The 57,671-nt window shown below is 65.3% G+C and carries 40 protein-coding genes and 1 tRNA gene (2 of these 41 running past the window's edge); 30 read left to right on the forward strand and 11 right to left on the reverse strand.

Annotation, left to right across the window (positions count from 1 at the left end; translation table 11 throughout):
• The 3 genes from KF688_11685 to KF688_11695 all read right to left on the reverse strand — a co-directional run.
• Nucleotides 1-1,892: the 5' portion of a cation-translocating P-type ATPase gene (locus tag KF688_11685; protein ID MBX3426332.1), read on the reverse strand. Its footprint begins 805 nt before the window's first position; only the first 1,892 of its 2,697 coding nucleotides appear in the window; it begins with the start codon at nt 1,890-1,892; its stop codon lies beyond the left edge, outside the window.
• Nucleotides 1,893-2,363: 471 nt separating this feature from the next.
• The gene (locus KF688_11690; GenBank protein MBX3426333.1) at nt 2,364-5,531 is read right to left on the reverse strand and encodes an autotransporter-associated beta strand repeat-containing protein; all 3,168 of its coding nucleotides are present in this window, start codon (nt 5,529-5,531) and stop codon (nt 2,364-2,366) included.
• A 491-nt stretch (nt 5,532-6,022) separates the two neighbouring features.
• Nucleotides 6,023-7,498, reverse strand: coding sequence for a porin (locus KF688_11695; protein MBX3426334.1), 1,476 nt, complete (start codon nt 7,496-7,498; stop codon nt 6,023-6,025).
• Nucleotides 7,499-8,260: 762 nt separating this feature from the next.
• Here KF688_11695 and KF688_11700 point away from each other — a divergent pair.
• From KF688_11700 to KF688_11715, 4 genes are all read left to right on the forward strand, one after another.
• Complete coding sequence (locus tag KF688_11700) at nt 8,261-8,686, forward strand: hypothetical protein (GenBank protein MBX3426335.1); 426 nt, start codon at nt 8,261-8,263, stop codon at nt 8,684-8,686.
• Between the two features lie 171 nt (nt 8,687-8,857).
• Complete coding sequence (locus KF688_11705) at nt 8,858-10,309, forward strand: efflux RND transporter periplasmic adaptor subunit (GenBank protein ID MBX3426336.1); 1,452 nt, start codon at nt 8,858-8,860, stop codon at nt 10,307-10,309.
• 58 nt (nt 10,310-10,367) lie between these two features.
• Nucleotides 10,368-13,451: an efflux RND transporter permease subunit gene (locus KF688_11710; protein MBX3426337.1), complete on the forward strand. Its 3,084-nt coding sequence runs from the start codon at nt 10,368-10,370 to the stop codon at nt 13,449-13,451.
• Between the two features lie 149 nt (nt 13,452-13,600).
• Nucleotides 13,601-15,406, forward strand: coding sequence for a TolC family protein (locus KF688_11715; GenBank protein ID MBX3426338.1), 1,806 nt, complete (start codon nt 13,601-13,603; stop codon nt 15,404-15,406).
• Nucleotides 15,407-15,660: 254 nt separating this feature from the next.
• Here KF688_11715 and KF688_11720 read toward each other — a convergent pair whose 3' ends face one another.
• Both KF688_11720 and KF688_11725 read right to left on the reverse strand, forming a co-directional pair.
• The gene (locus tag KF688_11720) at nt 15,661-18,372 is read right to left on the reverse strand and encodes a protein kinase (GenBank protein ID MBX3426339.1); all 2,712 of its coding nucleotides are present in this window, start codon (nt 18,370-18,372) and stop codon (nt 15,661-15,663) included.
• On the reverse strand, nt 18,362-18,928 hold the full coding sequence (locus tag KF688_11725; protein MBX3426340.1) for a sigma-70 family RNA polymerase sigma factor: 567 nt from the start codon (nt 18,926-18,928) through the stop codon (nt 18,362-18,364). The genes KF688_11720 and KF688_11725 overlap by 11 nt, the downstream gene beginning before the upstream one ends.
• A gap of 299 nt (nt 18,929-19,227) precedes the next feature.
• On the opposite strand from KF688_11725, the gene KF688_11730 reads away from it, so the two are divergent.
• The 3 genes from KF688_11730 to KF688_11740 all read left to right on the forward strand — a co-directional run bounded on the left by KF688_11730 (nt 19,228) and on the right by KF688_11740 (nt 22,190).
• Complete coding sequence (locus KF688_11730; GenBank protein ID MBX3426341.1) at nt 19,228-20,835, forward strand: hypothetical protein; 1,608 nt, start codon at nt 19,228-19,230, stop codon at nt 20,833-20,835.
• Nucleotides 20,836-20,956: 121 nt separating this feature from the next.
• On the forward strand, nt 20,957-21,856 hold the full coding sequence (locus KF688_11735; GenBank protein ID MBX3426342.1) for a hypothetical protein: 900 nt from the start codon (nt 20,957-20,959) through the stop codon (nt 21,854-21,856).
• A 97-nt stretch (nt 21,857-21,953) separates the two neighbouring features.
• Nucleotides 21,954-22,190 carry a hypothetical protein gene (locus KF688_11740; protein ID MBX3426343.1) on the forward strand — a complete coding sequence of 79 codons (237 nt, stop codon included), beginning with the start codon at nt 21,954-21,956 and terminating at the stop codon, nt 22,188-22,190.
• 173 nt (nt 22,191-22,363) lie between these two features.
• Here KF688_11740 and KF688_11745 read toward each other — a convergent pair whose 3' ends face one another.
• From KF688_11745 to KF688_11755, 3 genes are all read right to left on the reverse strand, one after another.
• Nucleotides 22,364-22,900, reverse strand: a complete 537-nt coding sequence (locus KF688_11745) for an SMI1/KNR4 family protein (protein ID MBX3426344.1) — start codon at nt 22,898-22,900, stop codon at nt 22,364-22,366.
• A 633-nt stretch (nt 22,901-23,533) separates the two neighbouring features.
• Nucleotides 23,534-24,019: a hypothetical protein gene (locus KF688_11750; protein MBX3426345.1), complete on the reverse strand. Its 486-nt coding sequence runs from the start codon at nt 24,017-24,019 to the stop codon at nt 23,534-23,536.
• Nucleotides 24,020-24,849: 830 nt separating this feature from the next.
• Nucleotides 24,850-27,537: an autotransporter-associated beta strand repeat-containing protein gene (locus KF688_11755; GenBank protein MBX3426346.1), complete on the reverse strand. Its 2,688-nt coding sequence runs from the start codon at nt 27,535-27,537 to the stop codon at nt 24,850-24,852.
• 629 nt (nt 27,538-28,166) lie between these two features.
• Here KF688_11755 and KF688_11760 point away from each other — a divergent pair.
• The 11 genes from KF688_11760 to KF688_11810 all read left to right on the forward strand — a co-directional run bounded on the left by KF688_11760 (nt 28,167) and on the right by KF688_11810 (nt 37,982).
• On the forward strand, nt 28,167-29,849 hold the full coding sequence (locus tag KF688_11760) for a hypothetical protein (protein MBX3426347.1): 1,683 nt from the start codon (nt 28,167-28,169) through the stop codon (nt 29,847-29,849).
• Between the two features lie 354 nt (nt 29,850-30,203).
• Nucleotides 30,204-30,575: a winged helix-turn-helix transcriptional regulator gene (locus KF688_11765; protein MBX3426348.1), complete on the forward strand. Its 372-nt coding sequence runs from the start codon at nt 30,204-30,206 to the stop codon at nt 30,573-30,575.
• Entirely contained in the window at nt 30,569-31,009 is a 441-nt protein-coding gene (locus KF688_11770; protein MBX3426349.1) for an arsenate reductase ArsC, read from the forward strand. The genes KF688_11765 and KF688_11770 overlap by 7 nt, the downstream gene beginning before the upstream one ends.
• Nucleotides 30,999-32,132 carry an ACR3 family arsenite efflux transporter gene (gene arsB / locus KF688_11775; GenBank protein ID MBX3426350.1) on the forward strand — a complete coding sequence of 378 codons (1,134 nt, stop codon included), beginning with the start codon at nt 30,999-31,001 and terminating at the stop codon, nt 32,130-32,132. Before KF688_11770 ends, arsB begins: the two co-directional genes overlap by 11 nt.
• Nucleotides 32,129-33,028, forward strand: coding sequence for an arsenite methyltransferase (gene arsM, locus KF688_11780; protein ID MBX3426351.1), 900 nt, complete (start codon nt 32,129-32,131; stop codon nt 33,026-33,028). The genes arsB and arsM overlap by 4 nt, the downstream gene beginning before the upstream one ends.
• 448 nt (nt 33,029-33,476) lie before the next feature.
• The gene (locus KF688_11785; GenBank protein MBX3426352.1) at nt 33,477-34,304 is read left to right on the forward strand and encodes a hypothetical protein; all 828 of its coding nucleotides are present in this window, start codon (nt 33,477-33,479) and stop codon (nt 34,302-34,304) included.
• 12 nt (nt 34,305-34,316) lie between these two features.
• The gene (locus KF688_11790) at nt 34,317-35,534 is read left to right on the forward strand and encodes an ABC transporter permease (GenBank protein MBX3426353.1); all 1,218 of its coding nucleotides are present in this window, start codon (nt 34,317-34,319) and stop codon (nt 35,532-35,534) included.
• 12 nt (nt 35,535-35,546) lie between these two features.
• Nucleotides 35,547-36,233 (forward strand): ABC transporter ATP-binding protein, encoded by a 687-nt coding sequence (locus tag KF688_11795; GenBank protein MBX3426354.1) that lies wholly within the window; start codon nt 35,547-35,549, stop codon nt 36,231-36,233.
• A gap of 65 nt (nt 36,234-36,298) precedes the next feature.
• Complete coding sequence (locus tag KF688_11800) at nt 36,299-36,721, forward strand: helix-turn-helix transcriptional regulator (GenBank protein MBX3426355.1); 423 nt, start codon at nt 36,299-36,301, stop codon at nt 36,719-36,721.
• 125 nt (nt 36,722-36,846) lie between these two features.
• Nucleotides 36,847-37,647, forward strand: a complete 801-nt coding sequence (locus KF688_11805) for a C_GCAxxG_C_C family protein (GenBank protein ID MBX3426356.1) — start codon at nt 36,847-36,849, stop codon at nt 37,645-37,647.
• Nucleotides 37,648-37,712: 65 nt separating this feature from the next.
• Nucleotides 37,713-37,982, forward strand: coding sequence for a hypothetical protein (locus KF688_11810; protein MBX3426357.1), 270 nt, complete (start codon nt 37,713-37,715; stop codon nt 37,980-37,982).
• A 3-nt stretch (nt 37,983-37,985) separates the two neighbouring features.
• Here the strand turns inward: KF688_11810 and KF688_11815 are convergent.
• A tRNA-Lys gene (locus KF688_11815) sits at nt 37,986-38,058 on the reverse strand.
• 516 nt (nt 38,059-38,574) lie between these two features.
• Here KF688_11815 and KF688_11820 point away from each other — a divergent pair.
• Both KF688_11820 and KF688_11825 read left to right on the forward strand, forming a co-directional pair.
• The gene (locus tag KF688_11820; protein MBX3426358.1) at nt 38,575-40,344 is read left to right on the forward strand and encodes a divalent metal cation transporter; all 1,770 of its coding nucleotides are present in this window, start codon (nt 38,575-38,577) and stop codon (nt 40,342-40,344) included.
• A 12-nt stretch (nt 40,345-40,356) separates the two neighbouring features.
• On the forward strand, nt 40,357-41,295 hold the full coding sequence (locus KF688_11825; GenBank protein ID MBX3426359.1) for a sugar phosphate isomerase/epimerase: 939 nt from the start codon (nt 40,357-40,359) through the stop codon (nt 41,293-41,295).
• Nucleotides 41,296-41,309: 14 nt separating this feature from the next.
• On the opposite strand, the gene KF688_11830 is transcribed toward KF688_11825, so the two are convergent.
• Nucleotides 41,310-42,062 carry an SDR family oxidoreductase gene (locus tag KF688_11830; protein ID MBX3426360.1) on the reverse strand — a complete coding sequence of 251 codons (753 nt, stop codon included), beginning with the start codon at nt 42,060-42,062 and terminating at the stop codon, nt 41,310-41,312.
• A 21-nt stretch (nt 42,063-42,083) separates the two neighbouring features.
• A complete protein-coding gene (locus KF688_11835; protein MBX3426361.1) occupies nt 42,084-44,894 on the reverse strand; it encodes a hypothetical protein in 2,811 nt (936 codons plus the stop codon).
• Between the two features lie 451 nt (nt 44,895-45,345).
• Between KF688_11835 and KF688_11840 the strand changes: the two genes are divergently transcribed.
• The 10 genes from KF688_11840 to KF688_11885 all read left to right on the forward strand — a co-directional run.
• Entirely contained in the window at nt 45,346-46,515 is a 1,170-nt protein-coding gene (locus KF688_11840; GenBank protein MBX3426362.1) for a XylR family transcriptional regulator, read from the forward strand.
• 357 nt (nt 46,516-46,872) lie between these two features.
• Nucleotides 46,873-48,456, forward strand: a complete 1,584-nt coding sequence (locus KF688_11845) for a hypothetical protein (GenBank protein ID MBX3426363.1) — start codon at nt 46,873-46,875, stop codon at nt 48,454-48,456.
• A 75-nt stretch (nt 48,457-48,531) separates the two neighbouring features.
• A complete protein-coding gene (locus tag KF688_11850; GenBank protein ID MBX3426364.1) occupies nt 48,532-49,437 on the forward strand; it encodes a hypothetical protein in 906 nt (301 codons plus the stop codon).
• A gap of 99 nt (nt 49,438-49,536) precedes the next feature.
• Nucleotides 49,537-50,550: a DUF1559 domain-containing protein gene (locus tag KF688_11855; GenBank protein ID MBX3426365.1), complete on the forward strand. Its 1,014-nt coding sequence runs from the start codon at nt 49,537-49,539 to the stop codon at nt 50,548-50,550.
• Between the two features lie 172 nt (nt 50,551-50,722).
• On the forward strand, nt 50,723-51,250 hold the full coding sequence (locus KF688_11860; protein ID MBX3426366.1) for a hypothetical protein: 528 nt from the start codon (nt 50,723-50,725) through the stop codon (nt 51,248-51,250).
• A gap of 55 nt (nt 51,251-51,305) precedes the next feature.
• Nucleotides 51,306-51,704 carry a hypothetical protein gene (locus tag KF688_11865; protein MBX3426367.1) on the forward strand — a complete coding sequence of 133 codons (399 nt, stop codon included), beginning with the start codon at nt 51,306-51,308 and terminating at the stop codon, nt 51,702-51,704.
• Between the two features lie 2 nt (nt 51,705-51,706).
• Nucleotides 51,707-54,052: a polysaccharide lyase 6 family protein gene (locus KF688_11870; protein ID MBX3426368.1), complete on the forward strand. Its 2,346-nt coding sequence runs from the start codon at nt 51,707-51,709 to the stop codon at nt 54,050-54,052.
• Between the two features lie 16 nt (nt 54,053-54,068).
• On the forward strand, nt 54,069-55,451 hold the full coding sequence (locus tag KF688_11875; protein MBX3426369.1) for a Gfo/Idh/MocA family oxidoreductase: 1,383 nt from the start codon (nt 54,069-54,071) through the stop codon (nt 55,449-55,451).
• Nucleotides 55,452-55,550: 99 nt separating this feature from the next.
• A complete protein-coding gene (locus tag KF688_11880; GenBank protein ID MBX3426370.1) occupies nt 55,551-57,053 on the forward strand; it encodes a mandelate racemase/muconate lactonizing enzyme family protein in 1,503 nt (500 codons plus the stop codon).
• Nucleotides 57,054-57,104: 51 nt separating this feature from the next.
• Nucleotides 57,105-57,671, forward strand: partial view of an alginate lyase family protein gene (locus KF688_11885; GenBank protein MBX3426371.1) — the 5' end (the start) only. 726 nt of this gene lie beyond the right edge of the window; the window shows 567 of its 1,293 coding nt (coding positions 1-567); its start codon is at nt 57,105-57,107; its stop codon lies beyond the right edge, outside the window.

A 57,671-nucleotide genomic window follows, 5' to 3' on the forward strand; every position in this document is an offset into this window, starting at 1 on the left:
GCGACGATCTGCCCGATGCGCTGGTAAGCCGTCACTACCCGCAGCTTGTCGGCCGGCGAGACGCGGGCGTAGACCTCGATCGACGGAGCTTGGCGCTCGAGTTCGCCATCGTCGAGTCGCTCAAGCTCGGCGCCGGTGACGACATGGCCCGTCCGGAGCAGCCCCAGTTCGCGGGCGACCGCCTGAGCCGTCAGGGGATGGTCGCCCGTGATCATCGCCACCTTGATCCCCGCGGCGTTGCAGGTGGCGATCGCGGCACGCGCCTCGGGGCGCGGGGGGTCGATCATCCCGACGAGCCCGAGGAAGGTCATGTCCCGTTCCATCGTGGCGATCTCGGCGCCCGGTTTGTCGGCGACGGCCAGCATCCGCAGAGCCTCGCCGGCCTGTTGCTCGGCGAGGTCGAGGATCGACCGCCGAGCGATTTCGTCGAGTTCGACATCCCCGGCAGCGGTCGCCCGCCGCGTGCAGGCCTGCAAGACGATCTCGGGGGCCCCCTTCATGCAGGCCAGCGATCCTGCGGGCCCGTCGTGCAGCGTGCTCATCCGCTTGGTCTCGGACGAGAAAGGGATTTCGTGCGTGCGCGGGTGCTCGGCGTCGAGCGCGGCCTTCTGCAGCCCGGCTTTCGCGGCGGCGACGACGATCGCCCCCTCGGTCGGATCTCCTTTGATGCTCCAGGCGCCCTCCTGCTCGTCGCGCACGATCGCGGCGTCCGAGACCAGCACGCCGGCCTGGAGCAGACGGAGGAGCTCCCCGGGCGGGACGATCTCCTGACCGTCGAACGAGAATCGTCCCGGCGGTTCGTAGCCGATCCCCGCCGCCTCGAACACCCGGTCGCCGGCCGCGAGTTTGAGGACGGTCATCTCGTCCTTGGTCAGCGTGCCGGTCTTGTCCGAGCAGATGATCGACGTGCTGCCGAGCGTTTCCACGGCCGGCAGGCGCCGCATCAGCGCGTTGCGTTTGACCATCCGCTGTACGCCGATCGCCAGCGAAATCGTCACCACCGCGGGGAGCGCCTCGGGGACGACCGCCACGGCCAGCGCGATGCCGAAAATCAGCATCTCGATGAACGGCTGTCCGCGCCACAGGCCGATCGCCACGATGAACAGGATGACGACTCCCCCGGCGATGGCGAGCGATCGGCCGACGCGGTCCAGATTCTGCTGCAGAGGCGTTTGGCCCGTCTCGACCTCCTGGAGCATCGAGGCGATCTTGCCGAACTCGGTCTGCATGCCCGTGGCCGTCACGATTCCTCGACCGCGCCCATAGGTGGCTGCGGTGCCGGCGAAGACGAGGTTCGTCCGATCGCCGAGCGCCGAGTCGTGCGACGGCAGGGGGGCGGTTTGCTTCTCGACCGGCGCCGACTCGCCGGTCAGCGCGGCCTCCTCGACCTGCAGATTGACGGCTTCAAGCAACCGGCCGTCGGCAGGGATCTTGTTGCCGGCCGTCAGCAGAACGACGTCGCCGGGGACCAATTCACGGGCCGGGATTGCGATTTCGCGCCCGTCGCGCAGCACGGTCGCCAGTGGCGCCGCCATGCGGTGAAGCGCCTGGATTGCTCGCTCGGCGCGGAACTCTTGGACGAAACCCAGCAGCACGGCGAACAGCACGATGACGCTGATCGCGATCGCTTCGATCGCATGCCCCAGAAACGCCGACAACCCGATCGCGACGAGCAGGACCAGGATCAGAACGTTCTTGAACTGATCCAGCAGCAGCGACTGCCACGTCGCCCCGCCGGCGACCTGCAGCTCGTTGGGGCCGTGCTCCGCGAGCCGCCGGGCCGCCTCGGCGCCGGTCAGTCCGTCCGCTGTCGCGTCGAGCCGCTGGCACGTCTCGCCGATCGTCAGTTGGTGCCACGCGGTTGCGGGAGAAGGTTCTGCGAGAATTCCCATCCTGTCGTTCCGTCAGAGATGCCGGCGAGCGCCGCGACGATGCGTCCGAGAAGCTCGCTGCCGTAGCTGCCATCCTGCCCGGCAGACCCGCGCCGACGCAAGTAGCGACCGCGTGAAATCCGATCGACATGCCAAGCTGTCTTGCTGAGAATTCACCTGGTCAGAGCAGTCAGGGAATCCACTTCGAGCAACGCAACGGGACGCGGATGAGGCCGGATTCTCGTGGCGAGAAAGGGAAGCTCGTCGTTTGAGCGGGCCGATCGCACTCCGTCGCCCGTCGGACTCTGCATCGTTTGGAAGCGATCGGTGTTGTCCTGTGCCCGGCCCGAACAGGACAGACAAGAGTGCAAGATTGCGCAGTTTCGCAACGTCCGTAAACAGTCGCGGCCGGCTCCCCGCAAAGAGAGTCGGCCGCGACCGAGTCGTGTGAGTTCAGCAGCGCCGTGCTCGCGATATGAACGCGTCGCTGCGTCAGTTCCGACGCTTCAGCAATCCCAACGCGGCGAGTCCGCAGCCCAGCGTCAGCAGGACTGCCGACGGTTCGGGAACGGCCCCGACGGTCGGGGTCGCCGCCCCGGCGCCGTAGTTCGTCCGCCAAGCGGTGAGATCGGTCGCGCTCGGCGAGGCGCCTCGCTGCCACTGCAGGAAGTCGCTGCCGTCGACGCGGCCGTCGCCGTTGAAATCGCCCGGCGTGACGATCGGGGCGCCGAGCGTGCTCACCGACAAGTGGCCCGTGCCAGTGAAGAAGGCGCTCTCGAAAGTCGCGCCCGAGCCGAACGCGCCGTAGGTGCCAGGCGTCTGGGGAATGTTGCCCAGATAGAGCGAATCGATCACGTCGGCGCCCATAAAATCGAGGTCGAAGATCGCCCCCGTGTGGACAAAGACGTCGGCCCCGTCGGCCAGATAGGGATTATTGATGCTGAGCGTCCCCGCTTCGATTCGGGTGTCGCCCGTGTAGGTGTTCTCGCCCGTGAGTTCCAACGTGCCTGTGCCGATCTTGACCAGCGTGACCGGCGCCGTCGTGCTGCTGCTGCCGGTGCTGTTCTGAATGACGCCGGCGAAGGTGGTGTTGGTGTTGAGGGCTCCGATCCGCCACGTACGGGCCGTGGCTCCCGAACCGCCCTGGTAACCGTATAAGGTCGACGTGGCGTCTCCTTCCAGGGCCCCGAGCGTCAGCGTCTGCACCGAGGTGGCGCGATCTCGCAGCGAGGCGCCGTTGGTCAACGACACCTTCGAGTTCGGCAAGCTCGAGTTGGCGCCGTTGAGACGGACGATCGTCGTGTTGACGGTCACCAACGGTTCGACTTCGTCCGTGTCGGTGGCGCCGATTACCGTTATGTCGCCGGTGTAGCCGGTCAGAGTGCTAAGGTCGATGATCTTGCCGACGGTGACCGTCGTCAGCGTCAAATCGCCGTCACCAGACATCGCGGGGATGCTGAACGGATTCGTATTCCCGCCCGCTGAAATCGTGCTCGCCGTGCCGCCGGGGAGAGCGAGCGAACTGTTCGTCAGTCCCGTGGTTGCGGAAGCGTTTGTTGTGGCCATGATGGCGGCATTGGACAAGGTCAGCGCCCCCGTTCCCAACGCTCCGACCGCGGCGCCAATGTCGACCGTTCCTCCGGAGATCGAGGCCGCCCCCGAAAACGTGTTGGCCGTGGTCATCGTCAGCATGCCCGAGCCGGTCTTCGTGAACGTCGCGCTGCCGCTGATGCCGCCGGTTCCGGAGATCACGTAGTCGTTGGCGCTGTTGTTCACGACGACCGCCGTGGGCTGGACGTTAGCAGCCACGTTCACGTTGAACGTCGTCGCCGAGTCGTTGAAGGCGACGCTGTCCGACTGGAAGAACGTATTGGGACTCGCTCCGGTCCAGTTGGGGGTGGTTTCAACGTCCCAGTTCGAGCCGCTGTTGCCCACCCACGTGAGGCTTGCGCTGCTGACTCCCGGGGCGTTGAATTTCAGGCTGTTGCCGTCGATGAAGGGAACCGGATCGGCGCTGCGACCGGGCCAATTGATCGTGATGCCGGCCGGGGACCCCGAAAATGCTCCCGCGGTCATGAGCGTGTAGGTCCCCGTCGTCGGGATGCCCCCCAGGAAGTTGGGGGTTACCGTGCCGTTGGTCAGCGTGGCGGTGCCGGAGACGTTGATCAAGTCGTTGCCGGCGGCGGGATTCAGCGTCAAATCATACGCGTAATCGCCGCCGTTCCAGGTGAAGTTGTTGGCGAAGTTGATCGTCCCCCCGACGGCCGTCGACGGGTTGATGCCCGAGGCGGTCGTGCCGCTGATCGTGTTGGCCGGGCGGATGACCCCTTCGTCATGGGCGTAATGACCGACGATTGTTCCGGCGCCGACGACTTGCTGCATCGCCGCGGTCGAGTAGGTTCCCGAGTAGCCGGCGACGTCCAGCGTGGCGCCGGACTGAATGTTGATCGTGCTCAGCACTTCGCCGACCGTGCCGTGCAGAATCCCGCCCGGGATTGCCGTGCTGCCGGTCAACGCCAGCGTGCCGGCGGAGACGGTCGTGATCCCGCCGCGGCGATTCACGGTGCTGTTGCCGGTGGGTTGATAGCTCAACGTCCCCGAGAGCGTCAGCTTGCCCGTGCCGACCTTGGTCAGGTTGAGACCGCCGAGGTCGGTCGACGAGTTGGGCGTTGGGGCGCTGGTCGTGTCGATGGTTCCCGCGAAGACCGTGTCGGTGTTGAGAGCGCCGATCGAGTAGGTGACGAACGAGCCGCCCCCCTCGCCGCCGCCGGAGAGGATCGCCGCCGAGGTTCCCGACAACGACCCCAAACTGACGGTGTTGCCGCCGGAGTTGGTGCGGGTCCAGACGGTGATATCGTCCAAATTCACCGCTGAGTTCTGCAAGCTCCCCCCGGCGTACGATCCGCCGTTGATGCGAAAAGCCCATCGCCCGCCGCCGCTGGCATTCACCACGGCCGGAGCACCGTTGAGGGCCCAGTTGTCGTTGGCGCGAAGTGTCCGGCCGGCGATCGCGACCAGATTGAGCGTGGCCCCCGAAGCGTTCAGATTGCCGATGTCGGTCGTGCCGGCGCCGGCGACGAGGGTCGCCGTGTTGCCCGCGGCGACGTTGATCCCTTGGGCGAAGCGAATTGCCGGGCTGGTGTCGAGAGTCGCTCCATTGGCGATCGTAATTGCTTGGGCATTGAGCGCACCCCGAACCCGGAGCGTCCCTTCGTCGATGTTGATGCCGCCGGTGATCGTGTTGCTCGTTCCCGTTCCCAGGGTGGCGATCCCCGCGCCGACTTTCGAGAACCCGTTGCTGCCCGCCAAGCTGTGGGCGATGAAGGCGTCGTCGAACGTGGTGGGAGTCAGCGTATTGACCCGAATGATCGGCTTGCTGGCCCCGTTGTCGAGCGTGATGACGGGCAAGGTTAACTCGTCGGTCCGCAGTTCCCACGATCCGGCGGTTCCCAATCCCGTGTCGCCGAACAGCAACTGCCCGAGCGTAACGTCGGCGTTCAGAGTCACGCTCGCGTCGCCGTTGAGATCGACTTGGCTGAAATCGGCGATCGCGGCCGAGCCGTTCGGAACCCCCCCCGACCAGTTGCCGGAATCGCCGTAGTTGCCGCCGCCGGCGACGGTCCAGACGCTGCCTTCGGCGACGGGGACGCTCGCAGTCATAGCGAAGACAAACGCACTGACGACGGTCCATCCGGCTACGACTCGCCGGAAGCACGAATTAAGTTGCAGACGCATGGGTGCCGAGTCCTCTCTCTCAAGAACAAGTAGGGTCAGTTGTCCGCGCACGGTCACAGCGAACGATGCAGTGAAGCGACGTACGCCCGGTCCCCTCATTGCTGAGAGGAGCCTAATGGGCGTGCGCTAGCGCGGATCAACTGGTTCGCAATAGCGAATAAGCGAAGGCTTCGATCAGAATGCTGACGGGATGAGAATCGCCTGGGTTTGGTTGTAACCGGCGGTTTCCCGTACCGCTGCCGCTTGCGATTTTTTGCGCATATTTTGCACTAATTGTGCCGTTCGGGCGGTGCGAGATGCGGCTCTCGCTGAGGCAGCCATCGCCTCGTCCAATGACTTCGGCGCCAGCGTCGGCCCTGAATCGAGGGAGCGAGCCAAAGACGGCGCCCCGGGGGGGCGACGCTCTCGGGCCGAACTCAATAGTTCCACTGCAATTGCAGTCGCAGCAGCGAACCCTCTTCCTGCTGGTAGGGCGCCTGCGGAAACGTTCGTTCGGCGAACGTGTATTGGGCCGTCAGCTCGAGCGCCTTGCTGAACTGATACTCGAACCCGACCTCCGCTTCGCGGATGCGCTGGGTCGGGCTGTTCGCCTCGTGCTTGCGGCCGCCGTCGTAGCGCTGCAGCCGAACGAACGGGAACAACGTGCCGGGCCGGCCGAAGACGCAGAACTCGTCCCACTTGTAAAACAGTTGGAAGTAACCGCCGTACAGAGAGCTGCGCTCGACGTCGGTCTGGGCGGCGTTGAGTTGCGGCCCCTGCCCGTTGGTCCATTCCCCCTGGACGCCCCATGGTTGCGGGTAGAGGACAAAGCTCACCGCCCCCCGGCGATCCAGAAAGTCGGGCCCTCCGCCGATTCCCGCCGACCGCTCGATTGTGTAGGTCCCGGTGTAGCCCGAGAGCCCCGGCTCGAAGATCTGACCGTTGGCGAACATGAACGGGTAGGAGATGCGCGCGACCACGTGCTGGTTGGAGTTCAGCTCGGGTCGATTCGCGGTTTGTCCGTTGTAAATCCCCAGCCCGACGACGCCGTAATCGCCGGAGCCTTTAAGTCCGCTCTCGACAAGATGCTTGAACCGCTCGCGAATGAACGTCGGCGCCCAGTAGTAGAACACTCCCAAATCGCGCTCGTTGACGACCGCACTGTTCAGCGGATCGTTTCGATCAAGCGCCAGGCGGTTCTGACTCGACTGGAGATTCTCGAAACCGTACGGGACCTTCGACTGGCCGATCCGAAGCCGATGTTCCTTGCACGGGTCGAGATGGACGTCGGCGTAGAAATCGCGAATCTGCAGGAAGTGTAGCGGGTTGGGCCCCGTGGCGCCGCTGGCGAAGTCGGGCTGAATGTAGTACGAGACGTACTCGCCCGCATCGCCGCTGAAGACCATGCGGGCCCGCCGCAACAAGAACGACTGATCGTCGCCGATCGAGCGGTCGCCTTGCGGGCTGCGCAAGTTCGGGTTTGTCTCCCCGATGCGGTTATAGCGGAACTGGGCATAGCCCCGAATCTTCATCTTCTCGTACCAAGCTTTCTCCTTCTTCTCTTCCTGAGACGCAGCTTGCGTCTCGAGTTCAGGGAGCTTGAATTGCGGCTCGTCCGGGGCGTCGGGCGCGGGCAAGTCGGCCGGATCGAACTCGGCCTCCGGCTTCGCCGCCGGCGCTGGGGGGTGATCGTAGTCCTCTCCCGAGACGACGTAGGAGGCGGGCGCCACCCCGGTCCAGATCGGCGTCGGCGCCGGCGTCGCTGGCATGAGTTCGAACGGTTGCCAAAGGTCTCCCTCCAAAGCCGCGGTAAGGGGCATCTCCTCCACGTCCGCCAGCCCGCGGACGCCTGCCTGGGCAACGCTGCATGCGATTGCCAGCCATGCCGTGCACAACTTCAGCGCGCATGCCATGGGGCAGAACTCGGCAAACAGAGCAGACGCGGGAGATAAGATGGGGAGACGAGTCGCCGCACTTTGCGCCGCGAGACGCGTGAAATGCGCATGCTCCTTATCGACAATTCGCACTCGCCCCATCATTCCAGCCGGGGATTTTGCGGGAAGCAGGATGCTAGCAAAACGAGATCCGTGCCAAGGGGGTCCCGTGGCGCCGTCGCTCAGTGCGTCGCCGAGCGATTGAATATCGCCGCACCCTGCCAAGGCCTTTCTGCAGGGCCAGGGAGAACGAATCCGCAACGGTTCGAGCAACTCGAATAATAGTGGTTCCCCCGCAGAATCTGCGGGCAATTGAGCGTCTGTTCGCGGGGTCCTGGTGGCGGGACCAGCGTCCTCAGTTCCCGCCCCCTTGTATGTTCTCAGAGACCCATAGTCAGAGTTCAATGTGCGAACCGTCGAGTTGCGCTGCGCAGCATGACTCGGCGCGGCCGGCGGCGACGCGGCCCCTCGACTTTCGCGACTCGCCTCTGGCCCTCCTTCCCTGACGCGATCTCAACCGGAAGCGAAGTTGTCTGCTGAGAACCGGCGGCCAATCGCAACCCGCTCTCCGGTGAAGTCGGCGAACGGAACGCGCCTCGTGCCCCGTCGCGATTGCACCGCGAAACGTCCGCGAAGTCGGTCCTTTGCGCCGCATTTCACTCGCAATCCTCGCAAACTCGCAATCCGCGGCCGATTGAATTCGTCGTGACGGGCGGAAACGGGACGGTTATCATGGTGGGCATGTCGTCGCTTGGCCGTCACCGTTGCGTTCGCTGGCGTCGGTCGTTGCCGGCCGTGTTGGCCGCCGCGCTGGTGCACCAGTTGGGGGCGTGCCCCTGCGGCTGTCTCGACGGCAATCTGTGGGTGCAGCAGGCTCGGCAAGTCGCCGGACGGACGGCCGACCCGACCCCGCGACCTGCGTCGGAGCAGACTCCCCCGTGCGCCGATCACGCGTGCGACGAGACGGCGAACGTCCTGATTGCCGACGGAGAGCGGGGACCGCTTGAGGACACAACGGCCAATCCGTTGATCGCCTGGATCGGCAAGTCGACGTCCCTAGCCAATCGGTCGTTTGGCATGCGGGCCGGAGCGCCGCAGGCGCCTTCTCCCGACGGTCGGCCCCCCGCGCCGACGCTGCGAATTCAATCGCAACTTCTCTTGATCTGAGCGCCCGCCCTTGCTGGGCCTGCCCGCAGCCCCTCGGACGCCGCACGAGCCGAGTCGCTGCACAGCCCTGGGCGCCGTCTCTTGACGCAGCCGACGCGCTCGCGCGCTGCCGTCGATCCTTCGGCTGTCACGCTCGTTCGCTTTTCCCCGCCCCTCGGGAACACCGTCGCCATGAAGTCTCATTCCATGCCGTGTGCCGACTCCGGATGCCAAGGCGAAACAACTTGGTTCAGCATGCCGTCTCCCGCCTCAGTCGTCAGCGCGTCGGTCGTCTGGGCGTTGATCGCCGCGCAGGCGTCTCTTGCGGGCGACGCATCGAAGCTCGCGCTCAGCCCGGCCGGCGTCGCCGCCGCGGGGATCGTCGTCGCTCCAGTCGAGATTCATTCGCTACGGGCGACGGTCGCCGCGCCGGCCCGCATCCGCTACGACGACCGGCGATATGTCGAAGTCACTGTCGCCGCCTCGGGCATCATCTCCGCCATCGGCGCCAAGCCGGGCGACGCGGTCCAGGCGGGTGCGATGCTCGCTCTCGTCATCAGTCCCGAGGTCGCCCAAGCGCGGGCCGAGGTGCTGCGCAGGTCGGCGAACCGCGACCTCGCCCAACTCAAAGACCGCCGCGCTTCGGCCGTCGAACGGGGCGTGTCGACCTTGCTCGCCGCCGTTCACGCTCGGACCTCGCCCGAGGAGATCGCCCGGCAAGTCGAGGCCGTCGAACTGGGCGCGTATCGGCAAAGCATTCTGGCTCGGTACGCCTCGGCGCGGCAGGCGGCGCTGCTGCGAACCGAGGCGAGCGACCCGGAGTTGGCCTCGGCGCTGCCGGGGCGAGAGGTCCAGCAACGCCGCATTTCCGCGACGACCGCCCAAGCCGACCTCGAATCGGTTCTCGATTCGGCAGCCTACGAGGCGCAACTTGACGCGCTCACCGCCGCCAACGAACTTGCCGACGCCGAGCGACAAGTCGCGATCAGCCGGCAATACCTCGCGGCCCTCCTCGGCAACGGCGGCGACGAAGGGCGCGCGATCGGCGAATCGCAGTTGGCGGAACTCGAGGTGCGGGCTCCGATCGCGGGGACGGTCCAGTCGCGGGCCTTCTCGGCGAGCGAACGGGTCGCCCCCGGCGACGCGTTGTTCGTCGTCGCCGACACCTCGACGGTATGGGTCGAGGCGGACATCCGCGACCGGCAGGCCGGCGCCCTGGCCCTGAAACCCGGGGACGAGGTCGAAGTTCTTGTCGGTGGCGCCGGCGGCAAGGCGTTGCCGGCCCAGGTTCACTACGCCGGCGGCGAGGTCGGCGTCGAATCGCACGCCGTGTCGCTCGTGGCCGTTCTCGACAACCCGCGGGGCGATCTGCGGCCGGGGCAGTTCGTCGAAGTGGCGGCGCCTGTCGGCGCCGAGCGGCGCTGCCTTGCCGTTCCCGAAGCGGCGATCATCGAACATGAGGGGCGGGTCTTCGTCTTTGTCGAGACCGCGCCCGGCGAGTTCTCCGCGGTCGACGTCGTCGTCGGGCTGCACTCGCAAGAGTGGGTCGAAGTCACCGCGGGACTGAAGACCGGCGAACGGGTCGTCGTCGCGGGGGCGTTCGCGCTGAAGTCCATGCAATTGCTCGATCAATTGCAGGATTGAGTCGCAGTCGGTCTGTCCTGTCGCTCCTGATTGGTTCCTGTCGCCCAGGCGTCGCCCCATGCTTGCCAAACTTATCGAATTCGCGCTCGACAACCGGTTCCTGGTGCTCGTGGGGACGTTGCTGACGGCGATCGCCGGCGCCGTGGCGGCGATCCATCTGCCGATCGACGCCGTGCCCGACATGACGAACGTGCAGGTGACGATCATCACCAGCGCCGGGTCGCTCTCGCCGATCGAAGTCGAGCGATACGTCACTTACCCGGTCGAGTCGACCATGGGAGGACTGCCCAAGGTCGAGCAACTGCGGAGCGTCTCGAGGTTCGGCATCTCGGTCGTCACGGTCGTGTTCCGCGAGGGGACGAACATCTACTGGGCTCGGCAACAGGTCTCCGAACGGCTCCCCGCTGCGGCGGCGCTCATTCCGGCCGGCTACGGGTCGCCCGAGTTGGGACCGCTGACGACGGCGCTTGGAGAAATTCTCCAATTCGAGGTCCGCGGCGAGGGCTACGACGCGATGCAGCTTCGTTCGATTCTGGAGTGGGAGATTGCCCCGCGGCTCCGCCAGGTCGCGGGGGTGACGGAGATCAACTCTCACGGCGGCTTTCTCAAGTCGTTCGAGGTGCAGCCCGATCCCAAGTTGCTGGCGAGTTTCGGACTGTCGCTGGCCGACGTCGTCGCAGCGATTGAGGCGAACAACGTCGCCGCCGGCGGGGGCTATGCGGTGCACCACCAGGAGCAGCGGTTCATCCGCGGCCAGGCCTTGCTCGCCGGCCCCGCAGACATCGGCGCCGTCGTCGTTCGCCGACCGGCCGCGGGGACGCCGATCTTGATCCGCGACGTGGCGACGGTCGTCACGGCCCCGGTAACGCGCCAGGGGGCGGTTACCCGCGACGGTCGCGGCGAGGCGGTCGTCGGGCTCGTGATGATGCTCGTCGGCGAGAACTCCCGCGACGTCGTCGCACGGGTCAAAGAGCGACTCGCCGAGATCGGCCCGACGTTGCCCCAGGGGATCGAGGCGGAAATCATCTACGACCGGGCTTCGCTCATCGGCCGGACGCTCCAGACGGTCGTCAAGAACCTCGTCGAGGGGGGAGCGCTGGTGATCCTCGTGCTCCTGGTCATGCTCGGCAGCCTCAAGGCGGGGCTCATCACGGCGCTGGCCATTCCGCTGTCGATGCTCTTCGCCACGAACTTGATGCAGGCGTTCGGCGTCACGGCGAGTCTGATGAGCCTGGGGGCGATCGACTTCGGACTGATCGTCGACTCGTCGGTGATCATGGTCGAGAACTGCATGCACCGCCTCGCGCACAACCACGCGGGTCGATCGCGGCTCGCGGTGATTCGCGACGCCGCGATCGAGGTCCGCAAGCCGACGATGTTCGGCGAACTGATCATCGCGGTCGTTTACCTGCCGATCCTGCTCTTGGAGGGGACCGAGGGGAAGCTGTTCCGCCCGATGGCGCTGACGGTGCTGTTCGCCCTGCTGGGATCGCTCGTGCTGTCGATGACCTTCATGCCGGCGATGGCGTCCCTGGCGCTCCCGCGGACCATGTCGGACGTCGAGCCGCGACTGGTCCGGTGGATCAAGCGGTTTTATCGCCCCGCGGCGAACTGGGCGATTCTGCATCCTCGGGGGACCGCAGCGGCCGCGTGCCTCGTGCTGCTGGCGAGCGTCCCCGTCGGGTGGCGACTCGGCGCCGAGTTCATGCCGCGGCTTGAAGAGGGGGATCTGCTCGTCGAAGCCGTCCGGCTGCCCAGCGCCTCGCTCGAAGGGGCGATCGCCATGTCGACGCAGATCGAGCGGACGCTGCTCGAATTCCCCGAGGTGAAGACCGTGTTCTCGAAGACCGGCCGCCCCGAGATCGCCAACGACGTCATGGGGGTCCACCAGACCGACGTGTGGATCCTTCTCCATGATCGCCGCGACTGGCCCGCCGGCCAGTCGCGCGAAGCGCTGATCGATCGGATGTCGGCTCGGCTCGCCGACGAGGTCCCGGGAGTCGCGTTCGGCTTCACCCAGCCGATCGAGATGCGGGTCGACGAGCTCGTCGCGGGGGTCAAGGCCGACGTTGCCGCGCTCCTCTACGGCGACGACTTGTCGATCCTCGCCGAAAAGTCGAAGGAGATCGAGCGGATCCTCCGCGGGCTCGCCGGAGCTGCCGACGTACGGGCCGACTTTCAGGCCAACCTGACGACGATCACCGTGCAGCCCGACCGCGCAAAACTCGCTCAGTACGGACTGACCGCCGAGCAAGTCATGGCGGTCGTCGAGTCGCTCGGCGGGGTGACGACCGGAACGGTCTTCGAAGGGCGGACGCGGGCGCCGATCGTCGTCCGGTTGCCGGCCGAGTGGCGCAGCGATGTCGACCGCATCGGCCGGCTGACTGTCGCGCACGCGGGAGGCAAACCGACGCCGCTCAGCGAAGTCGCCGACGTGCGGGTCGAGGAAACGCCCCCGTCGGTCGAGCACGACGCCAACCGACGACGGACGTTCGTTTCGGCGAACTGCCGAGGACGCGACGTGGCCAGCTTCGTCGCCGACGCGCAGCGGGCGGTCGCCGCCGAGGTGGACCTCCCCCCCGGGTACGAGCTGCGGTGGGGAGGCGACTTCGAGAACCTGCAATCGGCCAGTCGCCGGCTCGCGATCATCACCCCGATCGTGCTGTTGTTGATTTTTCTGCTGCTGCACACGACGTTCAAGTCGACGTCGCTGGCGCTGTTGATTTTTCTGGCGGTCCCGATCGCCGCGTCGGGAGGCGTGTTCGCTCTGGCCGCGCGGGGATTGCCCTTCAGCATCTCGGCGGGGGTCGGATTCGTCGCCCTGTTCGGCGTCGCGGTCCTCAACGGGTTGGTCTGGGTCAGCGCCGCCGAGACGACCCGCCGCACGGGCGCCCCCGTCGCGCAGGCCGCGCACGAAACGGCGCTGTCGCGGTTGCGACCGGTGCTGATGACGGCGCTGGTCGCCAGCCTCGGCTTCTTGCCGATGGCCCTGTCCCGCGGCGATGGGGCCGAAATGCAGCGCCCGCTGGCGACCGTCGTCATCGGAGGGCTGATCACCTCGACGCTGCTGACGGCGCTGGTGGTTCCGGCGATCTACCCTTGGTTCGCCCCGCGCGCCGCCGCCGACCGCGGCGAGCAGTAATTCTGCGAAGGATCGGCTCCCTGGCATGATTCCAGCCGAGCGCCGACCCCCGACCCAGCCGATATAACCCGCAGAGCTGCGCCCGCCTTGCGCCCTGGGGTTCGCCCGACGATCGCTAGCGGCGCCGGCGCGCTTCCAGGGGGGAAGAAATGTCTGGGTTGCGATTCGCTGCACCGGCGCTCCGCATCGGAGCGACGCTGACGGCGGCGGCTGCGCTGACGGCGACGGTCGGCTGTCGCTGTCGTCGCGAGCCCTCGTGCATTCCGTGCTATGAGCGCCAGGTCCAGGGGCCGCTGGATCAGACCGGCGCCTTCCCGGCGCTTGCGCCGCAGGATCTTCCGCTGCACCAGCCGGTCTCCTCGCCGGATGCGGACCCGTCCGTGCAGCCGCTTGCGCACGGCGAGCCAATCGAATCGCTCCCGGCCCCTGCCGGCGTCGAAACCGGCGGCGAGACGCCGGAGAGCGCCGGCCGGCGTCTCCACGTGCCGCCGGATTTGCCGGGAGCCGAGGCGGGACCGGTCGTCCTCCCGCCGTACGCGGGGCCTGACGACGTGCCGTACAAGGCGGCTCTCGAGCGGCTCTACGGCGGAGCGCCCGACGTTCCCGGGTCGCCTCCCGGTCCTCCCGCCGGCGACGAACCGCTCGACCTCGCCCAATTGCAAGCCCTGGCGCTGGCACACAGTCCGGTCGTTCGCGTCGCCGCGGCGCGGATCGAGCAAGCGCGCGGGTTGGCCCTCCAAGCCGGGGCGTACCCCAACCCTGCCGTCGGATACCAAGCCGACACCGTCAACACGTCCAACACCGCCGGCTATCACGGCGCCTACGTCCAGCAAACCTTCATCACCGCCGGCAAACTGAAACTGGCTCGGTCGGCGGCCGAGGTCGACCTTCAGAACGCCCGCCTCGAGCTGCGCAAGGCCCGCATCGACGTCGCGACGGCGGTGCGGACCGCCTATTTCGAGGCTCTCGTCGCGCGGGAAAAGGTGCGGATTCAGTCGACCCTCGCCGACTTCACCGAAGAGATCTTCCGAACGCAGGCGCGGCTGGTCGAAGGGGGCGAGGCCGCCGCGTACGAGCCGCTCGAGTTGCGAGTCTTCCTGCTCCAAGCGCGAGCCGCGGTCGTCCAGGCCCGCCAGAGCGACGGCGCGGCGCAGCGCAAGCTGGCGGCCGCGCTGGGCCTCCCCGAGTTGCCGGTGGGGCGACTTCTTGGTCGTCCCGACATGCCCATTCCCGCAATCGACTACGACGCGGCGCGAGCCGTGATGCTGGCCCGTCATACCGAACTGGCCGCCAGCCGGAACTCGGTCGTCCAGGCGCAGCGGCTCCTGCAACTGGCGCTCGTCGCCCCCCGGCCCGACGTCGACGCCACCCTCGCCGTGCAGCACGACTACACGTTCGACCCCGGGGCGACGACCGTCAACGTGCAAGTCGGCGGGCCGATTCCCGTCTTCAACCGCAACACGGGCAACATCATCGCCGCGCAGGCGAAGGTGGCTGAAACGCAGCACGCGGTCAGCCGAGTCGAGAACGCTCTGACCGCGCGGCTCGCCGACGCCTACGGCCGCTACGAATCGAATCGCCGCCTCGCTCAAGACTTTCAACCGGCGGCCCTGCGCGACCAGGTGCGGACCTATCGCGGGATCTACGAGCGGTACCATCGCGGGTCCGAGGGAGTCGCCTTCGGCGAGGTGATCGTCGCGCAACAACTGCTGTCGACGCTGCTGGCTCAGTACCTCGACCTGCTCGGCCAGCAATGGCAGGCGGTCGTCGACGTCGCCGAATTGCTGCAGGTCGACGACGTCTATCTCCTCGGCGAAGCGGTCCCCGTGACGCCCCTCCCGGACTTGCCCGCCGCGTCGGGCCTCCTCGAACAGCCCGCGGCAATCGGCGTTGTCGAGGATGCGAGCGTTGCCGGCAGCGTCGACTTAAGTTCGTGGCAGACGATGTCCCGCTGAAGGCGCGCAGGCAGCGGGCCGACGCGGCCGGACGACTGCGTGCGGGGCTGAGGTGCAGTCGCGTCGTCTTCGACACACTGCTCGGCGGCATGCTCAAGCGGTACGAACGGCGCGCGGCTTGAGGTCGTGGTCGACTCGCTCTCTTCTCGACGCTCGCGGAGCCACGTACGCCCGGCGCTGCTGCGCGTCACGCTTGCTGCTCTCCTCAGGAATGGCGTGGTCGGCCCATTGGTGGTTGGGCGGCGACATATAGTTTACCTCGCCGGTATCCACTTCGGCCATTCGGGATTCCGCTCGAGATGAGCGAGGAATGCCCGGCTCATGTAATCTTCCAGATAGCTGAGAATGCGGTATTGAGCGCACTGAGAATAATGCCGTTGGGCAGCCTCGCGGTCTCCTGCTGCTAACAGCGTCATGCCGATGTAGAAGCGTGCCTGGCAAAGTGCGATCCGAGAGTGCGCCGACCGCTTGAGCAGTTCGTCTTCGTCGATCTCGCCGCAGGTGTAGGCCAACAGGTGAGGCCGCCATGGATCGAACAGCGTTCCGGACTTGAGAAATGCGCGAAACTTCTGGCTTTCTGCTCGGGCCTTGGGTAGATCCCCCAACACACAGTTGAAGGTGTAGTGAAAGCGATGGGCGTTCAACGCGTCGAGCGTTTCCTTGCCGGGGGACTCGAAGGCTTCCCGAACCACCTCGGGTGAATCCGCTGACGCCGAAAGCAACAGGCTGCGAAAGAATTGCGTCGATCGCGCGTTATCGAATTGAGAGAGCCTGTAGTCGCATAATGTGATGGCCTCGTCGCAACGGTCGTGTCGAAACAGAGTCAACGCCAACAGCGCGATTTGCCACTCTTCCATTTTCTGCCAGGCGGCGATGGCGTTGTCATCGTCACCAAGATAGTCGTAATACAGCGCTCGCCAGCGATGCGATTGGTATTGCTCGGGGAATTCTTCCAGGGCCTTGGCCACCTTGCCCGCTTCGTCGAGATGCTGCTTACGTCGCGTTTGATCGCCGGTGACTGAATAAGCCGTCGCGGCGACGAGTCGCGCATAGACGATATTTCCCAGCAGATAGAAGTTTGGCTCCAACATGGCCCGTGCAATTTCCAGGTCTTGCAGGGCGAGTTCGGCCAGTTCGGCACTGGCGGTATCCATGGCGCGTTCCACCAGGACACGGCCCCGCGTAAGTCGCGCTTGGACGCTGGTCTTGTCAAGTTGAACAGCCCGATCGAGGGTCTCAAGCGCCCGCTCGAAATCAGTGGTAAACTGCGCCTGACCGAGGAGGAGATAATCCTGCAACGTGACGGGCTGAAATGTGCCGAGCGTGCTGACGACCGCCGCTGCCTTCTCGTGTTCTTCATTCGATTGATAAGCGTTTGCCAGCAGCGCGTGCACCGCCAGGCTCTTGGGCATGTGCTTGCGGGCCTGTTCCAGCTGATCGCAGGCATCCTGGAATCGCCCTGCCTGCAAATCAAGCTGCCCCCGCAGCAGCAACAATTGGCGAGCAGGCGCTCCCAGTTTGTCCGCTTTGTCGATGGCCTTGGCGGCGCGATCCAAGTCGCCTTCCAATGCGGCGAGTTGAGCCGTTTCAAACAAGGCGGCAAACTGCGCATCGGTCCAGCGCGCCTCGGAGACGTGGCTGCGATAGGCGAAGAATGCCGTGGCGATGGCCAATAATGCTATTCCCGCAATGGTCGCCGCCCAAGTGCGGTGACGTTGAGTCCAGCGGACGCAACGACCTAGTGGCGAAAGCGGGCGAGCCGTAATCGGGCGCCCCGCGGCGTAGTAACGCAAGTCATTGGCCAATTCGCGAGCCGATTGATAACGGCGCGCAGGATTCTTCTCGATGGACTTGAGGCAGATGGTTTGCAGATCACTGGGAGCCGAGCGGTTGTGCAGCTTCGGCGGCACGGGTTCTTCGTGCATGATCTGCGATATCACCTGCTCACGCAGCTCGCCGGTAAAGGGGGTGCGCAACGTCAGCAGTTCGTAGAGCGTCACGCCGAGAGAATACACGTCGGTGCGGGCATCGACCGGTCCAACGCCGGCCGAGATCTGTTCCGGCGCCATGTAGAAGGGCGTGCCCATGACCTCGCCCGTCCGTGTCAGCCCCGGCTCTTGAGCGACGCGTGCCAAACCGAAGTCGCCAATGTGGATCGCGCCGTTGCTGGAGAGCAGCAGATTCGACGGTTTCACATCGCGGTGGATGACGTTCATCGAGTGAGCATAATGGAGGCCTTCAGCCACATCGGCCAAAGTGTCGGCAACCCAGTCGAAATAGTTTCGGCCCTTCAATTTCGCCAACAGGTCGATCTTTGGCGTCGGCAATTCACCTGGCAAGGGAGTTGCGTCTCTCGCGATAGCCCTCGTGGCGGCCACCGAGAGATCGTGCTTCGGAGGCGGTTTGTCGCAGGATTGCAGTTCCGTCGGCGGATGCTTGCGGAGCTGGTCGAGCACTTCGCTCAAAGAAGGGCCTTCGATAAGTTCCATCGCATAGTACATCGAGCCGTCGTCGTGCCCGCTGGTGTAAACAGCGACGATATTGGGATGGCTCAGCCGCGCGGCGGCTTCCACTTCTCGCTGAAATCGCGACTGCGCGCTGGCTGAATATCTCAGGTGCGGAGGCAGCAGCTTCAAGGCGACCGGCCGATTGAGCGACACTTGCCGAGATCGATAGACAAGCCCCATTCCGCCAGCGCCGATCTGTCGCTCTATGATAAAGTCGCCGATTTGCTGCCCCACGGCGATGACCGGCGGCAAGGGCAAATGTCCCAAATCGACCGGTTGAACAGCCGTTGCCAAAAACGACGACGGTGCGCCGTGGACAGCCAGCAACGAGTTGACTTCGCTGGTCAGCTCCGCGTCGTTGCTACAGGCCTCGCGGACCCAGTCGGCACGCTGCTCGGGGGGCACTTCCAATGCCTCCTCGAACAACTGCAACACGAGCCTGGCCTTTTCAATCGACACGCCCGTCCTCCGATTTCAGTTCATGCAAAAGCCACGTTCTCGCCACTTCCCAATCGCGTTTGACCGTGGCGGGAGATATTTCCAGCACGGCAGCGGTTTCCTCGATGGATAAGCCGCCGAAATAGCGCAGCTCCACAACCTGGCATTTGCGTTCGTCCAGCAGGCTGAATCTTTGCATGGCCTCGTCGAGATCGATCAGCTCCTGAGTCGGCTCGTCGGTGGCGATCAAAGCCTCGTCCAAAGAGAGTTTCTGGTGGTTGCCGCCGCGCTTTTGCCGGCCCCTGGCGCGAGCATGGTCCACCAACAGATTCCGCATAGCTTTGGCCGCCAGCGCCAAGAATTGACCCCGGCTTTGGGCATGCAACTCGCCGCGTTCCAACAGTTGCAGCGATATCTCGTGAACCAGGGCCGTGGCCGTGAGGGTGTGGTCAGGGCGTTCGTCGCGCATGCGCGCCGCTGCCATCGCACGGAGCTGGGCGTAGGTTGCCTGAATCAGTTGTCCGCGAGCATGGGTATCGCCCTCGGCGGCCCGCTCAAGAAGCTGGGTGACGTTCATGTCGATGATGTTCCCAGTTTTTTTAGATTCCCTGAGCCAGTCCACCTCAATTCGTCGCCTTGTATGTCGGCAGGCCGCTCCTGCCCGGCATTGCACGGCTTGACATGCCGCATGCCCGTTGCCGCTAACCCATTGTAGCACTGCAAGTTACCGCTCGGCAGCGTCTTCCTCCAGTGGCGCTAACAGGCCATTCTCCCCGCAGAGCTTGCCGTTCGTGAGGCCCAGCGGGAATCGCGCCGCGATTTCGTTGACCTCCAGCAGCAGAATAATGACCGTCTCCCTTGAGGGCAGAAAAGAAGATGACTCGCAACTTTTTCCAGCGTTTTTTGAAATCCGCCTCGAAAAGCAGCAAGCGGCGCGGTTCACGATCCTCGGCCGGGCGCGGTTTTAGCAAGCGCCTGGCAGTCGAATCGCTGGAAAGTCGGCGTTTGCTTGCCATAACCGCGACCTTTGCGCCGGCTGCCGGAACCCTGAACGTGTTCGGCGATTCCGCGGACAACACGATCGAAATCAGTCGCAACGCCGGTGGAGCAATTCTCGTGAACGGCGGGGCCGTGAACATCGTGGGAGGGGCGCCCACCGTGGCCAATACCACATTGATCCAGGCGTTCGGATTGGCGGGTAACGACACGATTTCGCTCAACGAATCCAACGGCGCTTTGCCAGCCGCGAAGCTCTTTGGCGGCGGGGGCAACGATACCCTCATTGGCGGCTCGGCCGCGGATCAGATATTCGGCCAAAGCGGCGACGACGTCCTGCAAGGCAAGGGAGGCGGCGATTTTCTGTTTGGAGGTTCCGCAAATGATGAACTCATTGGCGGCGATGGCGATGATCTTGTCTTCGGTCAGAATGGCTCGGACCAAATGATCTGGAACCCAGGCGACGACACCGACCTGAACGAAGGCGGCGGGGGTGTTGATACCGTGATTGTCAACGGTGGCAACGGCGCGGAGGTCTTCACCACGACGGCCAATGGTGCCCGGGTGAGATTTGACCGCCTCGACCCCGCACCGTTTGCGCTTGATATCGGCGCCAGCGAAAACTTGGTCGTCAACATGAACGGCGGCAACGACTTTTTTTCCGCCACGGGTAACCTAGCGGCACTCATTGCCGTCACCGTCGACGGCGGCGCGGGCAACGACACGATCTTGGGTTCCAACGGCGCCGACGTTCTCATCGGTGGCGACGGCAACGACTTCATCGACGGCCAACAAGGGAACGACACGGTATTCCTGGGTGAGGGTGATGATACTTTCCAGTGGGACCCCGGCGATGGCAGCGATATCGTTGAGGGGCAGGGAGGCTTCGACACGATGCTGTTCAACGGCAGCGCGGCCAACGAAATCTTCGACATCGCAGCCAACGGCGCTCGGGTTCGCTTTACTCGCAACATCGGCAATATCGTGATGGATCTCAACGGCATCGAGTCCATCGACCTCAACATGCTCGGCGGAGCGGACACTGCGATTGTCAACGATCTCACTGGCGCCGATCTCGTGGAAGTGAACGTCAACCTGACCGGCACGTTGGGGGGCGCCACCGGCGATGCGGCCGTGGACAATGTCATTATCAACGCCACCGCGGGTGAGGACGTGGTCTTTGTGACGGGCTCCGCCGGCGCGGCCGCCGTCTGGGGGCTTCATGCGGTCGTCAACATCGCCCGAGCTGAACCTGCCAATGACCGACTTACAATCAATACGCTTGCCGGCGACGACGTGGTGGATGCTACCGGTATGGCGGCTACTACGATTGCCCTGACTGCCGACGGCGGCGCCGACGACGATGTGCTCCTGGGTGGTGACGGAGCCGACACGCTGCTCGGAGGCGAGGGCGACGACGTGCTGATCGGCGGCCCCGGGCTCGATATCCTCGATGGCGGCCCCGGCGACAACGTGGTTATCCAATAGGTGCCAATGTCATCCCAAAGGAGCCTTGGCGACTGAGGAATCTGGGTCGAATGGTCTACGACGCGGTTCTTGGTGAAACCCTGATCGTGCGGCCCCGCGATCCTAGAGAATGGAACATTCCATGCGAAACGACAAAACTACAACGCGGTCATCGAGACCGTCACAAACCCTGGGGGTTGTCGCACTCTTGGCGGCGTGCCTGGCACTCCGTACACCCGCCGAGGGGGCGACGCTTGCCCAGCTCTTTGCCGGCAATACCATCACGGCGGGCAACGCACGATTCAGCCATTGGGAACTCTTGGAATTGGATTCCACCACCGGCGTTAACCCGCTGCTCTCGCAGATTTTCGTGACGCCGATCTCGAGTGATCTCGACCAGCCGGGGCTCAATTACTCAACCAACGGGCATCTGGCTGCCTTGGGCGTCAATGCCGTCGACATGCAGCTTAGGTTTCGCGTATCGACGCTCCCCGGGGGCAAGGCTTTTGTCGGCCAATCGCTCGCCCTCGCGGGGATCACCATGGGCGGACCTTCGGGACTCGCCTTTGTGTCGCAAGAAAATGCCTCCCTGTCTGGAGTTGATCTCGGCTCGACGTTGATCATGGCCGACAACGAAACAGATTTCCTGCAAAATGCCGATCTCGAAACCTTTGCCCCTCAGCTTGCCCTGTCGGTTACGATGAACGTGTTTCTGACGGGGCTATCCGCAACGGATACCGTCAATCTCACGTCGTTCTTTCAACTGTTTTCGCAAACGGGTCCGCCAAACCTTCTCGGCGATTTCGACCTGGACGGCGACGCCGACGGCCGGGACTTTCTCATTTGGCAGCGAGGTGGTTCGCCCGATCCGCTGAGCGCGGGCGATTTGGCCGATTGGCAAGCGGGTTATGGCGGCAGCTTGCAGGTGGCGAGCGTCGCCGTGCCGGAGCCCCCCTCCGCAGGACTACTGCTGGCCCTAATTGCTTGGCTCAGCGCTTCCCCTGCGCGAAAAAAGACAGCTTTTTGTGCGGGGGGTGGTTAGAATCGCACCAGCCTTCTGAAGAATTGCCCAGGTCGGAATCGGCAGTTCGTTCCGCCGTCTCGCTCAGGACTTCCAACCGGCGGCCCTGCGCGACCAGGTGCGGACCTATCGCGGGATCTACGGGCGCCATCGCGGGTCCGAGGGAGTCGCCTTCGGCGAGGTGATCGTCGCGCAACAACTGCTGTCGACGCTGCTGGCTCAGTACCTCGACCTGCTCGGCCAGCAATGGCAGGCGGTCGTCGACGTCGCCGAATTGCTGCAGGTCGACGACGTCTATCTCCTCGGCGAAGCGGTCCCCGTGACGCCCCTCCCGGACTTGCCCGCCGCGCCGTAGGGCGCCTTCCAGAAGCCCCCGCGCACGTCGGGAGCCAGTCGCCGACAAGCCAACGGGTTCAAGCCCAAGACCGACCTGAGTCGCCTCGGCAAGATCGAAGTGAACGACACAGCTCACCTGCCGGGGCCGGCTTTGCGGCCCCGGTCAGGTGCAGCGCCTGGTTCGGCGTGCCTTTACTCCTCGCGGGCGAACCCCGGGTAGTCGAGGAACGCCGCCAGGAACTCGGGGAACGTGACCGCCAGCCGCCGCACCGACGGCGGCCGGGACTCGTGGGCGTAGTACATGACCGGGTACTCGCCGCCGGACGGCCCGCCGGACACGTCGAACAACACCTGATCCCCGTCCGCCTCCATGAAGAACTCGGCGAAGCACACCATGCCCTGCGACGGCGGGGGCCACGACCCGCCTTTCTGCTTGACCGAGCGTTGCTGCTGCGGGGTGAGCGTGTCGAGCGGCTCGAACTCGTGGACGAACGGGTGCTGGAACCCGAACTGCACCACCCCGCCGAGCAGCCAGAACTCCCGCCCGCACCGCAGCAGCCGCTTGTACGACTCCGGCAGCGGCACCCCGACGGTCTCCTCCATCTCGCGGAGGTCGGCGTCGGTGGCCGGCGGCTGGACGTTCTCCAGCCCAACCGCCGACCCGTCGCCGAGCCGAACGGCAAACTCGGGGAAGGCGACGGCCACCCGTGTCAGGAACTCGTCTTCCATGCGCCCTCCTGCCGCCGAACGACTGTCTTCAGCAGATCGCAGCCAACGGATTCCCAATACCGCAGGACTTCATCGCGATTCTGCTGCAAGGCTTTGTTAGCCCTTGATGACATAGGGATTCGACCAATCGACCTTTGGCCGCGATACAAACCACGGCAGCAACTCATCCCGAATCCACTCTTGCATGTTGGCCGCACAACGCTCATGGCCTTCATTATCTCGATGAAATCGGAACGAATACCGTTTTTGCCCCGGAGTGTTTGGGCACTCGTAGGGCAGCGAATGCGGACCTTGCGCAATCCGATCCCCGGATGCGGTTTCCCAATAGCACCAGAACCGAAAGATCGTGTCAAACGTCGGGACATCGATCGACAACACGAGCCTGACGCCATCCTCAGCGACGTAATCGAATCTCCCTCCGGTGCGACCACCGGCAATTCGTTCGAATCCCACAGTTGCAAGCCAAGGAGTCATCATTGACATGATGCGTTGCTTGGCCTGCGTTTTGTCCTTGCCAGTGGAGGCATGTTGTTTTGGGCTAACGACCCGTTCACCGGGCCGCGGTGAACCTCGCTAATTTTGGAATCCGCGCGGCCCGCGGCTCCGGTGCAACGGATTGTTAGCTGGCCAGCCTCACGGTTCGGCCTCGATTGGAGAAGACGACACGATTTGGACGCCGCCACACACCGGACAGAATGACGTAAATGCCTCCATTATGGCATCAGCAGGAACATTGGGGAATATCTTTGCTTGTAAGTCCGACGGCGCGTCGAACAGGTCTGGCATGCCGCACTCATTGCAGGGGGCGATGTACCAGCCATCGCGCTCCCGCAAATACTTCTCTGTTACCAAGTACGGTTCGTTTTCAGCGTTCGGTGCCAAGAAGAGAATTGAATCGTTTTGCTTGAGCCGTGGCAGCTGTTGCGGTTGGTTCAACAACGTTCCCTGATAAACCGGACCGATCTTGCCAGTCACGCGAACCCAAACAACTTCGGGGCGCGCCTCAGTGAGACGTGGACCACCAGCGTGGACGATGACCTGCACGTCGTCGGGGAATTCCGGATGGAACTTGCCCGAGAGCGCGGGGTCAGTTCGCCACGGGTATTCGTTGTCCGTCATCGGTGGATTGGAAGGTTCAACTGATTGAGCGGCCAGTGGAGGTGTGGTGGGGTCATCAACCTTTGAGGCGCGTTGGGAGTCTGAGCATCCAGCAGGAATTGCGGCGAGGTAAGCGAGCAGCAGAGTCGTGTGTCTTGGCAATGCGATACTACTTTCGACCAGCTAACTCGTTATTAGACAGAGACTGCTTCAGTAAGCTCGGCATACTGAAGAAGCCCTTCAGTATGCAGCCTGCAAGCCTAGCGGGTTGCCGCACGCCTCTCTATGTTAGCGGCTTCGCGACGGCGACGGAACTCACCTCAGCGGGGTGCCGGACCGTCGAAATCCGCTGAGGTCAAATCGCCCTCGGTGCGTTTGTCTCACTTCCTCCTCACAGCGGTCGTGCGACTGCCCGCGACGTGCGGACAGTTGCGGGAGCCAGAATCTTTGAACATGGCCTGGACGTTCCGCTCGCGCCCCGCCGGATTCTGGCGGAAATTGAGCCACGGCATCGTGGAGAAGGAAACGGGAACGCCGCGCCGGTCGGCCGCCGAGCGGGGAGAGCAAACGCCCCAGGGCGTGGCTCACGGCGCCCCCGTCTGCTGCGCAAGCGCCCGGGATCGTGAGCGACGCCCCGGGCGGCCGCGGGTTTTGCTTGCCGTCCGCGGGTTTTGCTTGCAAAACCAATCGGCCCGCGAGCCGACGCGTCGGACGCAAGTCGATTGCGAGCAACCAGATAAGCGTCAATCCAACCAAGCCGCCCCCCGGAGTTTTGCTCGGAGAATTCACAGTTTCGAGGTTCAGCAAAATAGCAAAACCCCCCGGCGACGAATGCGCGCCGCCGCGCGCCGTCAGTTCGCTGCGCGGCGGCGGGTCCAGGCCGCGAGCGCGAGCATCAGGGTCGCTGCCGCGCTGCTCGGCTCGGGGACCTGCGTCGTCGCCGTCGCGACGCTCGACGCGCCGAAGTTCCGCTGCCACACGAGGAAGTCGCGGCCGTCGCTGACGCCGTCTCCGTCGGCGTCGGCGCCGTCGTCGACCCCGTAATGGGTCTGCCACATCGACAAATCGCTGGCCGTCACCATCCCGTCGAGGTCGAAGTCGCCCGGCGGGAACGTTGCCGCGGCCACGGCCAGGACGCCGGTCGACAGCAGGTTCGCCGCGTCCCACGCCAGCCCCGTCGGCAACGACGGCAGGATCAGGGCGTCGAAGGCGCCGCTCGTCGAGTTCCAATCGAACAGATCGAAGCTGTCCCCCGCCGCGGGCGTCAACCCGTTGATCAGCGACACTGTCAGCGATCCGCCGAAGTTCGCGAGGCCGTTGACGACGATCGCGTCGTACTGGCTGCCGCGCACCAAGCCTCCCAGTTCCACGAACGTGTGCGACCCGGCCTGCAAATCGAGTCCGCCGAGGGTCAGCACGCCGGGACCGCTCCCCGGCGCGACGGCGCCGCCGTCGGCGATCGTCGCCGTGCCGGCGACGACGCCGGTTCCTTGCAACATCCCTCCCGCGTTGACGACAAGCGGGCCCACGACCGAACCGTTGACCCGCACGGCGCCGCCGTCGATCTGCGTTCCGCCCGTGTAGGCGTTCGGCCCGGTCAAGGTCAGCGTTCCGGCGCCCCGTTTCACAAGCGAGCCTCCGGTTCCCGAGACGGCGCCGCTGAACTGCGTGTTGGCGGCCGAGTCGACGATCAGCCGGCCCGCTCCGAGCGTGACGGCGGAATTCACGGCGCCGGCGAGGGATCCGATGGCCTGGACCGTCCCGTTCACGTCGAGCGTGGCGCCGCCGGCGATCGTCACGTTCGTGGTCGTCGGCAGGGTTCCGTGGACGTTCGTCCCTTCGTACAACGCGGCGATCTGGGCCCCGGAGAGGGCCTGATCGTAGAATTGGACGCCGTCCATGAGCCCGTTGAAATGGACCGTGCCGTCGCCGGCGAACGTGTTGGTCGTCGCGCCGAGTCGCACGACCGTCCCGACGTCGAAGTTCGCAAAGCTGCTGTTGCCGGAGGAGAGGGGCTGGAGTTCGCCGTCGACGTAAATCGCGTAGTACCCGCCGCTGTTGACGTAGGTCACTTGCCGCCAGTCGTTCGTGGTTACCGCTTCCGAGCCCGCGGCCCCCTGAAAGAACCCGCCCCCCCACCGGACCGCGCTGGGGACGCCGCCGCTGCCGCCGGCCGTGCCGTCGCCGAGGTAGAAAATCGTGTTGCCGCTCGACCAGCTCGTGCCGTTCCCCTTGGTGAGAATTGTCGAGCCGGGCGTCGCGGTTTTCACCCAGGTCGAGACGGTCCAATTGCCGTCTCGGCGGAGGTCGAGAATCGGATTATTGATGTTGACCGAGGCCCCGCCGGAGAGACTGACTGCATTGCCGTCGCGCCCTCCGGCGACGATCGTCGCCCCCCCGGCGAGCGTGCCGTTCATCGCCGCGCCGCCGCTGCCGGCGTTGACGACCGTGGAGCCGCTGACGCTGTCGAACGTGTAACTGGCGACGGGAGTCACGGGCGCCAGCCGCAAGATGCCGCCGTTGATCGTCGTGTCTCCGGCATAGGCGGCGGCGCCTTGGAGCGTCATCACGAAGCCCCCCGTCTTGACGAGCGAGCCGGTCCCGCCGAGGCTCGCCGTGACGTGAATCGGTCCCTGGGCCGCGTCGAACACGGCGGATTGGGAGAGGGTCGCGTTGCCGGCCAGTCGGAAGACGTCGGACGAGCCGTTGGCGTGCCGCACGTAGCCGCCGTCGATCACAAGATTCTTGAACGTCGTCGTCCCGGTCGAGCCTGTGCCCTTGTAGAGCAAGCCGCCGTTGATGCCGTTCGTGTTGTTGACCGTCAACGAGTCGCCGACGAAGGTGAAGCTGTTGCCGCTGGCCGGTGTGCGGAGCATAAAGTTGCCGGTCGAATACGCGGCGCCGGGGTGGGCGAACCGGCCGTCGCTCCAGGTGTTCGCGTAGTGGAAGCCCGAAGCGCCCAGCGCGTCCGAGGCCGTCAGCGACACCGACGTGGCGGACCAGGGATTGGCGGTCGAGCCGATCCCCATGTCGGCTCGCTGAGCGTAGACAAGCGCGACGTGCCGTTGTTTGTTGATCTCCGACCCTTCGCTGTCGTAGTTCAGCCCGTACGGCCAAAAGTGAATGGAATCGCCGTTGAGGTTCGCTTCGTGTCCGTCGAACTGGTCGACCAACGTCTCGCCCCGCAGGCCGTCCCACGGCGCGCCGTACGTTCCCGAGCCAAGGTAGTGGGCCATCTCGTGCATCGTGACGCGTTCGTTGGGGTACGTGCCGCCGAAGCCGATCGAACCGAGGTAGCTCGCCTGGGCGGTCGGGATCCCGGCGTTGTAGTAAACGTAGATGTTGTAGTTGCCGAAGTCGCCGTACGCGTTGTAGCGCCCGACCGCCGATTGCATCGCACTGACGGCGGCGTCGCGGTGCGCGGCGCTTGGCCAGCCGCCCTCCGCGACGGTGAACGACAACGCGGCGTGCGACTCGCGCGGATCGGCGCTCGCAAGCACAAACGCCGTGACGACGATTCTGGCGATTCGTGAATTCAACTCGGCGACCTCAAGAGTTGGCGGGACGCGCCGGTTCGCCCAAGCGGGTCGCGGTCGTGACGACGGCGCGACTCTCGGGACGACGACGCGGGGGGGCGTTCCTGGGACAAGATGCTGCGGGGGGACGCGGCGCGAGCGCCGCGACGACCGCTTGCAAATACGCCGCGGTCGGCGAGCCCCCATCCGTCAATAATGACGCCGATCGCCGATTTCGGCTACGCATCGCGGCGTCTGACGAGCGATTCGCGACGACCTCTTTATTAGCGTAATCCTATCTGTGCTCGCGGCTAGTCGTATTCTCGCATCAGTTGTTTAGGAATTGCGCAGCAAGGCGAACGGCGGCGGCATGCCGCGCCCGGTGAGCCGGTTTCCGTTCCAAAGCCAACCTTCGCTGTGCAAGTTCGTGCGCGTCGCTTTGCAGGGCGACAGTCAAATTGCGCCGCGCCGCCGGCATCTTGTCCGATCGGGGAGAGGGTGCGAAGCAGCGCGGGAAAAATGCAAACTCGGAGGAGTATTCGTCACGTTCCGTCAACGAGCGGCCGCAGCAGGTCGGCGCCATCCGTTCGTGGTAGGATGAGGGACGCATTCGGCTTCGCCTTCAATCTCCCGACTTGCGGAACCTCTTCGACATGGTCCCTCGCCTCGTCATGCTCGGCGCGTTGTTGGCGACGAGCGTCGTCTGCAGCCACGCCGAAAGTCCCGCCGCCGATCCCCCCTCCCTCGCCCCGTCGGCCGACGACGACAGAAACGTGCGCGAGCAGGTGGTTGAGTTCGTGGTCGCGGGGTCGGCGACGGGCGTGAAGGTCTGCACGGGCGCCGCGTCGGGACCATGCTGGCTTGCCGAACACCCGCTCGGGAGCGGCCGGCCGGGCGCCGCCGTCGAACCGATCCTGCTCCCTGCGAAGCCGGGCGAAGCGATCGTCTTGCCTCGCTTCGAGGACGCGGGGGGAATCGTCCGCGATCGGCTCTTCTCTCGCTGGTCAGTCACGAGCCGCCCTCAGCAGCCCATTCGTCCGGTCGTGTCGCCACGGTACGCCGAGATCGAGCACCCCGCCCGATCAGCAGCCCATCCGCTTCTGCGGAGCAAGAAGGGACTCGGGGGCTTCGACGTCCGCCGCGGTTTCGTCTCCGACCTTGACGAACTCGGCATCGCGACCGTCACGGTCAACGTGACGCTCGATTTTCTGCGGGAGCGAGCCGCAAGTGCCGACGGGTCTCCCGCACATGAGTACGGCGGCACAGCGTACGACGTCGACGCAGGGGCGATCGCGGCGCTCGACGCGACGTTGCGGGCCGCCGCCGAGCGGGAGATCCTCGTGTTCGCGATTCTGCTCGTGCCGCCGCCGCGCGACTCGTCGCCGATAAGCCGACTCATGGCCCATCCCGACTACCAGCCCCCGGCCCACTTCGCAATGCCCAGCGTCGACGATCCGCGCGGTATTGCAACCTACGCTGCGGCGATCGACTATCTTGCCGGGCGCTACGCGGGCGAGGACGACCGTCACGGCCGGATCCACCACTGGATCGTTCACAACGAAGTCGACGCGGGTCGAGAGTGGACCAACGCGGGGCGAAAATCGCTCGTCGAGTACGTCGATCTTTACCACCGTTCGCTGCGTATCGTCCATCAACTCGTCCGTCTCCGCGATCCGCAGGCCCGGGCGTTCGTCTCGCTGACCCACAGTTGGCGGCAGGCGGAACGTCCGGAGTACTATTCCGGGCGCGAGGTGCTCGCGGAGCTCGTCGCCCGTAGTCGGGCCGAGGGGGATTTCGACTGGGGGATCGCGTATCATCCCTACCCGCAGTCGCTGTTGGTCCCCGAAACCTGGAACGACGATCGCGCGCCCCGATCCGCCGACGCCCCGTTCGTCACGTTCAAGAACATCGAGGTGCTCGCCGAGTGGGTTCGCCGGCCCGAGCATCGCTTTCGAGGCGCAACCTGCCGCGACGTCTTCCTCACCGAGCAAGGATTCCACTCGCGAGATTATTCGCCGGAGCAGCTTGCGCTCCAGGCCGCCGGGCTCGCGTACGCTTGGCACGCGATCCGCGATCTCCCCGAAATCAAAGGAATGCACTACCACAACTGGATCGACAACCGGGCGGAGTTCGGCCTCCGGATCGGGCTGCGCCGCTTCCCCGACGACCCCGACGACCCCGGCGGCCCGAAACGAATCTGGGAACTCTATCGCAAGCTCGGCGGGCCCGAGGAAGCGGCCGCGTGCGAGTTCGCCCTGCCGCTTGTCGGCGTCGACGCTTGGGACGAGGCCTTCCCGGGGCCTGCTGACGAGGGCCGAGGGCTGAATCGCCGGTGACGTCGGCCGGAGGCGCAGTCTCAGCCTCCTGTCGCTGAACGCTCGGCTCTTCGCAGGCTCATCTCCGACTGGCGCTTCCTGGACGCGACAGAGCATTGCCGCAGCGCAAACGCCAGTTTCGGAGAAACTCGCGCTTTGTCGGCGAACTTCTCAGACAGTTCGCGCGCGAGACGGATTGAAGTTCAACGCGCCAAAGAAATCCACGAGGCGCAAGCCTTCGACCGCCGTCCTGTCCCGGGAATGCGATGATGCATGTGGCGACGACGATGGCTTCCAAGGATCGGGGTTGACCCCGCGGCCGCCCCGCCCTATATTTCGTTGGATGGCGAAGTAACTAATTAGCCCGGGGCGATCATGCGCGACCTGTTAGCCGTTACGAAAGCTCTCGCCGACGAAAATCGGCTCCGCGCGCTGGGGCTCCTGGTCGGACGCGAGCTGTGCCTCTGCCAGATCGTCGAGGTGCTGCAATTGGCCCCGTCGACCGTGTCGAAGCACATGTCGATCCTTCACCAGGCGCGGCTCGTCGAGGCGCGCAAAGAGGGTCGGTGGGCGTACTTTCGCCTAGCCGACGAGCAGGCGCTCCCGGAGGTGCGCAGTGCGCTCGAGCTGGTGCTCGCCAGTCTCGCCCGCGATCCCCAGGGAAAGGCCGACCGCGCGACGCTCAAAGAGATTCTGAAGCTCGAACCCGAAGAACTGTGCCGACGACAGGCGAACTGCAAATGCTGAAAATCTTGTTCCTATGCACCGGCAATTCGTGCCGCAGCCAAATGGCCGAGGGATGGGCCCGCTCCCTGAAGGGGGACGTCATCGAGGCCTACTCGGCCGGAGTGGCCACCCATGGGATGAACCCGCACGCCGTGGCCGTGATGGCCGAGGCTGGGGTCGACCTCGCGACGCAGCACTCCAAGCACGTCGACGATCTGGCGGAGGTCGAGTTCGACTACGTCGTCACGGTGTGCGACAACGCCGCGGAGTCGTGCCCCGTGTTTCGCGGTCGGGCGCGAGTCGTTCATCGGCCGTTCGACGATCCCCCGCGACTGGCGCGCGAGGCGGCGAGCGAGGAAGCGGCTCTCTCGCACTACCGTCGGGTCCGCGACGAGATCCGCGATTTCGTGTCCACGTTGCCCGAATCGCTTCCGGGAGCCGACCATGGCAAATAACGGACCTGCACGCCCCGAGGTCTCGGCCGGTTGCGCCGCCGACGCGTGTCCGCGCGGCCGGCTGGGTTTTCTCGATCGATATCTCACGCTGTGGATCTTCCTGGCGATGGCCGTCGGCGTGGCGATCGGGCACTTCGCCCCCGGCGTCGAGGGGGTGATCAACCGCTTCCAGATCGGCACGACGAACGTGCCGATCGCGCTGGGATTGATCCTGATGATGTATCCCCCGTTGGCCAAGGTGCGGTACGAGGAACTGGGGGACGTGTTCCGCAACTGGAAAGTCCTCGGCTTGTCGCTGGTGCAGAATTGGGTCATCGGTCCGCTCTTGATGTTCGTGCTGGCGGCCCTGTTCTTGCGCGACTACCCCGAGTACATGACCGGGTTGATCCTGATCGGCCTGGCGCGCTGCATCGCGATGGTCATCGTCTGGAACGACTTGGCCAAGGGAGACGCGGAATACGCCGCGGGACTGGTCGCCTTTAACAGCGTGTTTCAGGTGCTGTTCTACAGCGCGTACGCCTGGCTGTTCATCACGTGGCTGCCGCCGCTCGTGGGGCTCGAGGGGAGCGTCGTCGAGGTGAGCATGGGGCAGATCGCCGAGAGCGTGTTCATCTACCTCGGTGTTCCGTTCCTGGCCGGCATGGCGAGCCGCTTCGTGCTGGTCCGCGCGAAGGGGCGCGCCTGGTACGAGCAGACCTTCATCCCGCGAATCAGTCCGCTGACGCTCGTGGCCTTGCTCTTCACGATCCTGGTGATGTTCAGTCTCAAGGGAGACCAGATCGTGCAAATTCCCGGCGACGTGCTGCTGATCGCCGTGCCGCTGCTCGCGTACTTCGTTTTGATGTTCCTCGTGAGCTTCTTCATGGGGCGGCAGATCGGGGCGAATTACTCGCAGACGACGACTTTGGCCTTCACCGCGGCCAGCAACAACTTCGAGTTGGCGATTGCCGTGGCCGTCGCGGTGTTCGGCATCAATTCGGGAGCGGCGTTCGCCGCGGTCATCGGCCCGCTGGTCGAAGTGCCGGTGATGATTGCGCTGGTGGGCGTCGCCTTTCGGTTCCGCCGGCGGTATTTCGCAGTCGATGGCGCACTTGATCCTCTCGCATCTGCAGGTTCCCCATGAACGATCGTCACGATGAGATTCTCAATCAGGTTCGCTCCCAGTATTCGGCCGTCGCCATGCGGGGGCTGTCGAGCGATCAGGACGGCGTCCGTTCGGTCGCCGAGGCGTTCGGTTACACGGCCGAGGAGTTGGCGTCGATCCCCGCCGAGGCGAACATGGGGCTGTCGTGCGGCAATCCGACCGCGACGGCGCGGCTGCGGCCGGGCGAAGCGGTCGTCGATCTCGGCTGCGGCGGCGGGCTCGACGTGCTCTTGGCCGCCGGCAAGGTCGGTCCGACCGGCAAGGCGATCGGCGTCGACATGAGCCCGCAGATGATCGAGTTGGCCCGACGCAACGCGGCCCGCGGCGCCGACGGCAGGCCGATCGAGAACGTCGAGTTTCACCTGTCGACGATCGACGCGCTGCCGTTGGCCGACGCGTCGGTCGATTGCGTGATCAGCAACTGCGTGATCAACCTGGCGCCCGACAAGGCCGCGGTGCTGCGCGAGGTGCATCGCGTGCTGCGTCCCGGCGGCCGCGTGGCGGTGAGCGACATCGCACTCAAGCAGGAGCTGCCCGCCGAGGTCGCCGAGAACATCTCGGCGTACGTCGGGTGCATCGCCGGGGCGATCCCGATCGCCGAGTATCGCCAACTGCTGCTGGACGCGGGGTTTGCTGCGGTCGAAGTCGTCGACACGGGCGCCGACCTCAATGCCTACGCCCAGGCCGAGGAGGCCGCTTGCTGCGTCCCAGCCGCGGCGGCCGAAGCGGGGTTGCCGGTGCTCGGCGCGGGAGGATGCTGCGGAGCGCCGGCGCCGCAACAAATCCACGAGCAACTGGCCGACCTGCTCAGCCGCTACGACGTTAATGCCCTGGCGGCCAGCGTGAAGATCTTTGCCGTGAAACCGGGGGGCTAAGCGCAACCAAGCGCGACCGACAATGTGTCCCGGTTTCGGCGAGCGGTTGTTCTGGCCCTGCGACGATCCGGCCGCAATCGAAGGCCGCGTCGAGGCGCCGCGCGAAGCGTTTCGGCGCGAGCGCGACGTGATCTCCGCGCGACGCGACCAGCAGCGGCGTCGGGTCGCGGCATCGCCTCCGTCTCGTCGTCCGCTGGTTCGTTCTGGCGCGCGGTCTGTGTGCGACTGCGGCGAACGACTGCGTGCGTGCTGTGCGGTCGCGGCACGACTTGAGATATGCGTCGAATCGCACGCGATTGGCTGAAGCTGCCATATTCGTTTGTGCGAATACACCCTATAAGTCGCGGACGACATGCCGCGACTTGGCGAGCACTCGCCCCTCCTTCGCCGCCGCGTTGACTTGCGGTGCGCGTCTAGGATGTTCCCCCTCAAGAAAGGAAGTCTTCCCATGTCTCCCCTTGACGTGCGATCGATCGTGTTCGCCGCGGCGTTGAGCGCGGCCGCGGCGGTCGGCAGCGCAGCACACGCGGTCGAGAAACCGACGAATCCCTGGAACAACAACGCCAGTCCCGGCTTGGCCGCATTGGCCGCCGCTGCGGATCAAGGCCGATACGCATTCGTGCTGTTCTGGAAAGAGAACGACGACGCGACGCACCGGATGCAGACTGCGCTGCAGGACGGGATGAAACAATTGCCGCGACCGGCGGAGGTCGTCGGCGTGTGCCTCGCCGATTCGCGGGAAGCGGCGACGGTGGAGATCTTCGGCGTCGCCCGGGCGCCGCTGCCGTTGGTCGCCGCTGTGGCGCCGAACGGCGCCGTGACGAAGGCGTGGCCGCTCAAGCTCGCCTCCGGGCAACTGGCGGAGGCGATCGTCAGTCGCGGCACGGCCGAATGCCTCAAAGCGATGCAGGAACAGAAGCTGACGCTCGTGTGCGTGCAAAACGCGAAGTCCACGCAACGGGCGGCCGCCAAGTTGGCGGTCGCGGGATTCCAGGCGGACGAGCGGTTTGCCGCCGCGACGCGCGTCGTGGTGATCGATCCCGCCGACCCCAGCGAGAAGGCGTTCCTTGCGAACCTGCAAGTAAGCCCCAAGACCCCCGAGGCGGTGACGGTGCTCGTCTCACCCGCGGGGCAGGCGATCGGCAAGTTCGCCGGCGCGGTGACGACCGAGGATTTGGTCGCCAAGGTCGCCTCGGCTCAAGCCGGATGCTGTCCGGGAGGCCAATGCGGCCCCAACGGCTGTTGCCCCGGCGGACAATGCGGACCTGCCAAATAAGGAACTCCGGTCATGAATCTTCGTACGCTGGTATGGCGCGAACTGTTCGAGCGCAAGAGTCAGATGATCACGATCACCGTGGGCATTCTCTTGGGCATCACGACGGTCATCGCGATTCGCAATATCACCCACTACTCGGAGAAAGCGGTCGCCCGCGAGCTCGACAGCTTGGGCGCCAACGTCCTGATCCTTCCGAAGTCGGTCTCGCTGCAAGACTACTACGCGGCCGACATGCACGAAGAGGTCATTCCCGAGGAATACGTCATGCGGCTGACGATGTCGGACCTGCAGGGGGTCGACAACCTGTCGCCGAAGTTGTGCGTCCCAACGGAGTTGGGGGGGCGCAATTACTCGCTGACCGGCATTTTGCCGAAGAGCGAATTCCAGGCCAAGGCGGCGTGGGCGGGGGCGGGAATCTTCTCGCGCCCGATCGGCTGCGGCGCCCTCGAGCTGGGGGACGAACCGGCCGAGGAGGACAAGAAGACGCTGGTTCGCAAACGCGTGATCAAGGACCTCGCGCCGAACGAGGCGCTGATCGGCGCCGACGTGGCGGCCGCTCAGGGACTTTCCGAAGGTTCGACGGCGAACCTGCTGGGTGAATCGTTCACGGTCGTCGCCGTGCTGCCTGAGACAGGGACTGTCGACGACTCGCGGATCTTCGCTCACCTGCACACGGTCCAAAGGCTGGCCGGCAAAGGAGAAGTCGTCAACTGCATCGAAGTCGTCGGCTGCTGCAAGGAGATCGCCTCGGGGCTGGTCGCCGGGGTGAACAAGCTGCTGCCCGACGCCAAGGTGGTGACCGTCAAGCAGGTCGTCGACACCCAGGTCAAGGTGCACAACATGATGGAACGGCTGTCGCAGCTGTTTGTGGCGATCATCGTCGTCGTCGGCGGAGCCGGAATCGCGAACTACATGTTCGCCAACGTCTCGGAACGACGAAGAGAGATCGGCACGCTTATGGCGATGGGCGCCGACTCGCGACTCATCCAGCGCATGTTTCTGGCCAAGGCTCTCGTGTTGGGCTTGGTCGGAGGCGTGGGCGGGTTTGTCATCGGCACGGTCTTGGCAGTCGCCTTGGGGCCCAAGCTCGCCGGCGTGACGGTCTTGCCGATGCCGTTGTTGTCGGTGTGGGCCGTCGCCATTTCCGTCGGAATTGCCCTCGTCGCCAGCTACATCCCAGCCCGCCGGGCCGCCATGCTCGATCCAGTCGCCACTTTCCGGGAGATCTAAGCCATGTTGTGCATGGAACGCGTATCCAAGAATTACTTCCTTCGCAAGCAGCCGGTCGCCGGGCTCGTCGACGCCTCGATCGAAATCCCCAAAGGCGATTTCGTCTCGCTGGTCGGCCCCAGCGGCAGCGGCAAAAGCACGCTGTTGCTGATGCTCGGCGGAATGCTCTCCCCCACGGCAGGATTGGTGACCCTCGACGGGCATTCCCTGTACGAACGCTCTGCCGACGAGCGAGCCAAACTGCGGCAGAAATACGTCGGCTTCGTGTTCCAGACGTTCAACTTGGTGCCGTATCTGACGGCCCTGGAGAACGTGCAGGTGCCGTTATTTCTGGCCGGCGTCGCTGAACAGGAGCAACGGCAGCGCGCCGGCGCCTTGCTCGATCGGGTCGGGCTGGGAGATCGACTCGATCACAAGCCGTCGGAACTGAGCGTCGGCCAGCAGCAACGCGTGGCCCTGGCCCGGATGTTGGCGAACGATCCGGCCGTGATTCTCGCCGACGAACCGACGGGGAATCTCGACCCCGAGACGGCCAGCCAAGTGATCCGCTTCTTTGAAGAGTTCAACGCCGAGGGGCGCACCATCGTCATGGTGACTCACGACCCCCGGGCCGCCCAACGAGCCAAGCGGATGATTCGGCTGACGGAAGGCCGACTCGTGGGCGAGACCGTCTCGACCGCGAAGCGACACGTCGCATAGATCGTTTCGCGGGCTCCCTGCTCCGGCCAGTTGGCCGGAGCAGTTCCTTCGCCGAGAACGATGCCATGAGCGACAAGGCGTGCTGCCAAGCGGACGGCCCGGCGGGGGCCGCGGCGGAGATCGCGCGGGTCCCTTCATGCCCTCCGGAGGAACTGTTCCAGGCGTTCGCCGATCGAACCCGGCTGCGAATTCTGAATCTGCTGTTGCGCAAGGAAACGTGCGTGGGAGACGTCACGACCATCCTGGCGATACCCCAGCCGCGCGTGTCGCAGCATCTGGCGTGTCTCCGCAAAGCAGGGTTCGTGAGCGTCCGCAGGGTCGGCCCGTGGTGCTTCTACTCGCTGGCCCCGCCGCGCTCGTCAATTGCGGCGCGAATGCTCGATTGTCTGCGGGAGTGCGTCCAAGATGACCCGATCCTGCTAGCCGATCAGCAACGAGCCGTGCTGCTGGAACGAGCGGGAGGCTGTTGCAGCGCCGAGGCTCCTTGAGCAAACGGACTCAGGTACGCGTGGACGGAATGGGTTTGGAACGATATTTGCACATTGATGCAATTAAGCAACTCTAATTCCCGCCCCGCCCCGCACGCGCGCTGACTGCCCGGGAGAAACGAACCATGGCTGCCGTCGATCGGAGACAAATGCTGACTGCCATCGGCAGCTCAAGCGTGTTGGCCTATTGCGCAGGACGACGATCGCTTGCAGAAGCCGTCGATTCGGGATCCGCCCTCGAGGGGCGCAAACCCGCCGGAGAACGCGAGGACCCATGGAGGTATCGGCCGCTGGACCCCGAGGCGTGCGCCGACCGCGCCTACGCAATCTATCCCGAGGGGGGCTGTATGTATGCGGTCGTCGGAAGCGTCTTGGGAGAACTGTCGGCCCGCTACGGAGCTCCCTACGATGCCTTCCCTGTCGTCATGATGCGTTACGGAGACGGCGGGGTCGGGGCCTGGGGGTCCCTGTGCGGGGTCGTCAACGGCGGAGCGGCGTTGTGCGGGTTGTTCCACCCGGAGCAAGACAAGGCGACTCTCGAACAACTCGTCACGGAGCTTTGCACTTGGTACGAAACCAGCGCGCTGCCCCAATATGCTCCGACGCGGCCTGAGTGGGCCTCTGAAACCATGCCCTGCGTCGCCGGGTCCCTGCTGTGTCACGTCTCCGTCGGCAGGTGGTGCAAGGTTGCAGAGAGGGACGCCTTTTCCATAGAGAAGAAAGAACGCTGTCGACGGCTCGCGTCGGACGGAGCGAAGAAAGTCGTCGAGATCCTGAACCGCAAGGCAAGCGGCGACGGAGGTCATGCTGCGCTCGCTCCCGCGGTGACCAATTGCCTGGAATGTCACGGCCCCGAGGGGACTCGCGACGCGATGGGCAAGATGAGCTGCACGACTTGCCATCAGATGCCGGAAACGCATCCGTAGCCGAGCGGCGCCCGTGGGCTCTGGAATGCGCGGCGGCGCGCTCTCCATCCGGAGAACCGCTCTCGATGATCTTGACGGCCGCACGGCGCCTGTCCATTTCGGTCGTTTTCGACCTGAACGCCTACGCCCAGGCCGAGGAGGCCGCTTGCTGCGTCCCAGCCCCGGCGGCCGAAGCGGGGTTGCCGGGGCTCGGCGCGGGAGGCTGCTGCGGAGCGCCGGCGCCGCAACAAATCCACGAGCAACTGGCCGACCTGCTCAGCCGCTACGACGTTAACGCCCTGGCGGCCAGCGTGAAGATCTTTGCCGTGAAACCGGGGGCAAACCAGTGCTTGTGAGAGTGCTCCCTCATGGACTCGAACCATGAACCTACTGATTAAGAGTCAGTTGCTCTGCCAATTGAGCTAAGGGAGCGGTCGGCAGACTCGGTATTGTAGCGGCTGCCTCGGGGGGTGCCAGGGGCCCGGAGTCGGGCGGGGAGGAGGCCTGCGCGGGCCTCTGCATCGGTTAGTTCGTCGGGAAGGAAGTCTCGCGCAGTGACGCGGGGGCCGCAGGGTTTGAGGCGAGATTCGGGACCTGGGCGCGAGCTGTGAATTTGCGACAGCGTTCGACTCCACAGGATCTGCCTGGGAATCGCCTGCGGGCGAGGGTCGAAATCTGCCGGGCTTGGTTCGGCGCCCGCTGCGCCCCTGCTGAGACGCAAGGCCTCGACCAAGACCGTCTCGCCGCCATCTCTGGGGACTTCGGCTCCCCCCGGAGCGGTCGGAAAATTGGAGTCGAGTTTCGAGAAAACGGATTGGCCTGCTGCGGTTTTCCCGAGAAAATGGGGCTTCTCATCTCGCCGGGGGAGGCCGCGGGTCCCCCGTGCGACAGTTCGCCCGAAACCGGCGCGGACCCCGGTTTGGTCTCTTGTCGGCTCTTGCTCGTATCATGCGACGGCGATCTCGCCCCATGGGCCAGGACTTCCATCTCGAACGCCAGCGGGCCGTGCTCCGCGATGCTGAAGCCCGCGGGATGTTGCCGGCGCTGGGGGCGTACGCGCGGTTCTCGGGGCCGGGGTGGCTGACCAGTGCCCTGACGCTGGGCGCCGGGTCGCTGGGGAGCAGCCTGTATCTGGGGATCCTGGCCGGGGTCGGCATGGTGTGGATCCAACCCTACGCCATGGCGATGGGGGTCGTCATGCTAGGGGCGATCAGCTACGTGACGCTGTCGATCAACGAGTCGCCGTTTCGGGCGATCAACAAGCATGTCAATCCGCTGCTCGGGTGGTCGTGGCTCGCCGCGGCGCTGGTGGCGAATGTGGTGTGGTCGATGCCGCAGTATGGGTTGACCTTCGCCGTCATGGAGCAGAACTTGGCGCCGAGCTGGTTCGGCTCGGAAGGCTGGCTCGGCGAAGGCGACGGCGCCAAGTACGCCGTGTCGCTGGCCGCGTTCGCGGCCTGTACGGCCGTGGCGTGGAGCTACGGCAGCGGCAGCGCCGGCGTGCGGTGGTTCGATCGGTTGTTGAAACTGGTCGTCGCGATCATCGTGCTCAGCTTCATCGGCGTGGTGGTGCGGATCGCCACGACAGGCGACGGGATCGAGTGGGGGGTCGTGCTCGCCGGCGTCATACCCAGCCCGCGGAACTTCACGCGGCCGGCCGTCGCGTTCGAGCCGCTGCTGGCGGCGATCGGCAACCCGGGGACGCGCGCCTTCTGGCACGACCTGATCGTCAGCCAGCAACGCGACGTGATGTTGGGCGCCGGTTCGGCGGCGGTCGGGGTGAACATGACCTACATGCTTCCCACACTGCTGCGCACCCGGGGGTGGGGGCGCGAATTCCGACGGCTCGAGCTGTTCGATCTGGCGACGGCCATGTTTCTGCCGTTCGTGATCGCCACCGGCTGCGTCATCGTGGCGTCGGCGCACCAATTTCACGCCCAAGTTCCCGGAGGGTTCGGCGTCGACGCTCACGGCGAGGTCGTCGTCCCCGAGCGTTTTCGCGGCGAGTACGCCGGAATGATGGCCGCCCGGTCAAGCGCTCTGGCAGCGAGCCGCGGCGATGTTCCGCCCCCGGCGGCCGAGGAAGAGCAATTGGCCGCGATGCTGGTGCGGCGCGACGCGTCGGACTTGGCGCAATCGCTGGTCACGCTGTTCGGAGGAGGCGAAGAGAGCGACGGCCGGTTCGTCGCCAACATTGTGTTCGGCGTCGGCGTAGCGGGGATGACCGTGTCGTCGATCGCCCTGATGATGCTGATCTCGGGGTTCATCGTTTGCGACGCGACGAACGCCCCGGTCGGCGGTTGGCGATTTCGCCTGGGGTGTCTTGTGCCTTCGATCGCCCTGTTGTGGCCGGTCGTTTGGCAGGGAGCGACCAAGGCTTGGCTGACAGTGGCCGCCAGCGTCGTGTGCGCCTCGCTGTTGCCGATCGCCTACGTGGCGTTCTTGCTGCTCATGAATCGTCGTGAGCTGATGGGCGGCGAGATGCTCGTCGGCTGGAAGCGATTGGTCGTCAACCTGCTGATGTGCCTGGCCGCGGCTTCGGCGATCGGGGCCGCGATCTCCGCGGTGCTTAAGACCAGCGGCTGGCCCGGCATGGGGGTCGTCGCCGTCTATCTGGTCGTGCTCCTGGTCGTCGGGGCGGTGCGGCGAACCAACCAAACCCGAGACGCCGTGCGGGCGAAGCTTGTCCGCGGCGCCGCGGCCGAATCTCTAACTTGAGGCAGATTCAAGATGATCGATCCGCGCACTTCGTTGTCCCGCCGTCAGTTTTCGGGCGCCGCGTTGGCCGCAACTGCGGGGGCCGTCGCGGCGACTCGTTCCTGGTCGCAGCTCGCCGCCGCGCCGTCGGCGACGGTCGCCGGACAGGCCGGCCCGCGCCGGTATTGTGCGTTCATCAAGTTCCTGCAGGAGTTGAGCTACGACGAACTGGCCGAGCGGATCGCCGAACTCGGTTTCGACGGCGTCGAAGCGACGGTGCGAACCGCCGACGGGTATTTGAAGCCCGCAACAGCCGCCGTTGAGTTGCCCAAGTTCAAGCGGGCCCTAGCGAAGCAGGGGCTTGAGATCACGATCCTGACCACCGACATCCTCAGCGCGGACCAGCCCGAGGCCGAGACCACCCTGCGTGCCGCGGCCGACAACGGAGTAACGCACTATCGGATCGGGTTTCACCGCTACGACGTCAAGCAGCCGATCGAGCCGCAACTGGAGGCCTTGCGGCCGACGATCGACGCGTTGGCGGCGCTCAACCGGAAACTGGGGATCAGCGCGTTGTACCAGAACCACTGCGGGGCGACGTTCGTCGGCGCCACGTTCTGGGACCTGCGAAGCCTGCTGAAGGACGTGCCGCCGGAGGAGATCGGCTGCGTCTACGACCTGCGGCACGCCATGGTCGAGGCCGGCGAGGCGTGGCCCCTGCTCTACCAGCTCATCCGGCCGCACGTGCAGGCGTACTCGGTCAAGGACTTCGTCTGGAGCAAGGGCAAAAGCGCGCACGCGGCGCTCGGCGATGGACTGCTCGACCGCCGCTTCTACCAGGAGTTGGCCAAGAGCGAATTCGCGGGGCCGATCTCCGTGCACGTCGAGTACTTGAAGCCGGGGCCGGCCGAGGAGCACCTCGCGGCGCTGCAGCGAGACTTCGACACGCTCCGGGAGTGGATGAAGGGGTGAGGTTCGGCCGGCAGTCAGCGAACCATCTGCATCGACATCCCGCCGTCGACGACGACGTACTCGCCCGTCATGAATTCGTTGGTCGCCAGCAGTCGGACGACCTCGGCGACGTCGGCGGGCGTCCCCTCGCGGTGGAGCGGAATGCGTTGACGGAGGTTGTGGGCCTGCTGCTCGTGCGACATCGCCTGATGGAATCGCGTGCGGATGATCCCGGGCGCGACGCAATTGACGCGGATGTTGTCGTCGGCGACGTCGCGTGCGAGCATCCGGGTGAATTGCAGGATCGCCCCTTTGACCGTGCCGTAGGCGATCGCGCCGGGACAGCCCCGGACCGCGGCCGCGGACGAGACCAGCACGATCGCCCCCTCGCCGCTGCGGCGAATCGCCGGCAACGCACGCCGGCAAAGGGTGAACGCCGCGTGGACGTGAACGTCGAACGCGGCTCGCCACTCGTCGAGCGTGATCTGGTCGATCGACCCTGGCGCGGGACCGCCGGCGCTGTGGACCAGCACGTCGAGTCCTCCCAGCAGTTCGATCGCCTCGTCGACGCAGCGGTCCGCCTCGGCAGGAACGGCGACGTCGGCCTGCACGAAGCGGCAGAACCCTCCGGCCGCTTCCGCTTGGCGACAGACCTCGGCCGCGTCGCCGTCGTTGGTTCGGCCGTTCACGACGACCTTTGCGCCGGCGGCGACGAAGTCGAGTGCGACCGCCGCGCCGATCCCGCGAGTCCCGCCGGTGACGAGCGCACGTTTTCCTGGCAGTTGCATCGTGACGACGGGCCTCCTGACCTAGCTTGCTGAGTTTGCCTTTGCGTGCGTTGCGTGCCGATGCCATCGGAGGACCGCCGCGAGCCAGCCGGCGGCTGCGAGGATCAGCGAAGCCGGTTCGGGGACCGCGGCGGAATTCGCGGCGAGCGAGGACGAGCCGAGTTGTCGCTGCCACGCCAACAGGTCGAGACCGTCGACACGACCGTCGCCGTTCGCGTCGCCGGCGGCATGGGTCGGGTTTTCGGCTCCGAACCCGGTCGACCATGCCGCCAGATCGCTCCCGTCGACGATGCGGTCGAGATTGAAGTCCGCGCTGTGAAACAACTCAATCACCAGCGACGCGTCGTCGATCCCCAGCGCCCAAACGCCGCCGACGGGGGAGAAAGGCAGCGAGACGCTTGCCAGGTTTTCGACAAGGCTGTCCGCGGTGAGCAGGGTGAACTGATCCCCCGGCGCCGGGATGTAACCGGGGGCCAGCGAGATGCTGAGAGTTCCCTGCAGCGTCGCTTGCCCGCCGACGTTGACGGCGCCTGCTTGTCCTCCCGCGGCGAGTTCGAATTGGAGCAGTCCCGAATCGTTGACCGCCAGCGGCCCGATGACGTCAATCCGCCCGCCGGCCTCGACGGCGAGGGCCCCGGCCGTTTGCGAACCGCCGACGACCAGGGCGCCGAGCGCGCCGATGTCGCCGCTGATCTGGGCGACGCCTCCGTTGTCGATATAAGCCGCGGCGCCGCTGGCGTCGCCGATCGGTTTGGCGATCGAGGCCTGATACAGGGCCCAGTCGACTCCCGTGTCGCCGCTGATTTGCACGTTGATCGCACCGCTCTGCAACGAATCGAGCCGGGCGCCCAGATCGAGCACGCCGACGTGCGCGGAAGTCGAGTTGACCGCGCCGCTCCAGCCGAGCGCAGCGAACGTGTGTTGATTCGCCGGGTCGGCGTCGAACAACCGGACGAAATCGTCGGCAGCCGAACCGGGGCCCTTCTTCAGCGCGAGGGCGAGCGACCCGTAAACGACCCGCTCGCCGGGATCGAGTTGGTGCTGCACCGTGAACGCGACGTTGGCCGAGCCGGCGAGGTCGTCGAACCCTGTCACGGGCAGTCCGCTCGAAGCTTCGACGTACGCGCCCCAGGCTGAATCGAGAGCGGGGTTATCGACGCTCGCCGGGCCGTCATAAACGAAATCGTCGATGTCGCCGACGAGGTAATCGCGGTGAACGACCGAGTACACCGCCGGGACAAGGCCGGCCCGCCAGTTCGCGGCGTCGTTCCAGTCCCCGGTCGGCGAGTTCCAATGGACGACGCGGATGTCGGCCGAGTCGGCCAGTTGTTGATCGTAGAGACTGTCGACCGCGACCCGCTGGTTCATCGAATCGACGTACCCGGGAGGCTGCGGGCCGAACGTGGCGTCGTTGACGAGCGTTCCGGTCGAGCCGACGAGCCAATTCTGCGCGGTCGGCGGGTTCTGAACGATGAAGCTCTGTGCGGTCGAGTTCCAGATGACCATGTTGGCGCCAGCCCAGCCGTGACCGGTGCCGAAATTGCCTCGATTGCGCGCGTTGATCTGGTCTCCCTCGACCACGATGTTGTCGAACAGCGAACCTGTCGCCCAACGTTGGTGGGGCCCCGTTTCGTCGATCGCGTTGCGGGCGATCGACCGATGGAACACATGCGGACCCGGCGGGCGCGTGCTGTTGTTCACGAAGTCGTGCCGGCCGTTGTTGGCCTCGCTCTGGGTGACCAACTCCAATTGCCCGCTCAGATTGAAGGTATACCTGCGTTCGCCGGCAATGAGGCTCTTGGGGTCGAGGTTGACGACGTCTTCGACCGTGACCCATTTTGCTCCCGGGTTGCTTAGGACCGCCGAACCGGCGAAGTAGGCCGACGTGGCGTGCCGGACCCAAACGTTCTGCGCCGCGTTGATCGAGACGAAGTCCCAGGCGTGGTTCTCGTCGGTCGCCGAGACGAAATCGGATTCCGCTCGCAGGTTTTCGACGCCGACGTTCTCGATCCGACCTCCCCAGGTATAGCGACGAATCGTCCCCCCGCCGTACTGCTGCTCGAACGAATTCGCCAGCGGAGCGTCGAGGAAGATCCGATCCCCCTCGATTCGCGTGATCACGCGGTCGAAGCGGATGTTCATCGTTCCAGGTTGCCATTGCACGACCGTGCCGCCGTCGCTGCGGGGAGGGATGCTGTCCATGCCGATGTCGTGGATCCACTCCGCCGTACTGGGACGCTCGATCCGCACCGTGTCGCCCACCGAGAATCCGGCCGTTGAATCGACGCGAAAGCTGGTGGCGCCGACGGGGACCGTCTTGTCGATCATGTTGCGAGTCGAACCGGTCAGCGATTGCGAACCCGTCCCGACGACGTTGATCAGCGCCCGTTGCGACGTGCCGCGGGCGTGCAGCACCGTGCCTGTGCCTGGATCGCGCCCCGCGCCGCGAAGCACGACCCCGCTGGCGGTGATGTTCAGTTGAGTGTGAACGTCGAAGCTGCCGGCCGTGAGTTCCACGGCGCCGCGGAATCCGTCGGGCCCGATCGGCAGCGCCGCAACCAGGTCGATGGCAGCCTGAATGGTCGCGGTGTCGTCGCCCGCCACGGGGGCGACCGTGACGATCGTCGGGACGAGATTCGGGATCAGTTCGACGCCTCGGCCGCGGTAACCGACGCCGGAAAAGTCCATGATGCGATCCCCCTGGGCGTCGGGGGCGTAGATCAACCGCCCGGTGACGCCAGGATAGGCCCAGACGCTCTCGACGGCGCCAGCCCGCGCAGCGCAGCTCAGCGCCAGCAGCGTTGCGACCAGAAGCCCGAGACGGCGTGACATGGCGACGTAAGACCGGGGCGAAATCTCGAAGGCGCCGCGACGAGAACTCTCGCCGCGGCGCCGCGGTCGGGAGAGCGCGTTCAACTCGACGCAGTCGGCGGGGGAAGCTTCCGAAGGGCGACGACGAGGCCTGAAGGAGACGAGCGGCGGCGAGGCAACGGCTGCGAAACCGCCGAGTTCAACCTTCTTGAATTCTGAGCGGCCGGAACAAGGGGGGCAATCTGGTTTCCAGGAAGCGCATTCCGTTTTTCTGGCATGACTTTTTGCGACGTACCTGGAAAACTAGGGATTTGCGTCGTGCATCTGCGTGGAATGTCCTTATCATAGCGCGGAGCGTTTGTCCTCTTTTCTGCATGCGATGCCGGTAATTTCGATGTCCGAGCATCCCTCCGGGGCGCAAGTATCCGCGACGAACGCCCTGGAGAACTTCCTCGATTCAAGGCGGTCTGCCGTGCCGATGCGCTCCGTCCCTCACGTCGCGCTGTTGATTGAAACCTCGCGGGAGTACGCGCGGGGGCTCCTGCGAGGCGTTGCTCGTTACCATCAGGAGCACGGCCCGTGGTCGCTGGTGTTCGAGCCGCACGGGCTGGAAGACGCCCCCCCTGCTTGGCTCAAGGCTTGGCGGGGCGACGGAATCCTGGCTCGGATCGACGACCGCCGGATGGCCGACGCCATCCTGCAAACCGGCGTCCCGGCGATCGACGTCCGCGGAGCGTTTCCCGATCTCGGCCTGCCGTTCGTGGGGGTCGACAATCGACCGGTCGTCCGGCTGGCGTTTGAACACCTGCTGAATTGCGGGCTGCGGCACTTTGCGTTTTGCGGGACGCCGCGCGGACAGAATCCCAATCAGGATCTGCGGTGCGATCTGTTCGTGCAATTGGCAGACGAGTCGGGATTCGAGTGCCAAGTCCTGTTGGGACCTGGCCGACGAAGTCGGGTGCGCGACTGGGAACGGGCGCAGCAAGAAACGGCCGCGTGGCTCAAGGCGCTCCCCAAGCCGGTCGGGATCATGACGTGCCACGACGATCGCGGCAACCAAGTGATCGAAGCCTGTTTGCGGGCAAACCTGCGCGTCCCCGACGACGTGGCGGTCATCGGCGTCGACAACGATCCGCTGCTGTGCAATCTCTGCACGCCGCCGCTGACGAGCGTCGACATCAATTCGCTGCAGATCGGGTACGAGGCGGCCGCCCAGTTGGCCGCGCTGATGGCCGGCGGCGAGGCTCCGACCGAGCCGGTCCTCATCGGGCAACCCCGCGGCGTTGCGGCCCGATTGTCGACCGACATGCTGGCGATTGAGGACGAGGAGGTCGCCTCGGCGATTCGTTTTGTCCGCGAGAATGCCGTTAAAGGAATCACCGTCGGGGACGTTCTCTCCCGCGCGGTGCGATCTCCCACAACGCTTGAACGGCGTATCAAACGACTCCTCGGCCGGACGATCAAGGCCGAGATCACGCGGGTGAAGCTCTCCCGCGCACGGCTGCTGTTGTGCGAAACGGAACTCGCGGTGGCGAAAATCGCCGAGCGGTGCGGGTTCAGCGAGGCTCGCTATTTCTGCGACGTGTTTCGGACCCACGAAGGGATGACGGCGACGGAATACCGGCGGAAATTCCGCGAGTAGTTCTTGCCTCGGCGCGAGGCGTCGCTTGCAGAAGTCGAAAAAACGGAATTCGAATCCGCAAATTTTGATTGCTGCGTTTCGCTGAAAAGGGCATGGTGAGACTCACGGGACGAACGCGCTTCGTCTCGCCTTGTCGGCGAGCCTGTCGGCTTGCTCATGAGTTGCGATCTCACGTCGGCGGCGATCTTGGGGCAGCATCGCTTCCGTCACTGGGTTGGCAAGCCGCTTGCTTCTCGTTGTTTGCATGTCTTCTCGCGGTCGCCTCCGGGACGGCATGCTCCGTGCGCATCGCCAAGCGATTCCGTCTTGTCGGCCGACCACCGCCTTTTCTGAATTCTCACGCAAAGGGACGCATCCATGACGAACGTCCGTGGCGAACTGTGCCGCAAGGTCGGCGAATTGTTCTTCGAGAACCTTCGTACTTCGTTCGGAGCCGGGTTACTGTGCGCTTTCGGCGCCACGACGCCGGCATGGGCGTCGGTCGCAATCTTTGACGGATTCGGGGACGCCGATCTCAACAACAACGGCATTCCGCTCGAACCGGCCGACGTCGACGTCAGCAGCAGCGGCTTGGGGACCGTCGGGCCGTACGTCGCGCTGAACAACGGCGGCGCTCCGATGATCTTCCCGCAAGACACCATGGTCGACGAAGTCGACACGGTTCTGAACCCGGCCGACACGGGCATTCGGTGGTTCTCGATCGGCGGTTGGACCGGCGGCGCGACACCCGCGCCGCGGGCGGCGCTGGGGATCATCAACGACGCCGCCGGGGCGCTGCCGGAAACGAATCCGGGAATCGGTTTCAACCACTCAGTCGCGGGCGGGGTGCGCTACGCCGAGGCGATCGACACGGGCTACGCGTTGGCGTTCGACAGCAAGGGACGCGGCAACGCGGCGGCGGGCTTCTTTGACAATCGCATCGAGCTGGGGCCCGAGGTCGACGACGAGGTGCGGGTGAGTTTCGACTTCCGCATCTGGTACAGCGCCCAGAACGTCAACGTGAACACGAACATTAATCATGTCCCGGCCATCGGCGAGGTCCGCTTCGGCTTGTTCCAGGACACGGACAACCAGCTAGGTCAGACGAACCCGATCGCCGGCGTGGGGAGCACCCCGGCAGTTTGGGGACAAGAAAACGGCAACTTTCGCGGCGACGCCGGCGCCGTGGGCGCCAACGGCGATGCAGGCTGGTTCGTGCGCGTCGGCATCGACGACCCGGAGAACAGCAACATCGATCAATTGCCAGTCACCTCCATCGGGCGGATCAACGAGGAACGCAACACCGGGTCCGCCACGGACTTGCGCATCATGAACGGAGCGACCGATTTCGTCGCCGGGGCCACCGATTCGTTCGTCCACATGACGATCAACAAGGTCTACAACCTGTCGCTCAGCCTCAAGCGATTCGACGATCCGGCGACGCCGGAAACCGTGGGCGACACGATTTACGCCACGATGACCCTGACCGAGCGATCCTCGGGCATGCAGTGGAGTTTCGGAAACTACGAGCGGGTAGTGAACAACGACGTTCCTGACGGCATCTTCAGCGACTCGTGGGACTATTTCGCCATGACCACCGGCGGCGAGTCGACCTCCGACGACTTCGACTGGCTGATCGACAACTTTACGGTCGAGGTGTTCGGCAGCAATGCCGTCGTCGCGGATGCGGACTTCAACAGCAGCGGAGCGGTCGACGGCGCCGACTTTCTCGTCTGGCAACGGGGCTTCGGGGCGACGGGACAGCCGAACAAGAGCACCGGCGACGCGAACGGCGACCAGACGGTCAACGGCGACGATCTTTCGATTTGGTCCAACCAGTACGGCGGATCTCCTGCCGTACCCGCCGTCGGGGTCGTTCCCGAACCAGGCTGCCTGGGGCTGGCCCTAGTCGGTCTGGCCGGGGTCGCCGTCGCGGTCCGCCGTCGGGCCGTGTGCGGTTAGGAAGACGGGGAGAGTGCATTTCATCTTGTTGCGAAGCGATTTCTGCCACGAGCGATTCAACGCGGAGGGGAACTCATGACTTGGCTAAGACGTACGAACAATTCGGCGCTTGTCGCGATGGCGACCTTGCTGGCGATCGGGACGCCGGCGTCGGGGGCAATCATCGTCGACGACAGTTGGGCGGACGGGGGACGCGACAACGGCGTCGATCCGCTGGACGCGGACTGGTGGTACTCCACCGCAAGCAGCGCGATCGAAGTCTCGGTTGGCTCGCTGGGGCTGGTCACCGGCACCTCGGGCCGAGGGATTCACGGCACGTTTGCGGCGCAAACGCTCGCCAACATCGGCGATACGCTCACCGCGACCTTTACGTTCAGGACGCCGGCCACGGTCGCGCCCAGTTCCACCGCGGGATTCAAGATCGGCCTGTTCGACAGCAACGGTTCGGCGCTGAACCAGGACATCTCGGCGTCGTCCGGCTCGCCGAACGCACTGTACAACCCGGTGTTGGGATACATGCTCGATTTCGACCTCAACACCGCCACGGCGAACGTGCAGTTCCGCGAGCGGACGGTTGCGTCGGGCCAGTTGCTGGCCACGACGGCCGACTACACGGCGCTCTCGAGCGGCGGGGCCGTGTACGCTGTCAACGCGAACAGCGTCTACACCGGGGTCTTCTCGCTAATGCGGACCGCCTCGGGGCTCGATCTCACCGGGTCGCTCGACGGGCCAGGGGCGTCGACCACGTTCACGGCAAGCGATCTCGCGCCCAGCACCTTCGCATTCGACGTACTGGCGTTTCACGCGAATTCGAACGTGTTTGGAAGCTCGCCCGCCGTCGGCGCCGCCGACAACGGCATCGATTTCTCCAACATCAAGATCGAGTTCTCAGCCGTTCCCGAGCCGAGCAGTCTGCTGACATGCGGCGCGGCCGCGGCGATCGGCGTCTGCGCGGCGGCGTTGCGGGCGCGGCGGCGGTAGATCAAGGCTGCCTTCCGTCGGACCGCGGGCACAGGGCCCGCGGCCCGGCGGGGGAATTTACGAAGTTCACGCCAATCGGCAAGCATGAAGGAGTTCGAGATGCAATCCGGCGCAACAGGTCGACGACCGGCGTTTACGTTGGTGGAGCTGTTGGTGGTGATCGCGATCATCGGCGTGCTGGTCGCGCTGTTGCTGCCGGCCGTGCAAGCCGCTCGCGAAGCGGCCCGGCGGATGTCGTGCACGAACAACCTCAAGCAGTTGGGACTGGCCGACCTGCTGTACGAGCAGACGAACAAGTCGTTCGTGCCGGCGCGGCTCGGCCCTGATTCGACGAGTTCCCGCGAGGTCATGCACTTGACGACCGCCGAGCAACGGTCCGGCGCGAGCGGGTTCGTCCTCATGCTTCCCAACGTCGAACAGTCGGCCTTGTTCGCGATGATCGACGTTTACAAGAACCAAAGCATCTGGCCCGCCGCGTCGTTCAGTTCGTCCGGCTGGCGGACCTTGCCGCGGATGCAAGCCATGGGGACTCGCCCGCCGGTGTTCGTCTGCAGTTCCGCGGCCTCGCAACCGGTTCCTGAAGCCCAGTACACGACCTGGGAGATTCCTCCCGCGACGGGCGATTACGCCTTCGTTGCCGGCCACCGGGGAGTCAACGGCGGGTTCGCCGTGAACGCCTGCATGACCAAGCATCACAACACGGGGCCCCACTTGTACTGGACCGCCCGCAAACTGCGCGAAGTCGAGGACGGCACGAGCGCCACGATCTCGATTGGCGAAGTGATCGAGTCGCACACGCGCGACAGTTCGAACATCTGGTCGTACACGCTGCGTTACGCCGACAGCTATCGCGTGACCGACGTGGCGCTGAATACGCCTCCCGGCGTTGATGCGCAGAACGTGGGGGAAGGCGAAGGAGCGACGGGCAGCGTCAACGGGGCGTTCGCCAGTCGTCATCCCGGCGGAGCCAACTTCGTGTACCTCGACGGGCACGTGGAGTTTCTCAGCGAGAACATTGACTTTGACGCCTATCAGAATCTGTCCACGATCGCCGGACCGCCGACCGCGACGGACGTCATCGACAAGCAGTTCTGCACCAGCAATCGGTATTAGGCGTTTCCCCGACGCGTGTGTGCCGATGGGGCTCGCCAGCGAGTCCTTCAGGCGAGGAACGCCCAGGACGACGCTCGCGACTCGCAGCGAATGACGCCAGGATCTCGGACTCACTCCCGACCACAATCGGGAGGCATGACCAAGAGGCATTGAGTACGCATTGATGATCGTCATGAGAGGGATTCCGTCTGCGAAGTTGCTGCCGCTGCTGTACGGTGCGTTGCTGGCTGCGTCGTGTGCGGGGTGTTCGCCCGAACGCGAGACCCTGCACGACGTGCGCGGCCAAGTGCTGGTCGACGGCCGACCGCTGACGCACGGGGTCGTGCGATTCGTGCCCCGCTCGGGTCGACCCGTTTCGAGCGAAATCGCTGCGGACGGATCGTTCCGTCTGCTCAGCCGCAGCGTCGGCGTTGACGCCGACGGGGTTCCCGCCGGGCGTTATCGGGTGGCGGTCAATGCGTGCGAAATCCTCGACGAGGACGCCGGCGAGATTGCCTGGCATGCGCCGCAGCGGTACGCGGATTTTCGCAATTCGGGCATCGACGTGGCGATCGACGGTTCGCAACGCGATCTGACGATTGAACTCACCTGGAATGACGGCGACGACCTCGCAGCAGACGTCCCCGACGGGAATGCGATCAAGTCGTCCGAGGGGGAACGGGCGGCCTCGAAAGGCAAGGAGGCTGAGCGTGGCAAGTAATCTCGCGAATCGCGCCGGGCGATGCAGGCCGGCGGCGAAGCTCCGACGTCGGGCCTTGATCCTCGGCTGCGTCGCGGCGTTCGCCGTCGTCGGCTGCGGCGACGGCCGCCCGGAGCGGGTCCGGGTGGCGGGCACGGTGACGATCGACGGCCAGCCGCTGACGCACGGAAACATCAAGTTCGTCCCTGCCGGGGCTCGCCCCTCGGCCGGCAAGCTGGACGCCACGGGCCGGTTCACGATGACCTGCTTCGACGGCGACGACGGGGTCGTGCGGGGAAGGCATCGCGTCGCGATCTCGGCCAGCAAGATTCTCTCCGAGAGCAAGATTCAGTGGTTCGCCCCCAAAAAATACGCCGACTTTCGCACGTCGGGAGTCGAGTTTGAGATCGATCAACCGACCGAGGACCTGAAGATCGAACTGACCTGGGACGGCGGCAAGCCGTTTGTCGAGTAACCATGATGTCCGTTGTCGCCAACTTGTTGCGGATTCGCGGAGCGCACGTTTGCCTCGCCGCTTGGCACCGGCGCGCGACGAGCGCCGCGTTGGCGACGCTGGCGACGACTGTCGGGCTTGAGCGCTCGGCCTGCTCCGCCGAGATCCTGGTCTCCTCGGCCAGCCAGATTGCCGCAGCCCTGGCGACCGTCCAGCCGGGAGACACGCTGGTCATGGCCGACGGCGTGTGGACCAACCAGCGGATCCAATTCGCGGCGAACGGCACGGCGGCGCTGCCGATCACGCTGCGGGCCCAGACGCCGGGGCAGGTGATGCTCAACGGCAATTCGAAGATCAACATCTCGGGCTCGCACTTGGTGGTGGACGGGCTGCGGTTCGAAGGGGGGGCCCTTGCGGCAAACGACCACGTGGTCGAGTTTCGCGGCTCCAAGGGCGAGGCGATGCACTCGCGGCTGACCAACTCGACGATCGTCAATTACAACCCTGCCGACGTCGACACGCGGTATTTCTGGGTCTCGCTCTACGGCGAGCACAACCGCGTCGACCACAACCGATTCGAGGGGCAGAGCCACTCGGGGGTGACGGTCGTCGTCTGGCGACCCGACGCCGGGCCCGATCATCACCTGATCGATTCGAACCATTTCTTGAATCGCCCCGTCGGCAACGGCAACGGGTTCGAGACGATTCGCATCGGCGACAGCAATCAGTCGCTGAGCAACTCGTACACCACCGTGCAGAACAACCTGTTCGAGCGAGTCGACGGCGAGATCGAGATGATCTCGAACAAGTCGGGCTCGAACGTCATCCAGTACAACACGTTCCGCGAGTCGGCCGGGACAGTGACGCTGCGGCACGGCAACGACAATCGCGTCGAGGGGAACTTCTTTCTGGGGGAGGGGAAGTCGCAGACCGGGGCTGTGCGGATCATCGGCGAGCGGCAGACGGTGGTGAACAACTACATCGCCGCCGTCGACGACCGCGCCGGAGGGGCGATCTCGATTTCGGCCGGCGTGCCGAACTCGGCGCTCAACCAGTACTTCCAAGTCAAGGACGCGGTCATCGCCCACAATACGGTGATCGGCACGGACGGCCCGGCGATCACCTTCGACGACGGTCTGGGTTCGAGCGGGCGGACGCTGCTGGCCGAAGGGGTCGTCGTGGCGAACAACCTGCTGCGGAATTTCGGCCCCGCGATCTTCGAAGGGAATCAGGGCGCTAACTGGACCTGGGCGGGCAATCTCGCCTTTGGGGGGAGCCTCGGTCCCGCCGCCGGCAACCCAGGGGTGGTCGTCGCCGACCCGCAACTGCAGTGGGGCGCCGACGGACTGTGGCGACCGGCGCCGACCAGCCCCGCCGTGGATCAGGCCGCGACGACCTTGGGCAGCTTCGTGTCGGTTGACATGGACGGCCAGCCGCGGATCGGACTGTTCGACATTGGCGCCGACGAGCTCTCGTCGGCCAGCATCGTCCGCAGGCCGCTCTCGGCCAACGACGTCGGCCCCCTGTGGTCGATGGCCCCGTCGGCGCCGATGTACGGCAATCGCTACTTCGCCGAGGGAATGGCGTTGCAGGCGGAAAACTTCACTTGGGTCTCCGATCCCAACAACGACGGCGACACCTGGACGGTGAGCGCCGCAGAAGACGCCCTTGGGGGGAAGCGAATCCTGGCCCCGGGCGGATCGCGGACCGACCTGCCGGGTCAGCCGCACGATGCGATCGCCGCGTACGAGGTCTCGTTTCAGCAGCCGGGGGTCTACCGGGTTTACTACCGAGCCCGGGGGTTTGACGCGGGCTCGGACAGCATCTACGTGCCGAGCGCCTTGAACGTCGACCCGACGGTGCAGAAGACGCTCTCCTCCGACGGCGCGTACCAATGGGACGCTGGCGCTACGTTTGCGATTTCTGCGGCACATGTCGGCGTCCCGCTGGAGTTTCGCATCGGCAAGCGAGAACAGTTGGCCGATCTCGACGCGCTGGTCCTCCACCTCGACGGGACGCTGTCAGCGTCCCAACTTGACGCCTTGTTCGACCCGGCGCTGCTGGCGGCCGATTTTACAGGGGACGGTCGCACCGACCACCAGGACCTCGCGGTGTGGAACGCCAATTTTGGCGCCGCCGGCGCCGCGCAGTCCGATGGCGACGCCAATGACGACGGCGTCGTCGACGGCGCCGATCTGCTCGTCTGGCAACGGTTGGCCAGTTCGGTCGCCCCGGCAGTCGCAGCGAACGGAGCCCCTGTTCCCGAACCGATCGGGCTCGGCTTGGCGGCCGTCGGCGTCAGCCTCGTTAGTTCTCGACGGCTCTCGCGGACCTTGCGTTCCGCGGGATCGCTTTACGCAATCGCTTGACGACGGAGTTCGTGACATGACCGAAACGCATTGCACCGCCGCTCGTTTGCCAGGGGCGCCGACCCGACGCGGGTTCTTGAAGCGGGCCTCGGGGTTGGCCGCTGCGGGGATCGCTCCCTACTTTGTGCCGGCCTCGGCGTTCGGGGCCGACGCCCCCAGCAATCGGATCACGCTCGCGTGCATCGGCGTCGGCAACCAGGGAGCCGCGGTCATGCAGCGGTTTCTCGATTTGCCTGGCTGCCAAGTCGTTGCCGTGTGCGACGTGAACCGCGCCAGCCACGGGTACAAGGACGACACGCAATTTCTCGGTCGCGACGTCGCCAAACAGACGGTTGAGGATTTCTATGCGAAAAAGCAGGGGGCGAGTGCGTATCGCGGCTGCGACGCCTACGTCGATTTTCGCGAAGTGCTCGCGCGAGCCGAGGTCGACGCCGTGACCGTCTGCACCCCCGATCATTGGCACGCCGCCATGACGATCGCCGCGGCCGCGGCGAAAAAAGACGTCTACTGCGAAAAGCCGCTGGCTCTGAACATCGGCCAGGGGCGGGCGATGATCGACGCGGTCCGCAAGCACGAGGTCGTGGTCCAGACGGGCAGTCACGAGCGCTCGAACCCAATCGTACGCCAGGCGTGCGAGTTGGTCCGCAACGGCTACATCGGCGAGGTGAAGCGGGTCGTGACGAACGTCGGCTATCACAACAAAGTCGGCCCGGGGCCGGGATGGAAGCCGATGCCGATTCCCGAAGGGTTCGACTATGAAATGTGGCTCGGCCCGGCGCCGATGGCGCCGTATCACCAGGACCGCTGCCTGTACAACTTCCGCTTCAATTACGACTACGCCGGGGGGCAGGTCGCGAACTTCGGGGCTCATTCGAACGACATGGCCCAATGGGGCCTGGGAATGGATCGCTCGGGGCCGGTCGAGGTCGAGTGCCTCCACGCCGAGTTTCTGCCCGCGGGAAGTCTGTTCAACGCGGCCACGGTCACGAAGTTCCGCTGCCGGTACGCCACCGGCGTCGAGCTGTTGTGCCAAACCGACGAGCAGGAGGTTCGCTGCGTCTTCGAGGGGACCGAGGGACGCGTCGAAGTGGAGAACAAGGGGAAGAACTTCAAGACCACGCCGGCCAGTCTCGCCGATGTGACGCTGCGCGACGAGCAGTTGCTCCACAAGAGCGACAACCACCAGCAGGATTTCCTCGAGTGCGTCAAGAGTCGACAAGAGCCGGCGGCTCCGATCGAGGTCGGCCACTCGTCCGCCGCCTTGTGCCATTTAGGCAACATTGCCGTTCGGACGGGGGCCAAACGCCTGTCGTGGGACCCCGCCGCCGAGCGATTCGTCGGCAACGACGAGGCCAACCGCTATTTGAACTGCGACATGCGCAGTCCGTGGCAGATTTGATTTGTTTGGACTTGGAGAACTGTCGTCGCGTTAGCGGCGAGAGAAGCAGGCATCACATCGATCGCGTCGTCGGGCTTGCCGACCGCCGCGCCCAGCACAATGGAACGTCCCGTGGATCGCGTCCCCGTCGCCTCGTCCGCCCCGCGTACCTCGCTCAGCCAGAAGCCGAGCGACGTTCGCGTCGTCGGCGTCGAACTGTATTTCCTGCCCGTGCCGGCGCGGACGCCGCTCAAGTTCGGCTCAGAAACGCTGACCAGCGTCACCTGCGCCCGAGTCCGGGCGATCGTCGCCGACCGCCAGGGGCGAACCATGGACGGTTGGGGCGAGACGCCGCTGAGCGTCCAATGGACGTGGCCCTGCAACTTGCCTTACCGCGTGCGGGACGCGGCGCTGCAGCACTTTTGCCGACAGTTGGCAGTCGCGTGGGCGGAGTTCGAGGCGTACGGTCACGCCCTGGAAGTGGGCGAAGCCTTCGTGCGAACCCGCCTGGGGCAGGTGCGCGAGCGGTTCAATCGCCGGTTGCCACCGTCCGAGCGGATGCCGGCCCTGGCGTCGCTGGTCTGTTGCTCGGCGTTCGACGTCGCGGTGCACGACGCCTTCGCCCGGTTGCTGCAACTGCCGGTCTACGACACGTACGGCCCCGAGCACATGAATTGCGACTTGTCGCACTTCCTCGAAAGCGCCGACGACGAGGTGTTCGACTTTCGCGGCCTGTATCCCGAGTCGTTCCTGCAGCGTCCGGCCGCAACGACGTTGCCGGTGTGGCACCTCGTAGGGGGGCTCGACCCGCTGTCGCCTGAGGAACTGACCCCGGAGAGTCCCGTCGACGCTCATCCGGTGCTGCTGACGGATTGGATTCGGCGCGACGGACTGAAGTGCCTCAAGATCAAGCTCCGCGGCGACGACGAGGCGTGGGACTACGACCGCGTGATTCGAGTCGGGCGTTTGGCGGGCGAATTGGGAGTCGAACAGCTCACGACCGACTTTAACTGCATGGTTCGCGAGCCGAGTTACGTGATGCGGATCCTTGATCGACTGCGAGTCGAGCATCCGGTGATTCACGCGATGATACTCTACGTCGAACAGCCGTTTCCCTACGACATGGAGGCGTGTCCCATCGACGTCCGCGATCTCGTGTCCCGTAAGCCGCTTTTGATGGACGAAAGTGCCGACGACTGGCGCCATGTGCGGCTGGGACGCTCGCTGGGCTGGAACGGCGTGGCGCTCAAGACGTGCAAGACCCAGACCGGGGCGCTGTTGTCGCTCTGTTGGGCGAAAGCGCACGGCATGCACGTGATGGTCCAGGACCTGACCAATCCGATGCTGGCCCAAATTCCGCACGTGCAATTGGCCGCCCACGCCGCGACGATGAGAGGGGTCGAGTCGAACGCTATGCAGTTCTATCCCGACGCGTCGGCCCCCGAGGCGGAAATCCACCCGGGCCTCTATCGGCGTCGCGAAGGGCGGCTCGACCTGTCGAGCCTCCGCGGACCGGGCTTCGGCTATCGGGTCGAGGAGATCGCCCGGACGTTGCCGGCGCCGGTCCTCGTGCATACGGCGGCGGCGAAAGGCTCCTCGGCGGTCGTTCCTGAAACTCTCTAGCAGCGGACGCCGGGCCGCTGCCGTTCGATTCCCCAACCTTGAGACTCTCCTATGATTCGTTGCTCGATGGCGACGCTCGTCGTGCTCGTCGGTTCGTCGGCTCTCGCCAGCGGAGCCGAGACCGGGGAGCTCTCAGGCGTTTACTACTACGAAGCCGACCGCATGCAGGCGGCCAAGGCGATGCTCGCCGAGCGCGCCGTCGGGCCCGACGCCGACGAAGTGCGCGAAGCGGCCGAAATGCTCCGCGAAGAAGGGAACGACGCCCTGCGCCGCGGTCCGTACAGCGTCATGGACAAGGACGTCTCCCCGCCCAGCGGCGACAAACACGACTACATCAGCTACAGCGTGTACTGGTGGCCCGATCCGGACAAAGCGGACGGCTTGCCGTACATTCGCCGCGACGGCAAGACGAATCACGAGCAGCGGGCGAAGGGGGACCGCGATCGACTCGAGGATATGATCAACGACGTCGAGTCGCTGGCTCTGGCCCGGTACTTTCTGGGCCGGCAGCAGTACGGCGACCACGGCGCCAGACTCGTCCGGGCGTGGTTCCTCGACGACGCGACGAAGATGAACCCCCATCTCAATTTCGCCCAAGCGGTCCTGGGGCGCAGCGAC

This window comes from Pirellulales bacterium (assembly GCA_019636345.1).
Taxonomy (GTDB): domain Bacteria; phylum Planctomycetota; class Planctomycetia; order Pirellulales; family Lacipirellulaceae.

Bases quoted from the DNA above. Each gene is read 5' to 3' on its own strand.
- KF688_11690 (MBX3426333.1), bottom strand. From the start codon at position 5,531: ATGACTGCGAGCGTCCCCGTCGCCGAAGGCAGCGTCTGGACCGTCGCC.
- KF688_11695 (MBX3426334.1), bottom strand. From the start codon at position 7,498: ATGGCATGCGCGCTGAAGTTGTGCACGGCATGGCTGGCAATCGCATGC.
- KF688_11700 (MBX3426335.1), top strand. From the start codon at position 8,261: ATGTCGTCGCTTGGCCGTCACCGTTGCGTTCGCTGGCGTCGGTCGTTG.
- KF688_11705 (MBX3426336.1), top strand. From the start codon at position 8,858: ATGAAGTCTCATTCCATGCCGTGTGCCGACTCCGGATGCCAAGGCGAA.
- KF688_11710 (MBX3426337.1), top strand. From the start codon at position 10,368: ATGCTTGCCAAACTTATCGAATTCGCGCTCGACAACCGGTTCCTGGTG.
- KF688_11715 (MBX3426338.1), top strand. From the start codon at position 13,601: ATGTCTGGGTTGCGATTCGCTGCACCGGCGCTCCGCATCGGAGCGACG.
- KF688_11725 (MBX3426340.1), bottom strand. From the start codon at position 18,928: ATGAACGTCACCCAGCTTCTTGAGCGGGCCGCCGAGGGCGATACCCAT.
- KF688_11730 (MBX3426341.1), top strand. From the start codon at position 19,228: ATGACTCGCAACTTTTTCCAGCGTTTTTTGAAATCCGCCTCGAAAAGC.
- KF688_11735 (MBX3426342.1), top strand. From the start codon at position 20,957: ATGCGAAACGACAAAACTACAACGCGGTCATCGAGACCGTCACAAACC.
- KF688_11745 (MBX3426344.1), bottom strand. From the start codon at position 22,900: ATGGAAGACGAGTTCCTGACACGGGTGGCCGTCGCCTTCCCCGAGTTT.
- KF688_11750 (MBX3426345.1), bottom strand. From the start codon at position 24,019: ATGACGGACAACGAATACCCGTGGCGAACTGACCCCGCGCTCTCGGGC.
- KF688_11760 (MBX3426347.1), top strand. From the start codon at position 28,167: ATGGTCCCTCGCCTCGTCATGCTCGGCGCGTTGTTGGCGACGAGCGTC.
- KF688_11765 (MBX3426348.1), top strand. From the start codon at position 30,204: ATGCGCGACCTGTTAGCCGTTACGAAAGCTCTCGCCGACGAAAATCGG.
- KF688_11770 (MBX3426349.1), top strand. From the start codon at position 30,569: ATGCTGAAAATCTTGTTCCTATGCACCGGCAATTCGTGCCGCAGCCAA.
- arsB (MBX3426350.1), top strand. From the start codon at position 30,999: ATGGCAAATAACGGACCTGCACGCCCCGAGGTCTCGGCCGGTTGCGCC.
- arsM (MBX3426351.1), top strand. From the start codon at position 32,129: ATGAACGATCGTCACGATGAGATTCTCAATCAGGTTCGCTCCCAGTAT.
- KF688_11785 (MBX3426352.1), top strand. From the start codon at position 33,477: ATGTCTCCCCTTGACGTGCGATCGATCGTGTTCGCCGCGGCGTTGAGC.
- KF688_11790 (MBX3426353.1), top strand. From the start codon at position 34,317: ATGAATCTTCGTACGCTGGTATGGCGCGAACTGTTCGAGCGCAAGAGT.
- KF688_11795 (MBX3426354.1), top strand. From the start codon at position 35,547: ATGGAACGCGTATCCAAGAATTACTTCCTTCGCAAGCAGCCGGTCGCC.
- KF688_11800 (MBX3426355.1), top strand. From the start codon at position 36,299: ATGAGCGACAAGGCGTGCTGCCAAGCGGACGGCCCGGCGGGGGCCGCG.
- KF688_11805 (MBX3426356.1), top strand. From the start codon at position 36,847: ATGGCTGCCGTCGATCGGAGACAAATGCTGACTGCCATCGGCAGCTCA.
- KF688_11810 (MBX3426357.1), top strand. From the start codon at position 37,713: ATGATCTTGACGGCCGCACGGCGCCTGTCCATTTCGGTCGTTTTCGAC.
- KF688_11820 (MBX3426358.1), top strand. From the start codon at position 38,575: ATGCGACGGCGATCTCGCCCCATGGGCCAGGACTTCCATCTCGAACGC.
- KF688_11825 (MBX3426359.1), top strand. From the start codon at position 40,357: ATGATCGATCCGCGCACTTCGTTGTCCCGCCGTCAGTTTTCGGGCGCC.
- KF688_11830 (MBX3426360.1), bottom strand. From the start codon at position 42,062: ATGCAACTGCCAGGAAAACGTGCGCTCGTCACCGGCGGGACTCGCGGG.
- KF688_11835 (MBX3426361.1), bottom strand. From the start codon at position 44,894: ATGTCACGCCGTCTCGGGCTTCTGGTCGCAACGCTGCTGGCGCTGAGC.
- KF688_11845 (MBX3426363.1), top strand. From the start codon at position 46,873: ATGACGAACGTCCGTGGCGAACTGTGCCGCAAGGTCGGCGAATTGTTC.
- KF688_11850 (MBX3426364.1), top strand. From the start codon at position 48,532: ATGACTTGGCTAAGACGTACGAACAATTCGGCGCTTGTCGCGATGGCG.
- KF688_11855 (MBX3426365.1), top strand. From the start codon at position 49,537: ATGCAATCCGGCGCAACAGGTCGACGACCGGCGTTTACGTTGGTGGAG.
- KF688_11860 (MBX3426366.1), top strand. From the start codon at position 50,723: ATGAGAGGGATTCCGTCTGCGAAGTTGCTGCCGCTGCTGTACGGTGCG.
- KF688_11870 (MBX3426368.1), top strand. From the start codon at position 51,707: ATGATGTCCGTTGTCGCCAACTTGTTGCGGATTCGCGGAGCGCACGTT.
- KF688_11875 (MBX3426369.1), top strand. From the start codon at position 54,069: ATGACCGAAACGCATTGCACCGCCGCTCGTTTGCCAGGGGCGCCGACC.
- KF688_11880 (MBX3426370.1), top strand. From the start codon at position 55,551: ATGGAACGTCCCGTGGATCGCGTCCCCGTCGCCTCGTCCGCCCCGCGT.